At 72.2% G+C, this 57,036-nt stretch carries 51 protein-coding genes (1 of these 51 only partly in view); 31 read left to right on the plus strand and 20 right to left on the minus strand.

The window, feature by feature from the left end:
- Positions 1-1,024 precede the first annotated feature (1,024 nt).
- The gene (gene cobF, locus ACIOD2_RS31645) at positions 1,025-1,786 is read right to left on the minus strand and encodes a precorrin-6A synthase (deacetylating) (protein ID WP_400546230.1); all 762 of its coding nucleotides are present in this window, start codon (positions 1,784-1,786) and stop codon (positions 1,025-1,027) included.
- A gap of 101 nt (positions 1,787-1,887) precedes the next feature.
- Here cobF and ACIOD2_RS31650 point away from each other — a divergent pair, with 101 nt between their 5' ends.
- The 3 genes from ACIOD2_RS31650 to ACIOD2_RS31660 are packed head-to-tail and all read left to right on the plus strand — an operon-like array spanning position 1,888 to position 4,550.
- Entirely contained in the window at positions 1,888-2,094 is a 207-nt protein-coding gene (locus ACIOD2_RS31650; protein ID WP_323336642.1) for a heavy-metal-associated domain-containing protein, read from the plus strand.
- 5 nt (positions 2,095-2,099) lie between these two features.
- Entirely contained in the window at positions 2,100-4,211 is a 2,112-nt protein-coding gene (locus ACIOD2_RS31655; protein ID WP_400546234.1) for a heavy metal translocating P-type ATPase, read from the plus strand.
- A 57-nt stretch (positions 4,212-4,268) separates the two neighbouring features.
- A complete protein-coding gene (locus tag ACIOD2_RS31660) occupies positions 4,269-4,550 on the plus strand; it encodes a metal-sensitive transcriptional regulator (protein ID WP_247055614.1) in 282 nt (93 codons plus the stop codon).
- Between the two features lies 1 nt (position 4,551).
- Here the strand turns inward: ACIOD2_RS31660 and ACIOD2_RS31665 are convergent, their stop codons facing one another.
- The 4 genes from ACIOD2_RS31665 to ACIOD2_RS31680 all read right to left on the minus strand — a co-directional run bounded on the left by ACIOD2_RS31665 (position 4,552) and on the right by ACIOD2_RS31680 (position 8,249).
- Positions 4,552-5,235 carry a type II CAAX prenyl endopeptidase Rce1 family protein gene (locus ACIOD2_RS31665; protein WP_400546238.1) on the minus strand — a complete coding sequence of 228 codons (684 nt, stop codon included), beginning with the start codon at positions 5,233-5,235 and terminating at the stop codon, positions 4,552-4,554.
- A complete protein-coding gene (locus ACIOD2_RS31670; protein ID WP_400546241.1) occupies positions 5,232-6,497 on the minus strand; it encodes an ABC transporter substrate-binding protein in 1,266 nt (421 codons plus the stop codon). Before ACIOD2_RS31670 ends, ACIOD2_RS31665 begins: the two co-directional genes overlap by 4 nt.
- 66 nt (positions 6,498-6,563) lie before the next feature.
- Positions 6,564-7,409 carry a M protein gene (locus tag ACIOD2_RS31675; RefSeq protein ID WP_400546244.1) on the minus strand — a complete coding sequence of 282 codons (846 nt, stop codon included), beginning with the start codon at positions 7,407-7,409 and terminating at the stop codon, positions 6,564-6,566.
- A 120-nt stretch (positions 7,410-7,529) separates the two neighbouring features.
- A complete protein-coding gene (locus ACIOD2_RS31680; protein ID WP_400546247.1) occupies positions 7,530-8,249 on the minus strand; it encodes an MgtC/SapB family protein in 720 nt (239 codons plus the stop codon).
- A 121-nt stretch (positions 8,250-8,370) separates the two neighbouring features.
- On the opposite strand from ACIOD2_RS31680, the gene ACIOD2_RS31685 reads away from it, so the two are divergent.
- The gene (locus ACIOD2_RS31685; protein WP_400546250.1) at positions 8,371-9,045 is read left to right on the plus strand and encodes a maleylpyruvate isomerase family mycothiol-dependent enzyme; all 675 of its coding nucleotides are present in this window, start codon (positions 8,371-8,373) and stop codon (positions 9,043-9,045) included.
- A 534-nt stretch (positions 9,046-9,579) separates the two neighbouring features.
- On the opposite strand, the gene ACIOD2_RS31690 is transcribed toward ACIOD2_RS31685, so the two are convergent.
- The 3 genes from ACIOD2_RS31690 to ACIOD2_RS31700 form a co-directional block, all read right to left on the minus strand.
- Complete coding sequence (locus ACIOD2_RS31690) at positions 9,580-10,908, minus strand: copper resistance CopC/CopD family protein (protein WP_400548841.1); 1,329 nt, start codon at positions 10,906-10,908, stop codon at positions 9,580-9,582.
- An 11-nt stretch (positions 10,909-10,919) separates the two neighbouring features.
- Positions 10,920-11,498, minus strand: coding sequence for a hypothetical protein (locus ACIOD2_RS31695; RefSeq protein ID WP_400546253.1), 579 nt, complete (start codon positions 11,496-11,498; stop codon positions 10,920-10,922).
- 171 nt (positions 11,499-11,669) lie between these two features.
- Positions 11,670-12,365: a winged helix-turn-helix transcriptional regulator gene (locus ACIOD2_RS31700; RefSeq protein WP_400546256.1), complete on the minus strand. Its 696-nt coding sequence runs from the start codon at positions 12,363-12,365 to the stop codon at positions 11,670-11,672.
- 296 nt (positions 12,366-12,661) lie between these two features.
- Between ACIOD2_RS31700 and ACIOD2_RS31705 the strand changes: the two genes are divergently transcribed.
- The 3 genes from ACIOD2_RS31705 to ACIOD2_RS31715 all read left to right on the plus strand — a co-directional run bounded on the left by ACIOD2_RS31705 (position 12,662) and on the right by ACIOD2_RS31715 (position 17,724).
- Entirely contained in the window at positions 12,662-14,953 is a 2,292-nt protein-coding gene (locus ACIOD2_RS31705; RefSeq protein ID WP_400546259.1) for a TOMM precursor leader peptide-binding protein, read from the plus strand.
- A gap of 37 nt (positions 14,954-14,990) precedes the next feature.
- Complete coding sequence (locus tag ACIOD2_RS31710; RefSeq protein WP_400546261.1) at positions 14,991-16,430, plus strand: SagB family peptide dehydrogenase; 1,440 nt, start codon at positions 14,991-14,993, stop codon at positions 16,428-16,430.
- Positions 16,431-16,509: 79 nt separating this feature from the next.
- Complete coding sequence (locus ACIOD2_RS31715) at positions 16,510-17,724, plus strand: sensor histidine kinase (protein ID WP_400546264.1); 1,215 nt, start codon at positions 16,510-16,512, stop codon at positions 17,722-17,724.
- Positions 17,725-17,938: 214 nt separating this feature from the next.
- Here ACIOD2_RS31715 and ACIOD2_RS31720 read toward each other — a convergent pair whose 3' ends face one another.
- Both ACIOD2_RS31720 and ACIOD2_RS31725 read right to left on the minus strand, forming a co-directional pair.
- Positions 17,939-18,544, minus strand: coding sequence for a response regulator transcription factor (locus tag ACIOD2_RS31720; RefSeq protein ID WP_323336624.1), 606 nt, complete (start codon positions 18,542-18,544; stop codon positions 17,939-17,941).
- Between the two features lie 182 nt (positions 18,545-18,726).
- On the minus strand, positions 18,727-19,476 hold the full coding sequence (locus tag ACIOD2_RS31725) for a helix-turn-helix domain-containing protein (protein ID WP_400546268.1): 750 nt from the start codon (positions 19,474-19,476) through the stop codon (positions 18,727-18,729).
- Positions 19,477-19,930: 454 nt separating this feature from the next.
- Between ACIOD2_RS31725 and ACIOD2_RS31730 the strand changes: the two genes are divergently transcribed.
- Both ACIOD2_RS31730 and ACIOD2_RS31735 read left to right on the plus strand, forming a co-directional pair.
- Positions 19,931-20,113, plus strand: a complete 183-nt coding sequence (locus tag ACIOD2_RS31730; RefSeq protein ID WP_400546271.1) for a hypothetical protein — start codon at positions 19,931-19,933, stop codon at positions 20,111-20,113.
- A 322-nt stretch (positions 20,114-20,435) separates the two neighbouring features.
- Positions 20,436-21,041: a DNA-binding response regulator gene (locus ACIOD2_RS31735; RefSeq protein ID WP_400546274.1), complete on the plus strand. Its 606-nt coding sequence runs from the start codon at positions 20,436-20,438 to the stop codon at positions 21,039-21,041.
- Positions 21,042-21,566: 525 nt separating this feature from the next.
- Here the strand turns inward: ACIOD2_RS31735 and ACIOD2_RS31740 are convergent.
- Positions 21,567-23,912, minus strand: a complete 2,346-nt coding sequence (locus ACIOD2_RS31740) for a sensor histidine kinase (protein ID WP_400546277.1) — start codon at positions 23,910-23,912, stop codon at positions 21,567-21,569.
- A gap of 161 nt (positions 23,913-24,073) precedes the next feature.
- Complete coding sequence (locus ACIOD2_RS31745; protein WP_400546280.1) at positions 24,074-24,592, minus strand: DUF899 family protein; 519 nt, start codon at positions 24,590-24,592, stop codon at positions 24,074-24,076.
- Positions 24,593-24,747: 155 nt separating this feature from the next.
- On the opposite strand from ACIOD2_RS31745, the gene ACIOD2_RS31750 reads away from it, so the two are divergent.
- The gene (locus tag ACIOD2_RS31750) at positions 24,748-25,368 is read left to right on the plus strand and encodes an L-threonylcarbamoyladenylate synthase (RefSeq protein WP_400546283.1); all 621 of its coding nucleotides are present in this window, start codon (positions 24,748-24,750) and stop codon (positions 25,366-25,368) included.
- Between the two features lie 6 nt (positions 25,369-25,374).
- Here the strand turns inward: ACIOD2_RS31750 and ACIOD2_RS31755 are convergent, their stop codons facing one another.
- A complete protein-coding gene (locus tag ACIOD2_RS31755) occupies positions 25,375-26,037 on the minus strand; it encodes a maleylpyruvate isomerase family mycothiol-dependent enzyme (RefSeq protein WP_400546286.1) in 663 nt (220 codons plus the stop codon).
- A gap of 141 nt (positions 26,038-26,178) precedes the next feature.
- On the opposite strand from ACIOD2_RS31755, the gene ACIOD2_RS31760 reads away from it, so the two are divergent.
- On the plus strand, positions 26,179-26,562 hold the full coding sequence (locus ACIOD2_RS31760) for a YciI family protein (RefSeq protein ID WP_400546289.1): 384 nt from the start codon (positions 26,179-26,181) through the stop codon (positions 26,560-26,562).
- A 1-nt stretch (position 26,563) separates the two neighbouring features.
- Positions 26,564-27,832, plus strand: coding sequence for an RNA polymerase sigma factor (locus tag ACIOD2_RS31765; RefSeq protein WP_400546292.1), 1,269 nt, complete (start codon positions 26,564-26,566; stop codon positions 27,830-27,832).
- Between the two features lie 452 nt (positions 27,833-28,284).
- Here ACIOD2_RS31765 and ACIOD2_RS31770 read toward each other — a convergent pair whose 3' ends face one another.
- Both ACIOD2_RS31770 and ACIOD2_RS31775 read right to left on the minus strand, forming a co-directional pair.
- Entirely contained in the window at positions 28,285-28,983 is a 699-nt protein-coding gene (locus ACIOD2_RS31770) for a winged helix-turn-helix transcriptional regulator (RefSeq protein ID WP_400546295.1), read from the minus strand.
- 70 nt (positions 28,984-29,053) lie between these two features.
- Positions 29,054-29,860: a BTAD domain-containing putative transcriptional regulator gene (locus ACIOD2_RS31775; RefSeq protein WP_400546298.1), complete on the minus strand. Its 807-nt coding sequence runs from the start codon at positions 29,858-29,860 to the stop codon at positions 29,054-29,056.
- A gap of 567 nt (positions 29,861-30,427) precedes the next feature.
- On the opposite strand from ACIOD2_RS31775, the gene ACIOD2_RS31780 reads away from it, so the two are divergent.
- The 14 genes from ACIOD2_RS31780 (at position 30,428) to ACIOD2_RS31845 (ending at position 48,608) form a co-directional block, all read left to right on the plus strand.
- On the plus strand, positions 30,428-31,255 hold the full coding sequence (locus tag ACIOD2_RS31780) for a helix-turn-helix transcriptional regulator (protein WP_400546301.1): 828 nt from the start codon (positions 30,428-30,430) through the stop codon (positions 31,253-31,255).
- A gap of 30 nt (positions 31,256-31,285) precedes the next feature.
- Entirely contained in the window at positions 31,286-32,284 is a 999-nt protein-coding gene (locus ACIOD2_RS31785; RefSeq protein ID WP_400546304.1) for a DUF1702 family protein, read from the plus strand.
- Between the two features lie 135 nt (positions 32,285-32,419).
- Complete coding sequence (locus ACIOD2_RS31790) at positions 32,420-33,382, plus strand: DUF1702 family protein (protein WP_400548844.1); 963 nt, start codon at positions 32,420-32,422, stop codon at positions 33,380-33,382.
- The gene (locus ACIOD2_RS31795; RefSeq protein ID WP_400546307.1) at positions 33,379-35,352 is read left to right on the plus strand and encodes a CRTAC1 family protein; all 1,974 of its coding nucleotides are present in this window, start codon (positions 33,379-33,381) and stop codon (positions 35,350-35,352) included. Before ACIOD2_RS31790 ends, ACIOD2_RS31795 begins: the two co-directional genes overlap by 4 nt.
- A gap of 4 nt (positions 35,353-35,356) precedes the next feature.
- Positions 35,357-36,364, plus strand: a complete 1,008-nt coding sequence (locus ACIOD2_RS31800) for an enediyne biosynthesis protein (protein ID WP_400546310.1) — start codon at positions 35,357-35,359, stop codon at positions 36,362-36,364.
- Between the two features lie 53 nt (positions 36,365-36,417).
- Positions 36,418-36,975 carry a DUF5987 family protein gene (locus ACIOD2_RS31805; protein ID WP_392772044.1) on the plus strand — a complete coding sequence of 186 codons (558 nt, stop codon included), beginning with the start codon at positions 36,418-36,420 and terminating at the stop codon, positions 36,973-36,975.
- Complete coding sequence (locus ACIOD2_RS31810) at positions 36,972-38,624, plus strand: GMC family oxidoreductase N-terminal domain-containing protein (RefSeq protein ID WP_400546313.1); 1,653 nt, start codon at positions 36,972-36,974, stop codon at positions 38,622-38,624. The genes ACIOD2_RS31805 and ACIOD2_RS31810 overlap by 4 nt, the downstream gene beginning before the upstream one ends.
- A gap of 28 nt (positions 38,625-38,652) precedes the next feature.
- The gene (locus ACIOD2_RS31815; protein WP_400546316.1) at positions 38,653-39,447 is read left to right on the plus strand and encodes a TIGR03084 family metal-binding protein; all 795 of its coding nucleotides are present in this window, start codon (positions 38,653-38,655) and stop codon (positions 39,445-39,447) included.
- Positions 39,448-39,601: 154 nt separating this feature from the next.
- Positions 39,602-45,427: an SDR family NAD(P)-dependent oxidoreductase gene (locus tag ACIOD2_RS31820; RefSeq protein ID WP_400546319.1), complete on the plus strand. Its 5,826-nt coding sequence runs from the start codon at positions 39,602-39,604 to the stop codon at positions 45,425-45,427.
- Positions 45,424-45,876 (plus strand): acyl-CoA thioesterase, encoded by a 453-nt coding sequence (locus tag ACIOD2_RS31825; RefSeq protein WP_323336586.1) that lies wholly within the window; start codon positions 45,424-45,426, stop codon positions 45,874-45,876. The genes ACIOD2_RS31820 and ACIOD2_RS31825 overlap by 4 nt, the downstream gene beginning before the upstream one ends.
- Before the next feature lie 3 nt (positions 45,877-45,879).
- The gene (locus ACIOD2_RS31830) at positions 45,880-46,455 is read left to right on the plus strand and encodes a flavin reductase family protein (RefSeq protein WP_400546322.1); all 576 of its coding nucleotides are present in this window, start codon (positions 45,880-45,882) and stop codon (positions 46,453-46,455) included.
- Between the two features lie 53 nt (positions 46,456-46,508).
- The gene (locus tag ACIOD2_RS31835) at positions 46,509-46,688 is read left to right on the plus strand and encodes a DUF6222 family protein (RefSeq protein ID WP_400546325.1); all 180 of its coding nucleotides are present in this window, start codon (positions 46,509-46,511) and stop codon (positions 46,686-46,688) included.
- Positions 46,685-48,400 carry an acyl-CoA carboxylase subunit beta gene (locus ACIOD2_RS31840; RefSeq protein WP_400546328.1) on the plus strand — a complete coding sequence of 572 codons (1,716 nt, stop codon included), beginning with the start codon at positions 46,685-46,687 and terminating at the stop codon, positions 48,398-48,400. The genes ACIOD2_RS31835 and ACIOD2_RS31840 overlap by 4 nt, the downstream gene beginning before the upstream one ends.
- Before the next feature lie 10 nt (positions 48,401-48,410).
- Complete coding sequence (locus tag ACIOD2_RS31845) at positions 48,411-48,608, plus strand: acyl-CoA carboxylase epsilon subunit (protein ID WP_400546331.1); 198 nt, start codon at positions 48,411-48,413, stop codon at positions 48,606-48,608.
- 413 nt (positions 48,609-49,021) lie between these two features.
- Here ACIOD2_RS31845 and ACIOD2_RS31850 read toward each other — a convergent pair whose 3' ends face one another.
- The 5 genes from ACIOD2_RS31850 to ACIOD2_RS31870 form a co-directional block, all read right to left on the minus strand.
- Positions 49,022-50,032, minus strand: a complete 1,011-nt coding sequence (locus ACIOD2_RS31850; RefSeq protein WP_400546334.1) for a carboxymuconolactone decarboxylase family protein — start codon at positions 50,030-50,032, stop codon at positions 49,022-49,024.
- Between the two features lie 11 nt (positions 50,033-50,043).
- The gene (locus ACIOD2_RS31855) at positions 50,044-51,252 is read right to left on the minus strand and encodes a methyltransferase (protein WP_400546337.1); all 1,209 of its coding nucleotides are present in this window, start codon (positions 51,250-51,252) and stop codon (positions 50,044-50,046) included.
- A 30-nt stretch (positions 51,253-51,282) separates the two neighbouring features.
- The gene (locus ACIOD2_RS31860) at positions 51,283-52,662 is read right to left on the minus strand and encodes a cytochrome P450 (RefSeq protein WP_400546340.1); all 1,380 of its coding nucleotides are present in this window, start codon (positions 52,660-52,662) and stop codon (positions 51,283-51,285) included.
- Positions 52,659-53,087, minus strand: coding sequence for an SgcJ/EcaC family oxidoreductase (locus ACIOD2_RS31865; RefSeq protein ID WP_392772013.1), 429 nt, complete (start codon positions 53,085-53,087; stop codon positions 52,659-52,661). Before ACIOD2_RS31865 ends, ACIOD2_RS31860 begins: the two co-directional genes overlap by 4 nt.
- 148 nt (positions 53,088-53,235) lie before the next feature.
- Positions 53,236-53,532 carry a hypothetical protein gene (locus tag ACIOD2_RS31870; RefSeq protein WP_400546343.1) on the minus strand — a complete coding sequence of 99 codons (297 nt, stop codon included), beginning with the start codon at positions 53,530-53,532 and terminating at the stop codon, positions 53,236-53,238.
- A gap of 290 nt (positions 53,533-53,822) precedes the next feature.
- Between ACIOD2_RS31870 and ACIOD2_RS31875 the strand changes: the two genes are divergently transcribed.
- The 5 genes from ACIOD2_RS31875 to ACIOD2_RS31895 form a co-directional block, all read left to right on the plus strand.
- Positions 53,823-54,143: a DUF6235 family protein gene (locus ACIOD2_RS31875; protein ID WP_400546346.1), complete on the plus strand. Its 321-nt coding sequence runs from the start codon at positions 53,823-53,825 to the stop codon at positions 54,141-54,143.
- A gap of 220 nt (positions 54,144-54,363) precedes the next feature.
- A complete protein-coding gene (locus ACIOD2_RS31880; protein WP_323336650.1) occupies positions 54,364-54,849 on the plus strand; it encodes a DUF6423 family protein in 486 nt (161 codons plus the stop codon).
- A gap of 34 nt (positions 54,850-54,883) precedes the next feature.
- On the plus strand, positions 54,884-56,200 hold the full coding sequence (locus ACIOD2_RS31885) for an NAD(P)-binding protein (protein ID WP_400546349.1): 1,317 nt from the start codon (positions 54,884-54,886) through the stop codon (positions 56,198-56,200).
- Positions 56,193-56,633 (plus strand): DUF6187 family protein, encoded by a 441-nt coding sequence (locus tag ACIOD2_RS31890; RefSeq protein WP_400546352.1) that lies wholly within the window; start codon positions 56,193-56,195, stop codon positions 56,631-56,633. Before ACIOD2_RS31885 ends, ACIOD2_RS31890 begins: the two co-directional genes overlap by 8 nt.
- On the plus strand, positions 56,605-57,036 hold the 5' portion of the coding sequence (locus tag ACIOD2_RS31895) for a carboxymuconolactone decarboxylase family protein (protein WP_400546355.1). Its footprint extends 120 nt past the window's final position; only the first 432 of its 552 coding nucleotides appear in the window; the start codon lies at positions 56,605-56,607; the stop codon falls past the right edge of the window. Before ACIOD2_RS31890 ends, ACIOD2_RS31895 begins: the two co-directional genes overlap by 29 nt.

A 57,036-nucleotide genomic window follows, 5' to 3' on the forward strand; every position in this document is an offset into this window, starting at 1 on the left:
CTTGACAGCGCCGATGGTACTGCAACCGAAGGGTTGTGGGAGAGTAGGACACCGCCGAACTTACGTTAGTGAAGGGCCCGGCCCGGTCGAGAACCCAGGTTCTCCCGGCCGGGCCCTTTTCTTTATGTCTAGACACGGGTGTGTCGTCCCCGCAATCACCCGAGTCGACCCCCAGTCACGCGTGTCGGCTCCCGGATCACGTGTCGACTCCCCAATCACGCGTGTCGACTCTTCGATCACGTGTCGGCTCCCGGATCACGCGTGTCGACCTCCTGATCACAGGTTCCGGCTCGCTGGTCACCAGTGCCGGCACTCGAATCACACGAGCCGGAACCCGCGATCACGGGTACTGGCTCGCTGGGGTCACGTGTCGACCCTCCAGTTACACGAGCCGACTGCCTGGGTACGCGAGCCGACCCTCGATGTGCGGGAGCTGGCCGGCCGGGTACATGAACCGACTTTCCAGGTACGTGAACCGACTGTCCGGGTACGCGAGCCGAACCTCCAGGAGTGGGAGTCGGCTGGCCGGGTATCTGAACCGGTCGGCCAAGGTTCGCGCGTTTCGGCTTCGAGCACGCGAGACCCGGCCGGGATCACGCAAGTCGCGGCTTGATCACGCGAGACTCGCGCCCGGCGCCGAGTGATGCCCGCCTGATCACGCGTGATGCCCCGCGGATCACGAGAGAAGCCCATGGGATCACGTCAGCCGGCCTTGCAGTGTCCAAGGTGGACTCTCCGAGGCTTGAATCCTTTGCCAGTGGGCGTGATCGGACGCGGGATTGGCGTGATTGCCGGCGGAACTCGCGTGATCCGAGGCGGGACTCGTGTGACCGAGGGGGCTTCACTCGTGATCGCAGGGGCATCTCGCGTGATCCGCGGGGCATCACGTGTGATGGGGAAGCCGACACGTGTGATTGGAGGGTCGACTCGCGTACCCAAAGGGTCGGCTCGCGTGCCCGGACAGTCGGGTCGCGTACCTGGGGGGTCGGGTCGCGTACTGGGGGGGCGTGTCTGGGGGGGCGGATTAGGGGGTGGGGCGGCGGAGTAGGTAGGTGTCCATGATCCAGCCGTGGCGTTCTCGGGCCGCGGCGCGGGTTTCGCGGATTTGGGTTGCCAGCGCGGGAGTGAGGGGGCCCGAGATGAGGATTTCGTCTGGTGTTCCTACGTACGCGCCCCAGTAGATCGTCAGGTCTTGGGACGTGAAGTGGTCGAAGGTGGTGTGGGCGTCCAGGAGGACGAAGACGTCGTCGACGTCCGGGGGCCAGCCTGCGGCCAGGCGGCGGCCTGTGGTCAGCTGGACCGCGCGGCCGATCTGGTTCATCGTCGTTCGGTGGCGGGCCGTCAGGGCCGAGATGCTGCTGATGCCCGGGATCACCTCGTACTCGAACTCGACGTTCCCGCGCGCCAGGACCGCCTCGATCAGCGCGATCGTGCTGTCGTACAGCGACGGGTCGCCCCACACCAGGAACGCGCCTGTCTGGGACGCGTCCAGCGAAGAGAGGATCGTGCGCTCGTAGAGCGCTGCGCGGGCTGCGTGCCAGTCGGCCACCGCTGCTCGGTAGTCGTCCGGGGTGCGGTCGCGTGGTGGGTCCGGGACGAGCACCGTGCGGTACGGGCGGGTGACGAACCGGTCGAGGATCTGCTGGCGCAGGTGGACCAGGTCGGCCTTCTCCTCGCCCTTGTCCAGCACGAAGAACACGTCGACGCGGTTGAGGCGGTCCACCGCCTGCACGGTGAGGTGCTCGGGGTCGCCGGCGCCGATCCCGATCGCGTAGAGCTTCCGCATTCCGCGAGTGTGCCCGCCGGAGCGAGCACCGCCACACTGGGGGCTGGTGGAGAACCCCTACCCCCGATGGGTATAAAGAGAGGGGAACGAGAGGAGCCCCGATGACCGAAACGACCTACACCGTCGAGGGCATGACCTGCGGGCACTGCGCCACCTCGGTACGCGAAGAGGTCTCCGAGCTCAGCGGCGTCCGCGAGGTGGACGTCGACTTCGAGAGCGGGCGCGTCACCGTGACCAGCGACACCCCGCTGACCGCCGACGCCGTGGCCGCGGCCGTCACCGAGGCCGGCTACCGCCTGGTGGCCTGACCGGCATGGCCACCGCGCAGTCCGAACGCGTCGAACTCGCCATCGGCGGGATGACGTGCGCTTCCTGCGCGGCCCGCGTCGAGCGCAAGCTCAACAAGGTCGGCGGCGTGACCGCGACGGTCAACTACGCCACCGAGAAAGCCCAGGTCAGCTACCCCGGCGGGCTCTCGGTCGAGGACCTGGTCGGCGTCGTCGAGGCCGCCGGGTACTCCGCGCGGCTCCCGGAGCCCGCGGCCCCGGCCGAGGACGGCACGCTGCGCAAGCGTTTGCTGCTCTCCGCCGTGCTCACCGTCCCCGTTCTCGCGCTCGCGATGGTCCCCGCCTGGCAGTTCGACTACTGGCAGTGGGTCTCCCTCGCGCTCGCCGCTCCGGTCGTGACGTGGGGCGCCTGGCCGTTCCACCGCGCCGCCGCGGTCAACCTGCGCCACCTCACCGCCACGATGGACACGCTGATCTCGCTCGGCGTCGTCGCTGCCACGGCCTGGTCGTTGTACGCGCTCCTGTTCGGCATGGCCGGCGAGATCGGCATGCGCCACGGCTTCGAGCTGGTCAGCACCGGCATGGCGGGCGACAACCTGTACTTCGAGGTGGCCGCCGCGGTCACCACGTTCATCCTGGCCGGCCGCTACTTCGAAGCCCGGTCCAAGCGCCGCGCCGGCGCCGCACTGCGCGCGCTGCTGGATCTCGGGGCGAAGGACGTCACGGTGCTCCGCGACGGCGACGAGCGCCAGGTGCCGATCGAGAGCCTGCACCCCGGTGACGTCTTCGTCGCCCGGCCCGGCGAGAAGATCGCCACCGACGGCGTGGTCACCGAAGGCAGCTCCGCGGTCGACACGAGCATGCTCACCGGGGAGGCGACGCCGGTCGAGGCCGGCCCGGGTGACGTGGTCACCGGCGCCACCGTCAACGTCGGCGGGCGGCTGCTCGTCCGCGCGACGCGCGTCGGCGCGGACACGCGCCTGGCGCAGCTCGCACGGCTGGTCGAGGCCGCGCAGAACGGCAAGGCGGAGGCCCAGCGCCTCGCCGACCGGGTGTCGGCGGTCTTCGTCCCGGCGGTCGTCTTCGCGGCGCTCGCCACCCTGGTCGTCTGGCTGGCGACGGGCGGCACGGAAGACCAGGCTTTCACCGCGGCCGTCGCGGTGCTGATCATCGCCTGCCCCTGCGCGCTCGGCCTCGCGACGCCGACGGCGCTGCTCGTCGGCACCGGTCGCGGCGCGCAGCTGGGCATCGTCATCAAGGGCCCCGAGGTGCTCGAGTCCACTCGCCGCGTCGACACCGTCGTGCTCGACAAGACCGGCACCGTCACCACCGGCCGGATGACGCTGGTCGAGGGGGACGGCGAGGTCCTCCGGCTGGCCGGCGCGGTCGAAGCGGCTTCCGAGCACCCGATCGCGCGGGCGATCGTCGCCACGGCCCGGGAGCGGTTCGGCACGCTCCCCGCCGTCACGGACTTCCGCAGCACCGCCGGGCTCGGCGTCACCGGTGTCGTCGAGGGCAAGCGGGTGAGCGTCGGCCGGGAAGCGGCCGGGACGTCCGGCGTGCACGTGGCCTGGGACGGCGAGGTCCGCGGACAGCTCGTCGTCGCCGACACGATCAAGCCGACGTCGGCGCGGGCCGTCGCCGAGCTGCGTGCACTGGGCCTGACGCCGGTGCTGCTGACCGGGGACAACGCGGACACGGCCCGGGCGATCGCGGCCGAGGCGGGGATCGACGAGGTCATCGCCGAGGTGCTGCCCGAAGGCAAGGTCGACGTCGTGAAGCGGCTGCAGGCCGAGGGCCGGGTGGTCGCGATGGTCGGTGACGGCGTCAACGACGCCGCCGCGCTCGCGCAGGCCGACCTGGGCTTGGCCATGGGCACCGGCACCGACGCGGCCATCGAGGCCGGCGACCTGACGCTGGTGCGCGGCGACCTGCGTGCCGCGGGCGACGCGATCCGGCTGGCCCGCCGGACGCTGGCCACCATCAAGGGGAACCTGTTCTGGGCGTTCGCCTACAACGTCGCGGCGCTGCCGCTGGCCGCGTCCGGCCTGCTCAACCCGATGATCGCGGGCGCGGCGATGGCGTGCTCGTCGGCGTTCGTGGTGAGCAACAGCCTCCGCCTGCGCCGCTTCCGCTGATACGTGGGGTGGGTATAGTCGAGGCGGAGGGATGCCAACGACGGGGACGGGTGCGCGATGACGGGTTACGGCAACGAGCGAGAGGCCTACCTCAAGCGCCTGCGCCGGATCGAAGGGCAGATCCGCGGGCTGCAGCGCATGGTCGAGCAGGACAAGTACTGCATCGACATCCTGACCCAGGTCTCGGCGGCGACGAAGGCGCTCCAGTCGTTCTCGCTGGAACTGCTCGACGAGCACCTCGCGACCTGCGTGGTCCAGGCGGCCGCGGCCGGTGGTGAGGAAGCCGACCTGAAGGTCCGGGAAGCCTCGGACGCGATCGCGCGGCTGGTGCGCTCGTAGCTCAGCGGACCAGCACCGCCAGGGTCAGGCCGCCCGCGTTGGTCGTGAAGTGCACGATGATCGACGCCAGCACGCCGTGACCTTTGTGGCGCCACCAGTGCAGGAAGACCCCGGCGACGCCGGCCGCCGCCATCGCCAGAATCTGGAGCACCACCACCGGCGTGCCGCCGAACACCGCGTGGACCGCCGCGTTGCGGCCGATCGCCAGGGCCGGCAGGTAGTGCCAGAGCCCGAACAGCGCCGCCGCGCCCAGGATCGGGGGCCAGCGCCAGCGGTCGTCCCGGGCGCCGAGCAACGCCGGCAGTACGCCGCGGAACGCGATCTCCTCGATCAGCACCGTGCCGAACAGGATGCGGCCGCACGTCAGCCAGATCAGCTGGCCGAAGTCGGGTGTGCCGACCCGGCCGTCCTGGTAGACCGTCCGCAGCGCCGGTACGGCCAGCGCGATGCCGAACACCACCGCCACCGCGGCCGCTCCGCACAGGCCCACCAACGCCGGGCGCCGCAGTTCGCGGAGACCCAGCTCGGACCACGACGACCCGGCCGCACGAGCCAGGCCGACCAGCACCAGCGCGGCCACCAGCCCGCACACCGGGTATGCCCAGCCGGGCAGCACACGGTTGGCCAGCGTGGTCGACGCGGCCAGCGTCACGACGGCCGCGACCAGGGCGAATCCTCGGATCAAGGGATGATGTCCCGCGAGTTGAGCGCGTCCGTCAGCCGTTCGCGCAGCTCGGCTGCGGTGGCGGCCGGGTCGATCTCCGACGGCGGGGACAGCACCTTCGAGATCACCGTCGACAGGTTCTGGTACGCCGGGGTCAGCGGCCGGACGGCGGCGTCGGACAGCGCGGCCAGGATGTCCGGCTTCATCGGGAACTGCGCGGCCATCGTCGAGCCGGGGTCGGCCGGGTCCAGCGGTGCCGGGTCGTCGTAGACCGACCGGGTCGTCGGGGCCAGGCCGTCCTCGATCGCCTGGTACTTCTGGCTCGCCGGGCTGCGCAGGCACAACGCCGCTTCGAAGGCCTCCGCCTTGTGCGGCGAGTACGTGCTGATCGCCAGGTTGAAACCGCCGATCGTGACGCGGCTCGCGCGCCCCGGCACCACCGACGGGTAGCGGGCCCAGCGGACGTGCGGCAGGTCCTGCGGCTTTTCCTTCGCGTAGGAGGCGTAGACGTACGGCCAGTTCAGCTCCAGCGCGCCCTGCCCGCGCTGGAACGCCTGCCGGACCTCGTCCTCCTTGGAGTTGCCCAGCGACGGGTCGGTGATCCCGGCCGTGGTGAGCGTCTTCAGCAGCTCCAGCGCGCGGACGGCGCCGTCGTCCATCAGCACGGATTTGCCGTCGTCGGACAGGATGTGCCCGCCCGCCGACGCGACCAGGGTGTTGTAGAACACGACCAGGCCCTCGTACTGGGCGCCGGTGAACAGGACGTTCGCCGGCTTCCCGGCTGCTTTCAGGGTCTTGGCCTGCGTCATCATCTCGTCGAACGTCTTCGGCGGTGACGGCGTGAGCCGGTCGTCGTACCAGAGCAGCTGGACGTTCGTGTGCTTCGTCGCCGCGTACAGCTTCCCGTTCCAGCGCGCGGTCGAGAGCGGCCCGGGCAGCACGTCCCGTGTCGCCTCGGCTTCGGCGGCGCCGGTCCACGGCACCACCCAGCCCGCCTCGGCGAACTCCGGCACCCACGTGACGTCCAGGCCGAGCACGTCCAGCGACGGGTCTTCCGCGGCGAGCCGGCGCACCATCTGCTCACGCTGGCCGTCCGCGCTGCGCGGGAGCTTGTGGTACTCGATCCGGTACCGGCCGCCCGCGGCCGCGTTGCAGGTGTCGACGACGTGCTGGAGGTTGTTCTCCGGCGAGACGTACAGGTTGATCGTCAGGCCGGAGCCGCCGCCGCACGCGCTGAGCGTGCCCGCGAGCAGCACGGTGACCAGCGGGATCGTGACGCGCATGGGTCCCCCTCACCTCGGCCGGGCGATCACCTGATCATCGGGGCAACCCGGCCGGGGGACAAGGGGTCAGCCGACGGCGTCCGAAAGATCGTCCGCCGGGGAGCGTCTCTGGACGGGCACCCGTTTCGCCATCGGCAAGGTGGCTTCGGGGTCGGACGCCGGCCGCTCGTCGAGCGCGACGGCCGCTTCGGCCAGCAAGGACCGGCAGCCGGTGAGGCTCGCGTGGAGGTTGTCGCGGACCTCGGTGAGGGCCGCGACCTCGCGTTCCGCGGCCGTGACCAGGGTTTCGGCGCGCTGGGTCGCTTCCGCCACCAGCCTGTCGGCCTTGGTGCGGGCGGCCGTGTCCTGCTCGGCCAGCTCGCGCATCGCCTCGGCCCGGCGGAGCGTCATCGCCCGCGTGTGATCGTCTTCCTGCTGCGCCCGGCGGTGCGCCGCGGCCTCGTCGAGCTCGCGACGGCGCTGCTCGGCCGCCCGCAGGAGTTCCTCGTGCTCGGTGCGCTGCCGTTCGCGATCGGCTTCGGCCGTCGCGAGGGCGTCCCGTTCCTTCTCGGTGAGCCGGACGGCCTCGAGCTCCGCCTCACGCTTGATCCGTTCGGCGGATTCCGTTGCCCGCGCGGTGATTTCGGTCGCTTCCTCGCGGGTGAGCTCGATCATCCGGCGCGAGCGCTCCTGCAGCGCGTCCGCGGCGATCGGGGTCCGGCTGATCCGGTCGATCTTCAGCCGGAGCTCACGGTTCTCCTCGGCGAGCGCGGCCGCGCGACGCGCCGCGGCGTCGCGTTCGGCGGTGAGTCTGGGGATCTCGGCTTCGGCCCACTCGACGTATTCGACGACCTGCGCGCGTTGAAAACCGCGCCACGCCAGGTCGAATCCGGGCCGCGTGCGCGCCACGTCCTCGCCACCGCCGGGGGCCATGTCTCACCTCCGAATTGGATGGTTTCTCCTCGGCCGCACGTTTTCCTTGCGGTACCGGGGATTCCCGTGTGCTCTCCAGTGTGCCGCAAACCCGCCCCCGCGCGCTGCCCGGGCGGGTGATCATTCGTCGAGCGGTTCTCCGGCGCCGGTGGACGTGCTCCGGACGCCGGGCAGTTCGGCGAGTTCGGCGGCGAGGTCGTAAAGATCACCTCGCCCGTCGAGCCGCAGCGTGACGACCGCGATCCGTTGCCCCTCCTCGGAAACCGACTCGTGGTCGACCTCCACATGGTGCACGGACCAGCCGCGCCCGGTGCACACGGCGAGCGCCGCGCGCAGCACGCCTTGGCCGTCGGCGTAGGTCAGCCGCACCACCGGTGGCTCGCGGCGGTGGCGTGCGACGAACCGCTGCAGCGGCGGAAACCCCCGTGTCACCACGAAGTGCCCGATGGTCGTGCCGACCGCGAGCACCGGCAGGCCGGCGCCGCACGCCGTGCCGACCGCGGCGGTGAGCCAGATCGTCGCGGCCGTGGTCAGCCCGCGGACCGCGTCGCGGCGGACGAAGATCAGCCCGCCGCCGATGAAGCCGATGCCGGAGACGATCTGCGCGGCGATCCGCGACGGGTCGAGCGCGACGTGATCGGTGCCGAGCAGGTCGGCGAAGCCGTACTTCGACACCAGCATGAACACGGCCGAGCCGACGCCGACCAGGCTGTGCGTCCGCAGGCCGGCGGCCTTCATCCCGGCTTCGCGCTCCAGGCCGATGGCGACGCTGAGCAGCAGCGCGAGCAGTACCGGCGGCAGCAGCTCCCACTGCGCCGACGTGGACCACAGTGTGGGCAAGGTCACGACCTCCCGGGGTCTCGGTGCGCCCGGCGACCCCGCAAGCGAGGAGAACCTCCGGGGCCGTCACCAGGGCATACTGGGCGGATATCACCGATCGTGCCAGGGTGAGGTGGAGTGCGTGACAGTGCGTCGGCCGGTCCAGGCTCCGGACTTCGTGGGATACCCCGAGGTGCGGCGCGGCATCCGCGCGCTGCTCGGCGGGCGGGACGGCCTGGACGTGCGGCCGGTCCCGGCGTGTCCCGAGTGGACCGTCACGGACCTGCTCACGCACCTGACGGGCATCGCCGAGCGCGTGCTCGTGCGCCACGGCGGGACACCGCCGGCGGCTCCCGCGCCCCGCGACGTCCCCGGCCTGCTCGACCGCTGGGACACCGTGGGCGAGGAGGTCGACCGGCTGCTCGCCGAGGCGGGCGGGCGCAGCGGCGAGATCCTGGTGATGGACGCCTACACCCACGAACTCGACCTGCGCGCCGCGCTCGGCGTGGCGCCGCCGGACGAGCACCTCGCCTGGGCCCCGAGCTTCGAGGTGCTGGTCCGCGGGTTCTCCGGCTCGGTCGCCGGCCGCGGCCTGCCGCCGCTGCGCGTCCGCACGACCGGCGGTGGCGAGTGGAAGGTGGGGCACGGCCGGGCGACGGCATCGCTGACCGCGCCCGCCCACGACCTCTACCGCGCCCTCGCCGGCCGGCGTTCGGCGGCGCAGCTGGCGGTGCTGGAGTGGAGCGAGGCGCCGGAGCCGTGGTTGCCCGCGTTCACCTGGGGGCCGTTCGTGCCGCCGGTGGTGCCGGGCGTGTGAGGTCGGGATCTGCTTGGTGAGGTCGCCGTGGCTCTGGTCCGGCTGGTGTTCGGTGGCGGGGCTGGTGGTGTTGGGGCGAGGCGCCGGAGCCGTGGCTGTCGGCGTTGACCTTGGGGCCGTTCGTGCCGCCGGTGGCGCCGGGTGTCTGAGTTCGGGACCTGCCTGGTGAGGTCACTGTGGCTCTGGTCCGGCTGGCGTTCGGTGGCGGGGCTGGTGGTGTTGGGGTGAGGCGCCGGAGCCGTGGCTATCGGCGTTGACCTGGGGGCCGTTGGCGCGGGGTGTCTGAGGTCGGGATCTGCTTGGTGAGGGCGCCGTGGCTCTGGTCCGGCTGGTGTTCGGTGGCGGGGGCTGGCGGTGCTGGAGTGAGGCGCTGGAGCCGTGGTTGCCGGCGTTCACTGGGGGCCATTGGTGCCGGGCGTGTGCGTTCGGGACTTGCCTGGTGAGGTCGCCGTGGCTCTGGCCCAGGCGGCGCAGCTGGCTACCGGCGTCACCTGGGACCTGCCGGGCGAGGTCACCGTGGCCGGGAGGTTGAGCTCAGCCTCCCGGCGAGGTCACCGTGAGGACCGCGGCCAGGCCCAGCACCAGCACGGACAGCACGACCTCGGTGCCGACGGCCAGGCGCAGCCGACGCAAATCGGCCGTTACCGTGGCCGTGCCGCCCGACGATCTGACCGTGATGCCGCGCTGCACCGCGCGGCGTGACACACGCGCCACGGCCAGCAGTGCGGCGAACCCGGCGATCTTCAGCAGCAGGATCAGGCCGAAGCCGGTGGTCCAGAGCGTCGAGAGGGACGGCATGATCCGCAGCGCGAGCACGGCGCCGCTGACCGCGACCGCGAAGACCGCGCTGCCGGCCAGCCGGGAGAACCGGGTGACGACCGGGCCGAGGTCCTCGCCGGCGGCGGGGCGGCGCAGGGCGAGAGCGAGCTGGACCAGGCCGCCGGCCCAGACCGCGATGGCGCCGTAGTGCACCAGGTCCGCGCCGACCGAGACGAACATGATCGGGTCGGTCACCGGGTGGCCGGTCGCCGAGAAGCTCAGCAGCACGAGGAAGCCGGTCACCATCGCGCCGTTTTCGTACCGCGCGCGCAGCCGCTCGGGCAGCGCGGGTGCCAGCAGCCGCGGCAGGAGGACCGCCAGTACGGCGACGGCGGCCAGCCGCAGCAGCAGGAGCTTGCCGTAGGCCACTCGCAGGGTGTCCGAGAGCAGTCCGGTGTCGAGGACGGCACCCAGGCCGCGCCCGGCGGCGTACGGGCCCTGGAGCACGAGCGCGGCGACCGCCGTCACGGCGGTGAGCCCGGCCCCCCACGACAGCAGGCGCCGGGTCCGCGGGTCGGTGCCGCTGTCCGGGCGGCACGTCCGCACGAACACGAGCCCGCCGAGCAGCACCACCCCGACGTAGGAGAGCCAGCGGAACGCCGTGGAGAGGACGTCGACGACGGGGTCGGTGCCGGTCGCGGCCGCGACCGCGCCCGCCGAGGTGATCAGCGGGCCGGTGCCGACGACGAAGGCGAACGTGCCGCGCACCGGGTGGGAGTCGGCGGAGACGAAGGCGTATTCGACGAGGTAGCTGCCGTCGGGCAGGTCCGGCCGCAGCCGGACGGCGACCTGCTCGGCGACGTCGCCCGGCTGGAACACCGGGCCGGTGTCGGCCTCGGTGCCCTGGGTGTCGACGACCTTCAGCGAGCCCGGCTGGATGCCGACGTTCTCCGACAGCGTCACCGACACCTCGGCGGGCGCCGCGGTCAGCCGGGTGCCGTCACCCGGCGTCGAGGAGATGATCTCGACGTGCGCCGACGCCGGAGCGGCGGTGAGCACCAGCCAGCCGGCCAGGAAGGCCAGCAGGGCCAGTGCCCGCCGCAGCGCCCGGCGGCTCACGAGCCGGACAGCGCCGGTGCCTGCGGCTTCAGCCCGCAGGTGCAGCCGGTGAGCTCGTGCTCGGCCTTCGACGCGCGCCGGTGCAGCACGACGGCCACGATCATCGGGATGGTGACGATCGTGTTGTAGAACAGGTGCAGCTCCACCCGCGGGATCAGCAGCTGGATGATGCTGGTGGGCACCTTCTGCCCGGCCAGCCGCCAGCCGGACTGGGCCTGGATGAACAGCAGCAGGTGCTCGATGTGGTGCCAGAACTGGATGCCCAGCGCCAGGTTCCACCACTGCCGCGAACGGCCCGCGAACCCGTGCCGCAGCACCCACAGGAACACCAGCATGACGAGCGCGTAGCCGTAGTGCAGCCACTCCTGGGAGATCAGCCACGGGAACGGCATGCCGAGCACGCCCCTGGCCCGTGACGTCGGCCAGCCGAGCCCGTAGATCTGGACGGCCTGGACGATGTGCTCGGCCCAGTGCGCGATGACGATGATCATGAACACCGCGAGGGCGCGGTGGTGGTAGCGGCTGTTGAGCCCGCCGAGGAAGCCCGTGGGCCGGGCGAGTTCGGACGTCGACATGCTGACCCCAGTTTTCGCGTGTACGCCAATGTCTTGGTGCGTAGACGATAGCCGTTCGAGCGGTCTGTCTCGTTACTCCAGATTGCCGACATCGCAACGGAAAATGCGGCAGACAGCGGATTGCGCACCGGCGGGCGGGCGGAACGGCGCCACCCGTCGGCGCGGGAAGGGTCAGTGGAGGGCGAGCCCGGTCGGGCGCTCCGGCGCCGGCGGGATGTGGAACAGGCGGGTGAACAGCTCGAGGTGGGCCGGGTCGCCGTCGATGCGTACCTTGCCGCTGGTGATGGCGTCCTGGGCGCCGAGCTTGCCGTTGAACAGGTCGATCATCGCCGGTCCCTGCGGCTCGATCACCAGGTCCGCCGCGGGCAGCGCGCCCGCCGCGCACTTCAGCGCGCCGTCGTCGACCATCGCGTGCACGATCATCTCGCCGCCCAGGTGGTGCAGCTCGTAGTTGACGTGCACGCCGGACGCGGCCTCCTCCTGGAAGGTCGTGTACAGCGAGATGATCGCCGTGTCCAGGGTGAACACCTCGTCGGCGCGGGGGTAGGTGAGCGAGCGGGCGCCCCACAGCCCCAGCTCGAGGACGATGTGGTCGAGCTCGTTGCCGTATTCGGTGAGCTCGTAGACGACGCCGGCGTCCAGCTGGGACAGCACGCGGCGGCGGACCACCCCGGCCTCCTCCAGCTCGTTCAGCCGCGAGGTGAGGATGCTGACCGGGATCCGCGGCAGGGTCTGCTGCAGGTCGGTGAACCGCTTCGGGCCGAGCACCAGGTCACGGACGACGAGCAGCGACCAGCGTTCGCCGACGATCTCGAGCGCCCGTGCCAGGCCGCAGAACTGTCCGTAGGTGCGAGCAGAGGTAGGCATACTCGGGTCCTCACTTGTCTCGGGTTCAGACCGGGCACCGCCGGCTCGCGCGTGGCCGCGGGGTCCGCTACGGTGCCTCAGTCGCCGTGTCGAACTCCCGGCGTCTCCGTCTACGGTGACGGCTCGGCACGTGACCCGGCCAGTGGGATCCACACCGCTACCACATGCGTTGCCCAGGTGGGGACGTGCAATTCGCACGACTTCGCGGTGCCTCGCGCACTGGCTGCGAGTCCCCCCGGAGGAGCAGGATTCGGACACTCGTCCCGCACTACCCTCGCAGACCGGCAGGAGTGCTCATGCGCAATCCAGCGGTGGACAGGACTGGTGCGCTCAAGGCGGGCGGGCAGGTGACCGCCGGGCCGACGCTGGCGTTCAAGCGCCACCTGCGCGCGGAGGTGCGGGCCGGGAAGGGCGCGTACCTGTTCTCGGAACAGGGTGTCATAGCCATGCGCGGCGCGCAGATCGAATCACTGGCGACCCTGCTCGACGGGACCCACGACCTCGAAAGCCTGCTCCGCTACCGTCCCGGCGGGATGCCGCCGGACCAGGTCCGCGCGCTGCTGGCCCAGCTCGTGCAGGCCGGGCTGGTGACGGTGCGGGAGCAGGGCGGGCAGGACGACGAGCGGGCGCTGGCCTACTGGGACGCCTGCGGGGTGGACGCCGAACGGCTCGCGACCCGCGAACGGCCGAGCCGGGTCCGGCTGATCACCGTCGGGGACGACATCGGGACCGAGCGGGTGCGCGCGGCGCTGACCGACGCCGACGTCGAGGTGGTCACCGGCGGGACCGACGTCGCCGACCTGTCCGTGGTGCTCTGCTCCGACTACCTCGACCCGCGCCTGGCCGCCGTGGACGCCGCGCACCGCGCCGGCGGCCGTCCGTGGCTGATCGCGCGGCCGTTCGGCGCCCAGGTCTGGATCGGGCCGGTGCTGCGGCCCGACGGCGGCTGCTGGCACTGCCTGACCCACCGGCTGTGGGGCCACCGGCACGCCGAGGCGTGCGTCCAGGAGGTGCTCGGCCACGACGGGCCCGCGCGGCGCCCGGTCTCCGCCGTGCCGCCGCTGACCGCGGCCGCGGCCCACTTCGTCGCGCTCGAGGCGTGCAAGTGGCTCGCCGGCTACCGCTACGAAGGCCAGCAGTGCGTGTGGACGCTCGACACGCTCGACCTGCAGGGCCGGCTGCACGAGCTGCGCCGCCGCCCGCAGTGCGCCGGCTGCGGCGACACCGGGCTGGTCGCCCGGCGCTCGGGCGCCCCGGTCGTGCTGCAGCCGGCGAAGAAGGTGACCTCGGGCGGCGGCGGGCACCGCACCGCGACGCCGGCGCAGATGCTCGAGCGGCACCGGCACCTGATCAGCCCGATCACCGGCATCGTCAAGGCGGTGCGGCCCGATCCGGCGGCCCCCGCGTTCGCCAACGCCTACCACTCCGGCCCGAACGTGACCCGGGGGATCACCGGGATGGCCGCGCTGCGGGCCGGGCTGCGCTGCCAGAACGGCGGCAAGGGCGTCACCCCGCTCGACGCCGAGGTCGGCGCGCTGTGCGAGGCCGCGGAGCGGTTCTCCGGCAGCTACCAGGGTGACGAGCTGCGCGTCCGCGCCACCTTCGCCGAGCTCGGCGAAGAAGCCTTGCACCCCAACGACTGCATGCTGTTCGCCGAGCGGCAGTACGACGACCGGGAGACCTGGAACGCCGAGCACGCCGACTTCCAGCGGGTGCCCGAGCGGTTCGACACCGAAGCGGCGATCGACTGGACGCCGGTGTGGTCGCTGACCGGGCGGCGCCGGCTGCTGCCGACGGCGCACCTGTACTACGGCACGCCCGGCGCGCGCGGGGTGCACGCCGACTCGAACGGCGCGGCGGCGGGCAGCAGCCTGGAGGACGCGATCCTGCAGGGCGCGCTCGAGCTCGTCGAACGCGACGCCGTGGCGCTGTGGTGGTACAACCGCGTCCCGGTGCCGGGGGTGGACCTGAACTCCTTCGGCGACCGGTGGCTGGAGGAGATGACCCGCAACTACGGGGGCATCGGCCGCCAGCTGTGGGTGCTCGACCTGACCTCGGACCTCGGGGTGCCGGTGATGGCCGCGCTGTCGCGGCGCACCGACGGCCCGCGCGAGGACGTCATCCTCGGCTTTGGCGCCCACCTCGACCCGCGCATCGCGGTGCGCCGCGCGGTCACCGAGCTCAACCAGATGCTGCCGATCGTGCTGGCCGCCGGCCACGAGCTGGACGACCCGGACGCGCGCCGCTGGCTGGAGTTCGCCACCGTCGCGAACCAGCCCTACCTCCGGCCGGCGGCCGGGGAGCGGATGCGGGCGGCGGGCGACTTCCCGTTCGTCGAGCGCGACGACGTCGGCGACGACGTCGAAGCGCTGGCCACGACGCTCGGCGGGGCCGGCCTCGAGCTGCTGGTGCTCGACCAGACCCGCCCCGACGTCGGGATCCCGGTCGTCAAGGTGCTCGCACCCGGCCTGCGGCCGCTGTGGGCCCGCTTCGCCCCGGGCCGCCTGTTCGACGTGCCCGTGCGGCTCGGCAGGCTCGACGCCCCGACGCCGTACGACCGGCTCAACCCGCTGCCCATGTTCCTGTAGCTCCACCCACTCGCGGTACCCGCTCTAGGAGTTCGCTGTGCCTGCTGACCGCCCGGAAGCGGGCTCGGAGACCGTCCGGCTCTGGTCGTTCACCGAAGACACCCTGCTGGAGAACGGGGAGGACGACACCCTGGTCGCGGTCACGTGGTGGGGTGAGTACGAGCTGCCGCACATCGCCCCGCAGGTGCGCGACTCGCTGGGCCGGATGCTGCTGGGGCCGGTTTCGATGGACAACCTCGCCTCGTCGATGCCGGACGCCGCCGGCGCCTGGCTGGGGATGCTGCGCAAGGTCCTCGAACGGCTGGCGGGCTCGGTGGTCCACTCGGTCGGCCTCAGCGACGGCCGCGGGCCGGTGCTCTCGGCCATCCCGGTGACCCAGGCGCCGGTGTTCTCCGCCGAGCCCGTCCCGCCCGGCCGGCTGGTCAAGCTCTCGCGGTTCGCCACGATGCGGCCGGACGGCGGCGCGCTCGTCGTCGAGTCGCCGCGCGCCCGCTACCGGCTCGCGCTGCTGCGGCGGCCCGCGGTCACCGTCGCCTCGTCGCTGGCCGGGCCCGTCACCGTCGAGCAGGTCGCGGCGGACAGCGGGCTGCCGGAGCCGGTCGTCGCCGACATCGTCGCCTTCCTGGTGGCCGCGGGGGTGGCGCTGGCCGCCGGGCCGGAGGCGGAGTTCGCCGAGGACACCGACACCGACCTGGCGGTGTGGCCGCCGGAAGACCTGATGTTCCACTCCCGCAGCCGGACCTGGCAGAAGGTCGGCCCGCTGGAGCCGGGTGGCGACCGGTCGGGGCCGGAGCCGCCGGTGCTCAAGCCGCTCCCCGCCGGCCCGGCGATCCCGCTGCACCGCCCGGACCCGGTGACCGTCGGGTCCGACGGCGCGAGCCTGACCTCGCTGCTCGAACACGACCACAGCTGCCCGGAGTCGAACGGCCGGAGCCTCACCGCCGAGCAGGTGGGCGAGTTCCTCTTCCGGGCCGCCCGGGTCCGCTCGATCGGCCCGGCCCACCTCCCCGGCTGGCCCACCCACGAGGCGTCCCAGCGGCCGTACTTCAGCATCGGCTGCCTCTACGAGCTGGAGATCTACCTCAGCGTCAACCGCTGCGCCGGCCTGGCGCCCGGGATCTACCACTACGACCCGCTCGGGCACGCGCTCACGCCGGTCAACGACGACCCCGCGGCGCTGGCCGCCCTGCTCGACCTCGCGATGATCGGCGCCGGCGGCCACCGGCGCCCGCCGGTCCTGCTCACGATCACCGCGCGGCTGGCGCGGACCGCGTGGGTCCTCGGCAAGGCCGCGTACGCGACGACCCTGGTGCACGTCGGCTGCCTGCAGCAGATCCTCTACCTGACCGGGCTGGCGATGGGGCTGACCGCACACGCCGTGCCGGTCGACGCGGGCGACCGGGTGGACCGCACGCTGGGGCTGGCGTGGCCGGCCGAGGTCAGTGTCGGAGAGTGCGTGCTGGACCTGCCGGGGTGACGCCGTTCCGGTGACTGGCCGTCGCCGGAGCCGACCTCCTGTTACCGTGGTCTCTCGGGGTGGCGACACGGGAGGGGCCGTGGTTGTTCCGGTGCGGATTTCGGGGATCGGCCTGGCCGCCCGGACGGTCGCGGCCGCCGACGAGCCAGATGAGCCGGCCGAGCCGGACGAGGTGCGGGCCGCCGTGGCGGCACGCGGGCAGCGGGACTTCCGCCGCCTGGTCACCGGCGCCCGGTTCGCGGCCGCCGTCGCGGTCGGCCTGCTGGTACCGGCCTTCACACTCACCGGGCGGGAGCCCTGGCCGGTGCAGGTCTCGGCGGCCGGGTACACCGCCGCCCTCGTCGTCGTCTACCTCGCCGGGCTCGGCCGGGTGCGCGCCCGCCGGCCCGTTCCCGCGCTGATCCTGCTCGCCGCGCTGAGCTGGCTGCCGATGCTGCAGCTCGGGCCGCGCTGGGCGGTGGCGAGCGGCTTCCTCGCCGGCGGCGTCCTCCTGGTGGCGCGACCGGCCCGGTCGGTCCCGGCGGTGGTGTTCGTCAGCCTGGCGGCCGGCGTGCTCGTCGCGCTGTCCGAACGGCCCGCGGTCGAGGCGCTCGACGGCCTCACCGCCGCCGCGGTGACCGCGGTGGCCGGGGCGGCCCTGTTCGGGTCGGCCACCGCCGCGCGGCTGGCCGCCGAACGGGAGTCCGAGGTCCGCGAGCTGAAACGGCGGACGGTCACCGAGGAGCGCAGGCGGTTCTCCCGGGACATGCACGACCTGCTGGGGCTCAGCCTGTCGGCGATCACCCTCAAGGGTGAACTGGTCGACCGGCTGGTCCTCACCCGGCCGGCGGCGGCCAAGGAGGAACTGGCGGAGCTGCTGGTGATGTCGCGGCGTGCGCTGGCCGACGTCCGGGCCGTCGCGGCCGGGTACCGGGAGCTGTCGCTCGACGACGAGTGCCGCGCGGTCGTGGACGTGCTCAGGGCGGCCGGGGTCCGGGTGACCTCGGCGCGGGCCGGCACCGGCGACCTCCCGCCCCAGGTGGCGAGCACGCTGGCCGCCGTGCTGCGGGAGGGTGTCACGAACGTGGTCCGGCACAGCTCGGCGACCTGGTGCGCGTTCAGCGTGTCCACGTCGGACGGCACCGCGTGGCTGGAGATCGTCAACGACGGCGTCGGCGCGTTCGCCGGCCGCCCGGCGGGCTCCGGCAGTGGTCTGGTCAACCTGAGCCGCCGGGTCGAGGCCCTCGGCGGCCGGTTCACCGCGGAGGCCGAGCCGGACGGCACCCACCGGCTGGTGGCCGAGATCCCGGTGTGAGGGCCCGGCCGGAAGCGCTTTCTCCGGTGCTGTCCATTCGAGACAGCGAGCTTGTCCTGCGGGACGGCTGTGGTGGCGCGGTGCGGGAATCCGGCGCGGGTGGCGGCGGTTCGGCGGGACGGGTTCGGCGGACCCACCGGCGCCGGCCCGGTGGATCAGCGGCCGTCGGCGGTGCCGGTCAGCCAGGCGCCGACGGCGTCCGCGGGCGCCGCGCCTAGAGCCACTCCGCCTCGGTGGCGATGCGGATGGCGTGCACCCGGTTGCGGGCGTTCAGCTTCGTCACGACCGCGGCCAGGTAGTTGCGGACCGTGCCGGCCGAGAGGAACAGGTCGGCGGCGATGTCCGAGACCGTGCGCCCGCGGGCGGCGAGCGAAAGGATCTCGATCTCCCGCGGCGTGAGCGGGCAGTCGTTGGTCTCCCAGGCGGCGAGCGCGAGCTCGCTGTCGATGACGCGCCGTCCGATCGCGACGGACCGCACGGCGTTCGCGAGCTTGTCCGACGGCGCGTCCTTCAGCAGGAAACCGTTCACCTTGGCGTCCAGCGCGCGCCGGACCGTACCTGGCCGGCCCAGGCTGGTGAGGATCAGCGTGTGGCAGTCGGGCAGGGTCTCGTGGATTTCGATGGCCGCGGACAGGCCGTCCTTGCCCGGCAGGTCGATGTCGATCACCGCGACGTCCGGCTGGGTCGCCTTGGCGGCCGGGAGGATCTCGTCGCCCGCGGAAACCTCGGCGACGACTTCGATGTCGGACTCGAGGTTGAGCAGCGCGACCAAAGCGCCGCGGACCATGTGCATGTCCTCGGCCAGCAATACCCTGATCACCGCGATACCTCGCACCCCAGTAGGCGATACCCCGTGTGCAATGGTACGCCATTGCCCGTCACCGCCGTCGTTTTCGCGAAAGGCGCGCCCCATTCCGCGCCCCGTCGCACCGGCGCGGAAATGCCCGCCGGCCCGGGGAATCGCGGCGGTGCGAAGTGGCGCACCGCGCGCGGTTCCCTTCCTCAGACGGCCACCGCGTGGGCCGCCACGGCCTTGCGCAGGTCGGGCAGCGCCAGCAGCACCGGCGGGTCGAACCCGCGCCGGGGCCGCAGCCGGACGTCGGCCAGGCGCGCGGTCACGCCCACCGGGATGGTCACCGGCCCGGTCAGCCCGGTGAACGGGCGCTGGCCGTACTGGTCGAGCGGGTTGGCGCCGTACGCGTGGGTGATCAGGTACCACGAGCCCGGCGGCACGTCCGCCAGCGTGTACGGCCCCGGGCCGGGCACCAGGGTGTGGCGCGCCGGCAGGCCTTCGGCGATCCGGGCCGGGAACAGCCCGACGAACACCGGCCCGACCTCGGCCGGCGGCATGGCGTGCAGCTGGCCGCGCACCGTCGCACCGGGCAGCCGGTGGTCCGGCCGCTCGGCGATCCGCGGTGACGCGCCGCGCAGCTGGCGGTAACTCGACGGGGAAACGCCCACGCTGCCGCTGAAGCGGGCGCTGAAGGTCCCGACGCTGTTGTACCCGACCTGGTGGCTGATGTCGGCGACCGAGATCGTGGTGGTCGTCAGCAGCCGCTTGGCCTCGGCGAGCCGCATGGCCGAGAGGAACCGGCCGGGCGAGAGCCCCGTGGTCCGCAGGAACACCCTGGTGAAGTGGAACTTACTGAACATCGCGGCGCGGGCGAGGTCGTCGATCGTCAGTCGTTCGCCCAGTCTGTCCCGCATGGTCACGATGGCCCGTGCCACCGCCTGCCGGACGATCTCATCCATGGTGGGCCGTCCCCTCAGTCGACGTGGCCGCCCCGCGCCTTCCCGGCGAAGGCATCCGGTGCGGAGAAATGGGTTGCGTCTAAAACCCTAGAACGGTCGCCGTCTACTTCTTAAGTGCTCAGCGCACCGGTGCGGATGGATTTCGCCGGGTGCGGACATGCGTTTTGCACATGCCCGCGAACGTCCCGATCCGGTGGTTCTCGTCGGCCCCTCGACACATCCGCGACCCCTGTGATCCGCGACACATCGCAGTCAATCGGTGACGCAGAGTCGCAATTCGGGTTTCCGGGCGCTTCTTCCGGATATTCACTGGTCTGTTCGGAGCAACGCCGGGCACTAGGCAGAGCATGTGTAAGGCACAAGTGGCCGGTGATGCGGGCACTGGCCGTCATCGGCGTGCTGGGTGACTATTTATGTCACGTGAAGCATTCATCTTCGCCACTGGGAGAGAACAATGTCCGCACCTTTTTCTGCTGACGTTCACACACTTTTCGCCGACCTGGGTATCGAGACCGAAAGCAGCGAGCGCGCCACCGGGCTGGTCATCGACCGGTTCGAGCTGTGGGGAGACAGCGCGCCGGCCGCCGGGGCCGTCCGGGCCAGCATCTGCCGCGTCGACGTGCTCGAGGCGGCCTGACCGAGCGCCGATGCCGGGCGTTCTCACCACGGGCCGGTCGTGACCGGGCACTCTGTGCCCGCCACGGCCGGCCCGCCGCGTTGGTGGGACAACGCCGTCCCCTCACCCCTTGCCGGAAAGTTTCCGACACGAACTGACTCTGTCACTTCGGGTAGCCGCCCGAGTGCGTGGCGGTATTTTTAACCGTGCTCTTGCCCTAATGCCCCTGTATTTGCGTCAGTAGTGCCCAAGGGCGCCTGAACGGGGTAACGACTTTGGCGTACACGGTGTTTAACTGGGTTTCTGGGGAGAGTTCCGGGGAGAGCCGTCTGGGGAGGCATCCGTGATCCGAGTGCTCGTTGCCGAAGACATGCACATAGTCCGGGGTGCCCTGGTGGCGCTGCTCGGCCTCGAGCACGACATCGAGGTGGTCGCGGAGGTCGCGAACGGGACCGAGATCCTGCCCGCGGCCCGCGAGCACCGCGCCCAGGTGGCCGTGATCGACATCGACCTGCCGGGCATGGACGGCCTGACCGCCGCCGGTGAGCTGCACGAACGGCTGCCGGAGTGCCGCACGCTCATCCTCACCAGCCTGGGCCGCCCGGGCACGCTCCGGCGGGCGCTGGACGCCAAGGTGGGCGGGTTCCTGCTGAAGGACGCGCCCCCGGACAAGCTGGCCAACGCGGTGCGCGGGGTACTGGCCGGCCGCCGCATGGTCGACGGCGACCTGGCACTGGCCGCGTGGGACACCGTCGACTGCCCGCTCACCGGCCGCGAGCGCGACGTGCTGCGGATGACCGCCCAGGGCTACGGCACCGTGGAGGTCGCCGCGCGGCTCTACCTGTCGGCGGGCACGGTCCGCAACTACCTGACGACGGTGGTGGCGAAGCTGAACGCCCGCAACCGGGTCGACGCCATCCGCATCGCCGAGGAGTCCGACTGGATCTGACGCCGGTTCCGGCTCAGACCGGCGGGGCTGCGTGGAGTCGGGCTGGTGGTCGGTTCGGCTTGGCGGCGTGGGGGTGGGGCCGGTGGTTCGGGTCGGCGCGGCTGCGCGGTGCTGGGGCTGGTGGTTCGGCTCAGACCGGTGTGGCCGCGTGGAGCCGGGGCTGGTGGTCTGGTTCCGTTTCCGTGGTCGGCTGCCGGCCGGGGTTTGCGGTGTGCGGTGGTCGGCTGGGTGTGGTGGTCGGTTCGGCTTGGTTACGTAGGGGTGGGGCCGGTGGTTCGGGTCGGCGCGGCTGCGCGGTGCTGGGGCCGGTGGTCGGCCGCCGCCGAGGTTTATGGCGTGTGGAGCAGCTTGGCCGGGGCGATGTGGCCCGCGCGGAGTCGGGCAGGTGGGTCCGCGCCGGTGACCGGCTGGATCCGGCTCCGGTTCGGTGAGCCGAGCTGAGCCGGGCCGGGCCGGGCGCGGCTGCGTGTGCCGGGGCCATGGCTCCACTGCAGACGGCAAGACCCGCGACGCCAGTGCTCCGGCTCAGACCGGTACCACCGCGCGGAGCCGGAAGCGGCCGTCCGCCTCCACGCCCGCCGTCAGCTTTCCGCCCAGGTCCGCGACGCGGTGGGAGAGGTTGCCGATTCCGGTTCCGGGGGAGACTTCGCGGCTCGCGCCGTTGGCGGACGCCGGGGCCGGGGACGGGTCGGTGCCCGTCACGCCGTCGTTGACGATCTCCAGCGTCACGCCCGAGTCCGAGCGCCGCATGGCGATCTCGCAGCTCTCCACCGAGCTGTGCCGCAGCACGTTCGTGACGCCTTCGCGCAGCACGACCGCCAGCACCGTGCGCACCGGGGTCGGCAGCTCGTCCTGCAGCATCTCCATGCGCACCCGGACGTCGGCGGCCACCAGCACGGACCGGGCGGCGCGCGACTCGTTGTCCAGCGACAGCTCGCGGTAGCCGCTGGCGACCGAACGGACGTCGGACAGCGCCTGCCGGGTCAGCTGGAGGACCTCGACCAGCTCCTCGGTGGCCCGGCCGCGGTCCAGCGGGAGCACCCGGGCGGTCAGCTCGCTCTTCAGCGCGATCGCGGACAGGCTCATGCCGAGCAGGTCGTGCAGGTCCCTGGCGAACCGCAGCCGCTCCTCGGCCAGCGCCATCTCGGCCAGGCGGCGGCGGGTCTCGTCCAGCTCGGTGACCAGCCGGGCCAGCCAGAGGAGGCCGAACACGGCCAGCCCGATCATCACCGCCGCGACGGTGTAGAAGACGGTCGCGGCGGTGCTCGCCCCGGTGAGGCGCTGGATCTCGGCGTAGGCGGCGATGTTGACCAGGAAGAACACCCAGCCGATCGCGGGTGGCATGACCAGCAGCGCGCTCCCGAGCAGCAGGCCGAGGACGCTGGCCCAGTCGTTCCCGAGGGCCACCAGCGGCAGGTAGATCAGGCACGCCTGGACGAAGAGCATCGCGTAGCTCTGGGCCGTGCGCAGCACCGTCGACGGGCGGTTGAAGTAGGAGAACTGCAGGGCCAGCAGGGCCGTCACCGAGCCGGCGACCAGCGCGATCCGCCACGGCACGGTGGTCAGCTGGATCACGTGCACCACCGCCCCGGCGCCGAGCAGCGACATCACCACCGGCAGCAGCAGCCGGATCCGCCGGGACTCGGCCGCGGGCTCGGGCCCGGCCGGGTCCTCCTCCGGCCGGTCGAACACGGCGGGCAGGGGCAGTTCGACGCGCAGGGTGAACCGGCCGTCCGGGCCGGCCTCGGCGGTGGCGGTGCCGCCGAGCGCCGCCACCTCTTCGGGCAGCTTCGTGAGCTTGCTGCCCGGCTCCAGGGCCGCCTGGTCGGCGGTCACCCCGTCGTTGACGATCTCCAGGGTGACCTTGCCGTCGTGCTGGCGCACGTTGATCTGGCAGTGCTCGACGTCGCTGTAGCGCAGGACGTTCGTGACGCCCTCCCGCAGCACCCTGGCGAGCAGGGTCCGCGCCTGCACCGGCAGGTCCTCCTGCTCGAGGTGCACCTGCACGGCGATCTCGGACGCGCCGAGCAGGGACTCGGCCGTCCGGGACTCCTTTTCCAGCGACAGCTCGCGGTAGCCGTGCGAAACCGCGCGGACGTCGGAGAGCGTGCGCTGGGCGGTCGCGGTGATCTCTGCGAGCTCCTCCTTGGCGCGCTCGGCGGACTTGCGCATCAGGCGGTGCACCAGCTCGCCGCGCAGCGCGATCGCCGACAGGCTCAGCCCGAGCAGGTCGTGCAGGTCCCTGGCGAAGGCGAGGCGCTGCTCGGCGACGGCCCGCTGGGCCAGTTCGGTGCGGGCCAGGTGCAGCTCGTAGACCATCCGGGCGAGCCGGGCCAGCAGGTAGAAGACCAGGCTGTAGACCAGCATCGCCAGGCCGCCGTAGAAGGTCGACAGCAGGTCCTGGCCGTGGTCCAGGTAGATCCAGATGACACTGCCGTAGGTGGCGGCCAGCGCGGGCCACGCCCAGCGGGACGGCAGGACCAGCAGCGCCGCTCCGCCGACGAAGTCCGGCATGTCGGCCCACAGCATGCCGAACGCCAGGATCGGGACGTAGGCGAGCACGATCATCACCGCGAACAGGACGTGGCTGGTCCTCGAGCGGAGCCGGGCGGTGGGCCGGCTGAACCACAGCAGCTGGATCGCGAGCAGCGCGGTGATGCCGAGCAGGCCGTACACGCCGTGCAGGACGTCGACCGAGGCCGGCAGCAGGTTGGCGATCCCGATGACGCTGAACCCGGCGATGACGGCCACGATGATGCCGGCCGCCAGGTAGGTCGCCAGCCGGGGCCGGGGGTCCACGCCCGTGGTGCCGCGGGCTTCGGCCGTGGCGGACTGCCCGGGGGTGGGCTCGAGAGCTGCGACCGGGGACATCGGCAACCCTCCGGCTGTGGGGTGCGGCCAGCTACTCCGGGACCGGCCAGGGCGCAGTGCCGTCCGTCCGCGAACCATCCTAGCCCACTCGCGGCCGGGACCCCGGTAACCGGAATCGGTCTGGACCATTCCTCGCAACCCGTCGCCGTCGCGGTCCGGTGCTACTGCCCGGCACGCCGGGCGAACGGGACCGGCCCCGGGACGGCGAGCAGCCCGAGGAAGTCCAGTTGCGGCACGGCGATCGATCCGATGTGGCGCACGGAGTCCCGCTCCCGGCGGAAGAAGCTCAGCCCGGCGCAGTCGTCGTCCCACGGGCCGGTGCGCTCGGCCGACGGGATCCGGTGGGTCGCCGCGAAGTCCTCGGCGAAGCCGGCGCTCACCACGGAGTACGCCGGCAGGTTCCGGCCGAAGTGGTGCCGGTACTGCTCCAGCTTGGGGTACGGGGCGTGGGAGACCAGCACGAGCCGCAGGTCCTCGTCGGCGAGCGCGGCCGTGACCTCGGCCGTCGGCACCAGGTCCTCCGGGCCGCTGAAGTCCGGCATCGGGTGGTACACGGCCAGCCGTGCGCGCTCGCCGAACAGGTCCGCGAGCAGGACCCGGCCGTCCGGCCCTTCGAACTGGTACTTCCACAACGTGACGGCGGGAGCCCGCTGGGACTCCGGCAGGGTCAGTTCTGTCACGGCGGGTCCTCCCGGCTGTGGCCCTACGACAGGCTCGACGCCGATTGTGCGCCGGCCGGGCCGGCGCTGTCTCCCGGCTCGCGGGGACACCGCACGCAGGGAGACGCCCGGGCCCGCCGTGCCGTGCACGGGCGGTGACCCTAGGCTCACGGGCCATGGCACGTTATTTCGACCTGCACCCGGACAACCCGCAGAAACGGGCGCTCGGCCAGGTCGTCGACATCCTCCGCGCCGACGGGCTGATCGCCTACCCGACCGACTCGTGCTTCGCGCTCGGGTGCCGGCCGGGCAACCGCGAGGGTCTCGACCGGATCCGCTCCATCCGCAAGCTGGACCACCGCCACCAGTTCACCCTGGTGTGCCAGAACTTCGCCCAGCTCGGCCAGTTCGTCATCATCGACAACTCGGTGTTCCGCGCGATCAAGGCCGCGACACCCGGCAGCTACACGTTCATCCTGCCGGCCACCAAGGAGGTGCCGCGGCGGATGATGCACGAGAAGAAGAAAACGGTGGGCGTGCGCATCCCCGACCACCACGTCACCCAGGAGCTGCTCGCCGCGCTCGGGGAGCCGCTGCTGTCGAGCACGCTGCTGCTGCCCGGCTCGGAAGAGCCGATGACGCAGGGCTGGGAGATCAAGGAAGAGCTCGACCACCAGCTCGAGGCGGTGCTCGACTCGGGTGACTGCGGCGTCGAGCCGACCACGGTCGTCGACTTCTCCTCCGGTGAACCGGAGATCGTGCGCTACGGCGCCGGGGACCCCGCGCCCTTCGAGTGACGCGCCTCAGCTCTCGAGCAGTTCCAGCCATTGCGCGGGGTGCTCGCCGATGAACGTCAGCGCGAGGTCTTCGGCGCGGCGGCGGCCGGTCACGAGCAGGCAGAAGTCCTCGGCGGAGCCGGCGACGCGGCCGTCGGCGTCCTCCGCCCCGAACGTCCACTGGATCCCGGACGGCGCCCGCAGCTCGAACCGGAAGGGCCCCGGCGGCGTCAGCCGGTGCCGCCGGTAGGCGCGGTCCCTGGTCCGGACGCCGTAGTAGGCGACGTGCCCGACGGCGTCGTCGCGCCGCGGGCGGACGCCGAGCGCGTCCGCGATGTCCTGGCCGCCGGCGAACAGCTCGGTCAGCGCGGCCGCGGCGAGCACCGACGGGCGCAGCGGCCCGTCGCTCCACGGCAGCGCCGGCTCCGGCGGGGACGCGGCGAGCAGGGCGTTGGCCTTCCGCTGCTCGATCAGCCAGGACACGATCGCCTCGTCGAGCGAGTCGTAGGAGACCTGCGGGATGACGCCGAACGAGCCGGGGTTCTCGACGCTGAGCCGGACCAGGCGCGCGGTCGAGGTCAGCCGGGCGAAGTGGCCGGTGAGGTCGGGGCCGGGGCCGTACCCGTGCCGCTCGGCCAGCTTGACCAGCCCTTCGGTCTCGACCTGCAGGTCCGTGAACACGTCGGCCATCGGTGCCACCCTCCTGGTGCCGAGGTAACCGGGCTGCGCAGGCCCAGCCTGGCACGCGGACCCGCGGCCGCTCGACTCCGCGCGTGCGGCGCTATGTTCGTGGCGACGACCAGGTGGCGGTGGCGCGAAGGGAGCCCGGAGTTGAAGTACCTGCTGGCGATGTACCTGAACCCCGACGTGATGGCCGGACTGTCCGAGCAGGACATGGACGGCATCATGAGCGGGCACCAGGAGTTCATCCGCACCATCCGGGAGTCCGGCGAGATGATCGGCACCCAGGCCCTCGCCCCGGTCGCCGACAGCAGCGTCGTGCGGGTGCGCGGGGGCCTGCCGGCGATCACCGACGGCCCGTTCCTGGAGTCGAAGGAGTTCCTCGCCGGCTACTACCTCGTGGACGTCGGGAACCGGGAGCGCGCCCTCGAGCTGGCGGCGATGATCCCGGACGCCGCGATCGACGGGCTCGCCGTCGAGGTGCGCGAAATCGTCTTCTTCGCCGACGCCGAGTCCGCGATCCCCGGTTCGTGAGGTGACCGCGCCCGCCCCGGTCGCCGAGGTCCTGCGCCCGCTGGTGCCGCAGGTGCTGGGCGTGCTGGTCCGCCGGTTCGGCCAGTTCGACGCGTGCGAGGACGCCGTCCAGGAGGCCCTGCTCGCGGCGAGCCAGCAGTGGCCGGCCGAGGGCGTGCCGGACAACCCGCGCGCCTGGCTGGTCACGGTCGCGACCCGGCGGCTGACCGACCTGTGGCGCAGCGAGAGCGCCCGGCGGCGGCGCGAGGAGTCGGCCGCCGTGCGCGAGCCGGTGACCGCGGCGGTCGTCCCCGGCCCCGGCGAGGAGCGGTCCGCGGACGCCGACGACACGCTGTCGCTGCTGTTCCTGTGCTGCCACCCCGCGGTGTCGCCGCCTTCGCAGGTCGCGCTGACGCTGCGCGCGGTCGGCGGCCTGACCACGGCGCAGATCGCGAGCGCGTTCCTGGTGCCCGAGACGACGATGACCCGGCGCATCACCCGGGCGAAGGAGAGCATCGCCGCCGCGGGGTCGACGTTCAGCGAGCCCTCGCCGTCGGACTTCCCGGAGCGGCTGCGCGTGGTCCTGCAGGTGCTCTACCTGATCTTCAACGAGGGGTACACGGCGACGTCGGGGGAGAACCTCGTGCGCGCCGAGCTGGCCACCGAGGCGATCCGGCTGACCCGCGCCGTGCACGCGCTGCTCCCGGCCGAGGGCGAGGTGGCGGGCCTGCTCGCGCTGCTGCTCCTGACCGACGCGCGGCGGGCGGCACGCACCGGCCCCGGCGGTGAGCTCGTCGCGCTGCCGGAGCAGGACCGCGGCCGCTGGGACGCGGCGATGATCGCCGAGGGCGCCGCGCTCGTCCGGGCGACGCTGGGGCGCGGCCCGGTCGGGCCCTACCAGGTGCAGGCCGCGATCGCGGCGCTGCACGACGAAGCGCCCGGCACGGACGAGACGGACTGGCCGCAGATCGTCGAGCTCTACGGCGTGCTGGGCGAGCTCATGCCGAGCCCGGTGGTGACGATGAACCTCGCCGTCGCCGTCGCGCAGGTGGCGGGCCCCGCCGCCGGCCTGGACGTGCTGGACCGGGTCGAGGGCAAGCTCGACCTGGCCCGGCGGGTCGACGCCGTGCGGGCCCACCTGCTCGAACGCGCCGGCCGCCCGGCCGACGCGCGCGAGCACTACCTGCGGGCGGCCGAACGGACCGAGAGCGGGCCGGAACGCCGTTACCTGCGGGACCGGGCGGACCGGCTCGACCCCGGCCGGCTCGACCCGGACCGGCCGACGGCCTGACCGGACCGGCCGGCGCGCTTCGCCGGGTTCGGCGGATGACGATGCCGGTGGTCTGACCGGACCCGCCGCTCTCGCCGGGTTGATCGGCTTCGCCGGGTTCAGCGCGTGCCGGTGCCGGCGGCCCGGCCGTGCAGACCGGGCCTGGCCGGTTTCAGTGGGCCGCCAACGGTTTGACCGGCTCGGCCGGACCGGACCGGACCGGCCCGATCTGCTCGCTTCGCCGAGTTCGGCGGACGACGATGCCGGTGGCCTGACCGGACCCGCCGTGCTGATCGGCTTCGCCGGGTTCGGCGAGCGCCGATGCCGACGGTCCGACCGTGCCGAGCGGGTTCAGCGGACCACGATGGCGGCGGTCCGGCCGGTCCGGCCGTGTTCGGTGGGCCGGCCGACGGATCGACCGGCTCCCTTCGCCGGGTGCCGATGCCGCCGGCCCGATGTGCTCGCCGGCCGGGTCAGCGGACCACGATGCCGGTGGCCGGCTCCGGGGCCGCGGGCACGTGGAACAGCTGCGCGAACAGCTCCAGGTCCGTGACGTCGCCGTCGATGGCGAGCTTGCCCGAGCGGGCCGCCTCGGCCGCGGAGAGGCGGCCGCTCATCACGTCCAGCAGCGCCGACCCGTGCGTCGCCTTGATCACCAGCTCGGCGCCGGGGAAGCGGCCTTCGCCGACCTTGACCACGCCGTCCTCGACGAGGGCGTGCACGATCATCCGGTCGTCGTAGCGGATCTCGAAGGTGACCTGCACGCCTTCGGCGCGCTCGGCGCGGAAGGTGGAGTAGAGCGACAGGATGGCCGAGTCGAGGATGACCACGTCGTCGGCGGCCGGGGTCTGCAGCGAGCGGGCGCCCCAGAGGCCGAGGTCCAGCAGGATCTGGTCGAGCTCGCTGCCGTACTGGGTCAGCTCGTAGACGAGGCCCGCGTCGAGCTCGGCGCGGACGCGGCGGCGGATCACCCCGGTGGCCTCCAGCTCGTTGAGCCGGGCGGACAGGATGGACGGCGGGATCTTCGGCAAGCCGGTCTGCAGCTCGTCGTAGCGCTTCGCACCGAGGACCAGGTCCCGGATGATCAGCAGCGACCAGCGTTCGCCGACGATCTCGAGGGCGCGGGCGACGCCGCAGTACTGGCCGTAGGCGCGGGTGTGCGGAGTGGGCATCGAACTTTCCTCACTTCTTTTCGGGGCGGTACGACGGACTCCGGCGGCTGCCGGGGAAGCGGCGGGCGGCTCAGCGGTGGTCGCCCTCGGAGATCAGCTCTCGGTGCAGCACCTGCAGGTCGTCACACGGTTCGACGCCCAGCTCGCCGGCCAGCCGCGAGCGGAGCCTGCGGTAGACGGCCATCGCGTCGGACCGGCGGCCGCTGCGGCCGAGCGCGCGCATCAGCTGCCCGTGCAGGGCTTCGTCGAGCGGGCTGCCGGTGGTCAGCGAGCGCAGCTCGCCGATCAGCTCGCGGTGCCGCCCGCTGACGATCTCCGCCTCGATGCGCATGTGCAGGACACTGCGCCGCTGTTCGAGCAGCTCGGTCCGGTACGCGGACAGCACCGGTCCACATTGGACGTTCGCGAACGGCGGGCCGGTCCAGACGTCGAGCGCGTCCCGGTAGGCGTCGGCCGCCCCGGAGTGGTCACCGGCCTCCTGGCGCTCCTGCCCGGCCTGCTGCAGCCGGATGAAGCGGTAGGTGTCCACTTGGGACGGGTCGATGTTGAAGGTGTAACCGGTGTGCTTGGTGGCCAGCATCGCCTCGCCGTCGGCCGCGAGCCCGTTCTGGTCGATGCACCGGCGCAGGTGGTAGACGTAGGTGTGCAACGTCGTGCGCACCGTGCGCGGCGGGTGATCCGACCAGAGCTCCCGGATCAGCGTGTCGATGTGTACCATCTTTCCCGGCCGCATCACGAGCACGGCCAGCAGGGACAGGATCTTCGGTGCGCTCGGCGCGTAGTCGACGCCTTGGCGCAACACCTCCAGCGGCCCCAGCACGGTGAAGTGGACGGTGCCGCGGTCCGGCTCGTCGGTTCGCTGCAGTTCGGAGTACATGACAGGCCTCCACCATCGTCTGTTCGTCCTCGCGCTCCCCAGGTCGTGCCGCGCGGGTCGGTGGACGGCCGAACTCCGGGCTTCTGTCCGAATGTGACAGAGCGCCGCCCCGGCGGCCAGTGAACCGCCCACCAGAGTCGACATGCGTTCACCCCGCCACCACATGCGTTTCGCAGGTCCCGGGTGTGTGCGGCGCACCCGCGGCCATCTGGTCGAACCGCCGATCCGCGAGCTCGCGGGGTCCCTGGATCGGACCAGACGCTCGTCACGCGGGAGCGCCGTCGATCAGCTCCGCGGGCGTCCGGCACACCGCACCCGGGCGTTCCGCACGGGCGGCCCGGGTGGATCACCCGCACTCGGCCGGGTGTCCCGCGAACGGTGGCGAACGATCACCGGAACCCTCGATCACTCGTCAATCGATCTGCGACCCGCGGCGTCTTCCCTGGCAGCAGAGGAGAACAGCCACCAGGGGAATTCGAGGTTGGACTGATGATGTTGCACTCTGTTGCGTCTGTCGGACACGACAGCGAGTTCGACGATCCGCCCCGGCGCCCGGCTCTCGAGCGCGTGGAGAAGGCGGTCCGGCCCGCGGTGCTGCAGGCGATCTCGTCGATCCGGGAACGGTACTTCGAGCCGATCACGCTGGCCGACCTCGCGTCCGAGGTGTTCGTCAGCCGCTTCCACTTCTCGCGGATGTTCGCCGACGCCACCGGCGTCACGCCCGGCCGCTTCCTCGCCGCGGTGCGCCTGTTCGAGGCGAAGCGGCTGCTGCTGACCACCTCGCTGAACGTCTCCGACATCGTGTGCAGCGTCGGTTACAGCAGTGTCGGCACGTTCACCAGCCGGTTCTCGAACGCGGTCGGGCTGACGCCGACGCAGTACCGGGAGCCGCAGGTCGCCGAGCTGCTCGTGGCGATTTCGCCGACCCTGCAACGGCTCCCGCCGCTGCGGGCGCTGCGCGCGGCCGGCCACAGCTGCGCCTCCCTGCAGCCGGGCACCGGCACGCTGGCCATCGACGTCGGCCTGCCGCGCGGTTCCGCGCCGGCGGACACCCTGGTCGGGCTCTTCGCCGACCCGGTGCCCCAGTGCGGCCCGGTCGCGTTCAGCGGCATGGCCGACATGAACTCCGGCGAGCTGATCATCCCCGGCGCGCCCGCCGGGCGGTGGACCGCGATCGCGGTCGCGCAGCACCGCCCGGGTGCCCAGGAGCCGCGGTTCTCGATCGGCTACTCGACCGTGCAGGTGGCGCCGTCCGGCCGGTCCGCGGCCCGGATGGAACTGCGCGCGCCGGCCCCGACCGACGCGCCCATCGCGATCACGCTGGCGTCGAAGCAGTCGCCCTACACCCAGCGCATGCTCGCCTCCCAGCGCCCGCACCTGCGCTCCGCCGCCTGATCCCCGACGAGCAGAAGGACCACCACGACGATGTCCACCTTGATCGGTGTCCTCCGTAAGCGTTTTCTCGCTCCTTCGATCGCCTCCGTCGGCTTCGCCGAACGCGGCTTCCCCGTGACGCACACCGACGCGACGGCCCGGCTGGAGGCGGTGCCGCAGGCGGTGGTGTGCGGGTTCGAATGGGCCATCGAGGGCGCGTCCCTCTGGGAGATCGAGCGGCGGCTCGCGCTCGTCGAGCCCGAGCAGCGCGGGTTCGCCTACGAAGGCGCGACGATGGGCTACACCATCCTCGACGCCATGCCGGGCGGCGGCCGCGACCGCACCCGCGCGCTGCTGGAGGGGCCGGCGCGGCCGCACATCTTCCTGACCTACATCGGGATCGGCTTCGCGATGGCGCGGCTGCCGCGTCCACTGTGGAAGAACATCCTGCCCGAGCTGACCGAAGAGCCCTACCACCCGGTGATGAGCTGGCTCGCCGTCGACGGCTACGGCTTCGACCGCGCCTACTTCGACACGGAGAAGTGGGTGGGGGAGCAGGCCGAGCCGGTGCCCTACCCGTGGGCCGGCCGCCCGGAGTACTTCCCCCGGGCGTTCGACCAGGGCGTCGGGCGGGCGCTGTGGTTCATGCACGGCGGGAAACCGGACGCCGTGGCCGCGGCGGTCGGCCGGTTCGCCGAGCACCGGCGGGCGGACCTGTGGAGCGGTGTCGGGCTCGCCTCGACGTTCGCCGGCGGCGCCGACCAGCGCGAGCTGGTGAAGCTGCGCCGGGCGTCGGGGGAGCACTACGACCAGCTCGCGCTGGGTGTCGTGTTCGCCGTGAAGGGCCGGACGTATTCGGGCTACGTGCCCGCGCACACCCACCTCGCGGCCGGGGTCCTCACCGATCTTTCGGTGCAGGGGCTGCAGGCCGTCTCCGACCGGACCGAGGCCGCGGAAACCGACGACAACGGTCCTCTGCCGCAGTACGAGCTCTGGCGCGAGCGCATCCGCACGGAGTTCCGGCCGGACGTGCGCCGGGCAGCGAGCTGACGTGCGGATACGGCAGGCGGGCGGCGGCAAACGTGGAGTAGACCGCCCGGTACGAAATCTGTGACCGTGGAACGAGCACCGTACGAAACCACCACCCTCGAAGGGGGAAGTGCGTTGGGCGACAGTTGGCGCGCGTTGAGGCGCCGGATCCTCACACCGGACGTCTCCGAGACGTCGCTGGACAAACGTGGTTTCCACAAGAAGAGCCCGCAGGCTCAGGAATTGCTGGAGACGGTCGGGCAGAAGTTCCTGCTCGGCTACGCACACGCCGTGGAAGCCCGGAACCCCGCCCAGTGCGAGGAATGGCTGAGCCGCATCCCGGTCCAGTTCCGCGGATTCGCCTACGAGGGCGCGGGAATGGGCTACGCGATGCTCGACGGCCTGCCCTTCGGCGGCCGCAAGCACGTCGACGACTTCCTCGCGAACCCGGGCGGGGCGCTGCAGAACTACATCGTCCTGGTCGGCGTCGGCTGGGCGATGGCGCGGCTGCCGCGGTTCGCCTGGCCGAAGGCGGAGCGGTTCGACCCGCTGCTGCGCTGGCTGGTGCTCGACGGCTACGGCTTCCACCAGGCGTACTTCAAGACCGAGAAGTACGTCCGGCAGCAGTACCAGGAGCGCGACTTCCCCTGGCCCGCCAAGGAACACAGCGGTTACGCGCTGCGGGCCATGGACCAGGGCATCGGCCGCGCGCTGTGGTTCATCTGCGGCACCGACGTCGACCTGGTGACGAAGACCGTCGCCGGGTTCGACCCGGCGCGCCACGGTGACCTGTACGCCGGGATCGGCCTCGCCTCGACCTACGCGTGCGGTGTCGACGAGGCCGAGCTGACCGAGCTCGCCCGGCGCGCGGGTGAGCACCGCGGGCAGCTCGCCCAGGGCAGTGCCTTCGCGGCCGACGCCCGGGTGCGCGCGGGCCTGCTGATCCCCGAGACGGAGGTCGCCACGCGGGCGATCTGCGGGCTGCCGGCCGAACGTGCGGCGGCGATCACCCAGGAGGTGCGCCCGGCGGAGGTCGTCGACGGCGAGCTCCCGGCGTTCGAAACCTGGCGGCAGCGGATCGCCGGCGAAGTGCTGACCCGTGGAGGAGTGAACCAATGACCGCGACCTTGCGCTGGCTGCGCCGGCAGCTGGCGGGCATCGTGGCGATCGCGCTGGTGCTGACGATGTTCTTCGTCGCTCGCCTGCCGAACGTCTCGGCCGCCGAGCAGGACCAGCTGGCGGGCAAGTTCCAATTCACCCCGATGACGATCGCGCTGCCGGCGGCGGCGAAGTCGCAGAACGTCCGTACGCTGAACAAGCAGTACGAGCACATCTCGGCCTGGATGTCCTCGACCGGTGCCGCCATCGCGATGAACGACCTCGACGGTGACGGCCTGGCCAACGACATCTGCCTGGTCGACCCGCGCAGCGACCAGGTCGTCGTGACCCCGACGCCGGGCAAGGGCCAGGACCGCTACGCCCCCTTCGCCCTCGACCCGGCCCCGCTGCCGACCTGGGACTACATGGCCCCGATGGGCTGTGTCCCCGGCGACTTCAACGAAGACGGCCGGATGGACGTCCTGGTCTACTACTGGGGCCGCACCCCGGTCGTGTTCCTGCAGAAGGCCGGCGCCACCAAGCTGGCCCCCGCGGCCTTCCAGCCGACCGAGATGGTGCCGGGCAACCTGCGCGGTCCCGACGGCAAGTACAACGGCCCGCTGTGGAACACCAACGCGGCCACCATCGGCGACTTCGACGGCGACGGGCACGTGGACGTCTTCATCGGGAACTACTTCCCGGACAGCAAGGTCCTCGACCCGAACGCCGACGGCGGCATCACGATGAACCAGTCGATGTCGCACGCGAAGAACGGCGGCGGCAAGTTCATCTACCGCTGGACCGGTGCCACCGCGGGCGCGAAACCGTCGGTGTCCTTCGTGGACGCCTCCACGGGGATCCCGGAGGCCGCCCGCAGCGGCTGGTCGCTGGGCGCGAGCGCCACGGACATCGACTCCGACGGCCTGCCCGAGCTCTACATCGCCAACGACTTCGGGCACGACCACCTGCTCTACAACAAGTCCAAGCCGGGCGCCATCGAGTTCGGCGAGGTCACCGGGATCCGCGGGGTCACCGACCCGAAGTCGAAGGTGCTCGGCAACGACTCCTTCAAGGGCATGGGCGTCGACTTCGGCGACTTCAACCACGACGGGCTCTACGACATCTTCGTCAGCAACATCACGACGTCGTGGGGTGTCGAGGAGTCGAACCTCCAGTTCGTCAACACCGCCAAGGACCTCACCGACCTGAAGCAGCAGCTGCAGCAGGGTGTGGCCCCGTTCCACGACGAAAGCGGCGACACCCGCACGGCGTGGTCCGGCTGGGGCTGGGACCCGAAGATCGAGGACTTCAACAACAGCGGTGACGTCCAGATCGCCCAGGCGACCGGCTTCATCAAGGGCCAGGTCAACCGCTGGCCGCAGCTGCAGGAGCTGGCCGTGGCCAACGACGGCATGACGTCCAACCCGTTCTGGTGGCCCAACGCCCGGCCCGGGGACGACCTCGCCGGTGACCAGACGCTGCACTTCTTCGTGAAGCGCTCGGACGGCACCTACGTCGACCTCGCGCCGAAGCTCGGCCTGGCGGTCCCGGTGCCCACCCGCGGCATCGGCGTCGGTGACGCCGACGGTGACGGCCTGCCCGAGTTCGCGGTCGCGCGGCAGTGGGAGCAGCCGGTCTTCTACCACAACGACAGCCCGAAGACCGGGAAGTTCCTGCAGCTCAAGCTGAGCACGGACGCCCCCGTGGCGCCGGGCCCGCTGCCCTCGGCCGGTTCGCCGGCCATCGGCGCCGAGGCCACCGTCACCACGGCGGACGGCAAGAAGTACGTGGGCCGCGTCGACGGCAGCAGCGGCCACGCCGGCCGCCGCAGCTTCGACGTGCAGATCGGGCTGGGCGAGAACGTCACCGGCCCGCTCGACGTGCACCTGCAGTGGCGGGACCGCACCGGGCAGCTGCGCACGCAGGACCTGAAGCTAGCGCCGGGCTGCCACATGTACCAGCTCGGGACCCAGGCGAAGGAAGAGATGTGACGTCATGGTGACGCCCATAACGACCAATGTGGACACTGCACCGCCGAAGCGGACCAACAAGGTCATCACGGCCCTGCGCCGCTTCGCCATCTCGATCTCGATCTTCAACATCCTCGGCTACACCGTGCTCGGGTTCGAGCAGCCGTGGCTGTACCCGTTCGTCGCGCTGGCGACCGCGTACACCACGGAGATCGGCCTGGAGATCCTGAACGCCCGCGTCACCGGCCGGGACGTCCGGTTCCGCGGCAACGGGTTCCGGGGCCTGGTGGAGTTCCTGTTCCCGGCGCACATCACCGCGCTGGCGCTGAACATGCTGACCTACGTCAACGACCACATCTGGGCGATGATCTTCGGTGTCGTCGTCGCGGTCGGGGCCAAGTGGGTGCTGCAGGCGCCGGTGTTCGGCCGGATGCGCCACTACATGAACCCGTCGAACTTCGGGATCACCGTGATGCTGCTGGTGTTCCCGTGGGTCAACATGACTCCGCCGTACCACTTCTCGGAGAAGGTCGACACCTGGATCGGCTGGCTGATCGTCGCGGTCATCCTGATCTCGGGCACGGTGCTCAACTCGCTGCTGACCGGCCGGATGTGGCTGATCGGGGGCTGGCTGTCGTTCTTCGTCGTCCAAGCGGTGCTCCGCGGGGTGCTGTTCGGCACGGCCATCCCCGGCGCGCTGGCCATGGGTACCGGGATCGCGTTCGTGCTCTACACGAACTACATGGTGACCGACCCGGGCACCTCACCGTCGAAGCCGTTCTCACAGTTCGCCTTCGGCGCGGGGATCGCCCTGATGTACGGGTTCTTCACGGCCTCGCACATCGCCTACGGCCTGTTCTTCGCCACCGCTTCGGTGTGCCTGATCCGCGGGATGTTCCTGTGGGGCCTGCACTTCTCGAACAAGGCGCGGATCAAGTTCGAGGCCGAACAGGCCGCGAAGGCCGAGGCGCCGGAGAAGCCGGCCGCGCCGGTGATCGCCGCGGCGGGCGAGGACAAGCCGCTCGCGGCGTGACCCGCACGGGCAGTAACGCTCTACTTGGGACAGTTTGCTGAGGAGGCAGGCCGGTGGCAGGCGAAGAAGAGGACAGGGTCCTGACCCTGGAGGCGTACGCCGACACGATCGTGCCGGGTGAGAAGCGGTTCCCGGAGGATCGCGCGGTGGCCGGCGCTTCGCCGGGGCCGGGCGCGGTCGCGGCGGGTGCGCTGGACCTGATCAGCTGGGAAGCCACCGGCATCACCGCCGGCCTGCCTTACCTCGCGCAGTCGCTCAACGACCACGCGAAGTCCTACGCCGGTGAGGTCGAGCTGGAGATCGACACCGACGTCCCGCCGTTCGTGGCGCTCCCGTACGAGCACCGGCGGGCGCTGGTGACCCGGCTGACCAAGCCCGGCCACCCGGAGAAGGACGGGTGGGTGAGCCTGGCGATGTTCTGCAACATGGCCTTCGACAGCGCCGCCCACCTGCCCACCGCCCAGGCGATCCGGGACGGGCACCCCGGGCTGCTGGCCCTGGGCTACAAGCCGCCGGACGCGGACGGGTTCTGGCGGTTCCCGAAGTTCTCCTACGGCCGCAAGCTGGCCGAACCCCACCCCGACACGACGCCCTCCGGGAGTCCCGCATGAGCGCGATAGAGAAGACCGACGTCGTCATCGTCGGCAGTGGCTTCGGCGGCTCGATCCCGGCGTACCACCTCGCCGCGGGCGGGGCGAAGGTCGTCGTGCTCGAACGCGGGCCGTGGCTGGCCGCGGACGAGGTCGAGCACGACTACGCCCTCGGCTCGTCCTACACCCGGGCGTTCGACTTCGTCGCGGGTGACGGGATGAGCATCCTCGGCGGCAACTGCGTCGGCGGCGGCAGCGTCGTCTACTTCGCGGCGATGCCGCGGGCGCCGAAGTTCGTCTTCGACCGCCACGGCAGCATCGGGCGCCGCATGTGGCCGTCGGTGATCAGCCGGGACACGCTGGAACCCTGGTACGACCGGGTTTCCGAGTCGATCCCGGTGTCCCAGCAGGACTGGGACGACGTCTCCTACGCGGGTGGCCTGTGGGCCGCGGCCTGCGACCACTCGGGCCGGACGGCGAACCCGGCACCGGTGGCGGTGGACAACGACAAGTGCGTCAACTGCAACTTCATGATGGCGGGCTGCCGGTTCGACGCGAAGCGGTCGATGCTGACGAACTACCTGCCCGCCGCGCTGGCGCACGGCGCGAAGATCCGGCCGCTGCACGAGGTCGAGCGGCTGGAGCGGACCGAGACCGGTGACTACCGCGTCCACTACGACCTGATCGACGAAGAGGACTACCGGGTGCACACCGGCACCGGGGTGATAGAGGCGAAGATCGTCATCATCGCCGCGGGCGCCGGTGCGACGCCGGTGATCCTGCAGCGGTCCGAAGCGGCGCTGGGCACGATGCCGCACGCCGTCGGCCGGTACTTCTCCGGCAACGGCGAGCGGCTCAACACCGCGATCATCAACGAGGACCGCGTGCGCGAGGTGCTCGGACTGTCCCGTGAGGACGGTGCGGTCTACGCGGCCAACCACATCGGCAAGGGCCCGACGGTGGCGAACTGGGACAAGCTCGACGGCTCGCTGCCCGAGTACGAGCGGTACTCCCTGGAGCAGCTGTACTTCCCGCCCGGGCTCGGCACGATCCTCGCGCAGGCGCCCGGCGGCGAGGAGCCGCGGTGGTTCGGCGCGGAGAAGAAGGAAATCCTCAAGCAGTGGTCCAACTGGCTGACGATCTTCCTGATGACCGAGGACGACAACGAGGGTGTCTTCGGCACCCCGCCGCCCACCGGCAACGCCTACCGCATCTCGCAGCAGATGCTGGGCCGCGGGTCGCTGCGCTACGACCCGACGCCGAACACCCGGCGCGGCTGGGCACTGGCGGACGCGGACTGCAAGGCGATCATCGAGAAGGACGGCATGGCGAAGGTCGCGCCGTGGACCAACGACGTCGTCGGCGCCTACACCGTGCACCCGCTGGCCTCCTGCCGCATCGGGGACGACCCGGCGACCTCCGCGCTGCACCCGAACCACGAACTGCGTGACCACGCGGGCATCTTCGTCACCGACAGCGCGTCGGTGCCGGGTGCGCTGACGGTGAACCCCGCCATGACGATCGCCGCGCTGGCCGAGCGGGCCGTGCCCGGCATCGTCCGCGCGCTGGCCGCCCGCGGCGTCGACGTCACCTACGGCGCCCCGGCGCCCGACGGCTCGATCACCGGCCGCCGCGCGGTTTCCAAGCTGGACCTGGTGGCGGGCAGTTGAGCCGGCCCAACGAGAGGACAGGGACAAAGTGACTGACACGACGGGTGTGCTCGCCGACCTGACCGCCGAGGCCGCCGAGGTCGACGCGCTCGTGGCCGGCCTCAGCGAAGCCGAGTGGGAGACCCCGACGCCCGCACCGGGCTGGCGGGTGCGGCAGCAGATCGCCCACCTCACCTTCATCCTCCGCATCGCCGGCCTGGCCGCCGCGCAGCCGGAAGCCTTCGTCGCGATGACGAAGTCGCTCACCGGCGGGCTCGACGTGGCCGTCAACGCCGCGCTCAAGGAGTTCGAGCACGACCCGGCGGAGGTGCTGCTGACGAAGTGGCGCGCCGACCGGGACAACTCGATCAAGGCGCTGTCCGCGGTGCCGGGCGACCAGCTCGTGCCGTGGCTGGTGAACCCGCTGCCACCCTACATCCTGGCGTGCGCCGGGATGATGGAGCTGTTCGGGCACGGCCAGGACATCGCCGACGCGCTCGGCGTGCGCCCGGTGCGCACCGACCGGCTGCGCCACCTCGTCGGGTTCGCCGTCCGCGTCCGCGACTTCGGCTACGAGGCGAACGGCCTCACGCCGCCGGAGACCGAGTTCCGGTTCGAGATCACCGGTCCCTCGGGCGAGCTGTGGACGTTCGGGCCCGAGGACTCGCCGGAGCGCATCACCGGCGGTGCGGAGGACTTCTGCCTGCTCGTGACGCGGCGCCGGCACCGCGACGACCTCGGCCTGCGGGCCGAGGGCGCGCTGGCCGACCGGTGGCTCGACATCGCGCAGGCGTACCGCGGCCCGGCCGGCGAAGGCCGGACGCCGGGCCAGTTCGACGGCTGAGCGTGCTTCTGTCCACTGTGGACTTGAGTGCGGATTGTCGCTGCGTGCGGCCTGGGTGGCCGCAGGCATGCAGAAAGAAGACACAACCGGCAGGCCGGGCCATGCTGGACCGGACCGGTTATCGGGGCACGAGATCCAGTGGGAGTGCGGTGGCATGAGCGGTGAGCGGATTTCGATCGTGGGTATCGGTCTCCGGTACCCGGACGCAGGTTCACCGGAGGAGCTCTGGGAGAACGTGCTGGCCGGCCGCCGGGCGTTCCGGACGCTGCCCGACGAGCGGATGAACCGGGCGGACTACTACTCGCCCGATCCCAAGGCGCCGGACCGTTTCTACGCGCAGAAGGCCGCGGTGCTGCGCGACTACGAGTTCGACCGGGTCGCCCACAAGGTGGCCGGCAGCACGTTCCGGTCCACCGACACGACGCACTGGCTCGCCCTCGACGTCGCCGCGGCGGCGCTGGCCGACGCCGGTTTCCCCGAGGGGGAAGGCGCGCCGAGGACGGCCACCGGCGTCGTCGTCGGCAACAGCCTGACCGGTGAGTTCTCCCGCGCCAACGTCCTGCGGCTGCGCTGGCCCTACGTCCGGCGCACCGTCGCCGCGGCGCTGAGCGAGCGCGGCTGGGGCGACCAGGAGACCGGGGACTTCCTGCGGGAGCTGGAAGTCCAGTACAAGGCGCCGTTCCCGGAGATCAACGAGGACACCCTCGCCGGCGGCCTGGCGAACACCATCGCCGGGCGCGTCTGCAACCACTTCGACTTCGCCGGCGGCGGCTACACCGTGGACGGCGCCTGCTCGTCGTCCCTGCTGTCGGTGGTCAGCGCGGCCAACGCGCTGGTGCAGGGCGACCTCGACGTCGCCGTCGCCGGCGGCGTGGACCTGTCGATCGACCCGTTCGAGGTGATCGGCTTCGCGAAGACCGGCGCGCTCGCCAAGCGGGACATGAAGGTCTACGACGCCGACTCCAACGGCTTCTGGCCCGGCGAGGGCTCGGGCATGCTCGTCCTGATGCGCGAGAGCGACGCGATCGAGCAGGGCAAGCGGATCTACGCCTCGGTAGCCGGCTGGGGCGTGTCCTCCGACGGCAAGGGCGGCATCACGCGGCCCGAGGCGGCGGGGCACCGGCTCGCGCTGAAGCGCGCTTACACCCGGGCCGGCTACGGCGTCGAAACCGTTTCCTACTTCGAAGGCCACGGCACCGGCACCGCGCTCGGCGACGCCACCGAGATCGAAGCCCTCTCCACCGCCCGCCGCGACGCGGACCCGCTGGCCAAGCCGGCGGCGCTGTCGACGATCAAGGGCAACATCGGGCACACCAAGGCCGCCGCCGGCGTCGCCGGGCTGATCAAGGCGACCCTGGCCGTCTACCACCAGGTGATCCCGCCGGCCACCGGCCACTTCGACCCGCACGAGTCGCTGGTCGGCGACTCCGCGCGGATGTACGTGCCGAGCGACGCCGGGCTGTGGCCGTCGGATCAGCCGGTGCGGGCCGGCGTGTCCGCCATGGGCTTCGGCGGCATCAACTCGCACATCACGGTGTCCGAGGCCCCCAACGCGGCCCGGCGGGCGGAGCTCGACGAGCGCTCCCGCAGCCTGGTCGCCGGCCGTCAGGACGCCGAGATCCTGCTGTTCGACGCCGACGACGTCGCCACCCTGCGCGGCCGCCTCGCGGCGCTGCTCGAAACGGTGCCGAAGCTGTCCTTCGCCGAGCTGACCGACCTGGCCGGCGCACTCGCCGGTGAGCTGTCGGGCAAGCCGGTGCGGGCCGCGGTCGTCGCGGCGAACCCGGAGCAGGCCGAGCGCAAGCTGACCAGGCTGCTCGAGCTGCTCGAAGAAGACGACTCGGTGTTCGAGGGCGTCGACGGGATCTTCTGCAGCTCGCGTCCCACCGAGCCGAAGATCGGGTTCCTGTTCCCCGGCCAGGGTTCGGGCCGTGGTGGCGACAGCGCGCTGCGCCGCCGGTTCACCGTGGCCTCCGAGATCCACGACGCGGCGGGGCTGCCGGCGGTCGGCGACCAGGTCGCCACCGACGTCGCCCAGCCGCGGATCGTCACCGGGTCGCTCGCCGGGCTGCGCGTGCTGCGCTCCTTCGGCGTCGAAGCGAGCACGGCGACCGGGCACAGCCTCGGCGAGCTGACCGCCCTGCACTGGGCCGGCGCGGTCGGCGAGCGCGAGGTGCTGAAGCTCGCCAAGATCCGCGGCCGCGTGATGGCCACCGAGGTCGGCCCCGGCACGGGCGCGATGGCGAGCATCGTCGCCTCGCCCGGCCGGACCGAGGAGCTCGGCCTGGGCACCGACGTCGTCATCGCGGGGTACAACGCACCCCAGCAGACCGTGATCTCCGGGCCGGTCGCCGCGGTCGACCGCGTGGTCGCCCAGGCGAAGGCCCAGGGGGTCGGCGCGGCGCGGATCAAGGTGTCGCACGCGTTCCACTCGCCGGAGGTCGAGCCGGCCGCGACCGCGATGATCGAGCGGCTCGGCGAGTTCGACTTCGCGCGGCTCGAGCGCCCGGTGGTCTCCACGGTGACCGGCGACGTCCTGCACGCCGCGGAGAACCTGCCGGAGCTGCTGCGCGAGCAGATCGTGCTGCCCGTCCGCTTCCGCGAGGCGGCGGCGAAGGTCGCCGAGCGCAGTGACCTCGTGATCGAGGTCGGCCCCGGCCGGGTGCTCACCGGCCTGTTCGAGGAGATCGCCCCGGCCACGCCGGTGCTCGCGCTCGACACGGACAACGGCTCCCTCGCCGGCGTCCTGCGGGTGCTCGGCGCGGCGTTCGCGCTGGGCGCACCGGTCGGCCTGGAGCAGCTGTTCGCCGGCCGCGTCGTCCGGGACCTGCCGGCCGACGGGAACTTCCGGTTCCTGGCCAGCCCGTGTGAAGCGGCACCGGCGATCGACGCCGAGCTCGCCGCGGAGGTGGCGGCCGAGCGGGCCGAGGCCGACGCGTCCGAGACGGCCGACACCGGCAGCAGCACGCTCGACCTGCTGCGCAAGCTCGCGGCCGAACGGGTCGAGCTGCCGCTGGAGGCGGTCACCGCCGACACGCACCCGCTCGACGACCTGCACCTGTCCTCCATCACGGTCGGGCAGCTGGTCAACGACGTCACCCGGGCACTGGGGCGTCCCGCGCTGGAGGGGATGCCGAACTTCGCGACGGTCTGCCTCGGCGAGCTCGCCGAGATGATCGACGAGCTGGCGCAGACGGCCAAGCCGGCGGACGCCGCCGGCAAGGGCGAGGCGCCCGGCATCGGGCCGTGGGTCCGGCCGTTCGCGGTCGAGTACCTGCCGGCGGCCCGGCCGGTGGCGGACATCGCCACGGGTGAGGCGGCCACGCAGTGGCAGGTCTTCGCCACGCCGGGGCACCCGCTGGCCGAGCCGCTGCGGAGCGCGCTCGCCCGCAGTGGCGCCGGTGACGGCGTGCTGCTGTGCCTGCCCGCCGACTGCGACGAGAGCCACGTCGGGTTGTTCCTCGACGCGGGCCGGGCGCTCATGTCCGCGCCCAACGGCACGCGGTTCGTCGTGGTGCACCACGGTTACGGCGCGTCCGGCCTGGCGAAGACGCTGAGGCTGGAGGACCCGTCGGCGAAGACCACGATCGTCGACCTGGCCGACCCGTCCCCGGCCGAGCCGGAGGCGATCGCGGCCGCGGTGACGACGGTCGTCGCCGAGGTCGCCGCGACGACGGACTTCATCGAAGCCCGTTACGACGCCGAAGGTGCCCGCACGGTGCCGCGGCTGGTCGGGATCCCGGCGGCGCCGGCCGAGCCGAGGGCCAACACCCTCGACAACACCGACGTCCTGCTGGTCACCGGTGGCGGCAAGGGCATCACGGCGGAAAGCGCGCTGGCGATGGCGAAGGACTCCGGTGCGAAGCTGGCGCTCCTCGGGCGCAGTGACCCGGAAGAGGACGCCGAGCTGGCGGAGAACCTCGACCGCATGGAGGCGGCGGGCATCCGCCACCGCTACGAGCGGGCCGACGTCACCGACGCCACGGCGATCGCCGAAGCCGTCGCCCGGATCCAGGCCGACCTCGGCCCGGTCACCGCGGTGCTGCACGGCGCCGGCCGCAACGAGCCGGCCGCGGTGTTCAGCCTGACCGAGGACGCCTTCCGCAAGACGCTGGCGCCGAAGATCGACGGCCTGAACACCGTGCTCGACGCGATCGACAAGGACCGCGTCAAGCTGCTGATCACCTTCGGCAGCATCATCGGCCGCGCCGGCCTGCGCGGTGAGGCGCACTACTCCACGGCGAACGACTGGATGACCGAGGCGACCCTGCGCTTCGGCCAGGAGCACCCGCAGGCGCGGGTGTTCGCCCTGGAGTGGTCGGTCTGGTCGGGCACGGGCATGGGCGAGAAGCTCGGTGTGGTCAGCGCGCTGATGCGCGACGGCATCACGCCGATCCCGCTCGACGACGGCATCGCCATCCTGCGCCGCCTGCTCGCCGACCCGGCCGCGCCGCCGGTGCTCGTCGTCTGCGGCCGGATGAACGGCCTGCCCACGCTGCCGATCCAGCGGCGCGAGCTGCCGCTGACCCGGTTCATCGACCGGACGGTCGTGCACTACCCCGGGGTCGAGCTGATCACCGAGGCGGAGCTGTCCGCGGGCAGCGACCCGTACCTGACCGACCACCTGCTCGACGGCCAGCTGCTCTTCCCGGCCGTGCTGGGCATGGAGGCGATGACCCAGGTCGCGACGGCGACCCTCGGGCGCGGCGGCACGCCGGTGCTCGAGGACGTCGAGTTCCTCCGGCCGATCATCGTCTCGCCGGGCAAGTCGACCACGATCCGGCTGGCCGCGCTCGCCCGCGACGGCGAGACGGTGGACGTCGTGGTCCGCAGTGAGGAAACCGGCTTCAGCGCGGACCACTTCCGGGCCCGGCTGAACTTCGCCCGCCCGGAGGTGCTCGGGGAACCGGCGCCGCGGACCGTCGCCCTGCCGGCCGTGCCGGTGGACCCGATCCACGAGCTCTACGGCTCGGTCCTGTTCCAGGGCAAGCGGTTCCAGCGGGTCGTCGGCTACCGCCGGGCCAGTGCCCGGCACGCCGTCGCCGAGATCGCGACCACCGCGAACGTCTCGTGGTTCGCGCCCTTCCTGCCGCAGGACCGGCTCCTGGCCGACCCGGGCACCCGGGACGCGATGATGCACGCGATCCAGTGCTGCGTGCCGGACGCGACCCTGCTGCCGCAGAGCATCGAGAAGCTCTACCTGGCCGCGCCGGGCGAGCAGCACGACGAGTACGTCCTGCTCGACGCCCGTGAGCGGTCCCAGGACGGCGACAGCTACCTCTACGACCTCGACGTCCGCAACCCGGACGGCACCCTGGTCGAGCGGTGGGAGGGCCTGCAGCTGCGGGCGGTGCGCAAGCGCGACGGCGCGGGCCCGTGGGTCCCGTCGATGCTCGGGTCCTACCTGGAGCGTGCGTGCGAGCGGCTGCTCGGCGGCACCCGGGCCGTGGTCGTCGAGCCGGATCCGGCGGACCGCGCGGTGGAGGGCATCGCCGAGCGGCGGGCCCAGACCGCGCTGGCCGCGGGCCGCAGCCTCGACCGCCCGGTCGAGATCCGCTACCGCCCGGACGGCAAGCCGGAGCTCGACGGCTTCGAGGTGACCGCATCGCACACCTCGCAGCTGACGCTGGCCATCACCGGCAGCGAGCAGCTCACGTGCGACGTCGAGACCGCCGTCGAACGGACCGAAGAGGACTGGGCCGGGCTGCTGGGCGAAGAGCTCGTCGCCGTCGGCAAGCTCCTCGCCGCGGACACCGGCGAAGCGGTCACGGTGGCCAACACCCGGGTCTGGAGCGCGCTGGAGTGCGTGCGCAAGACCGGCGAGATGACCCAGGCACTCACCGTGCGCCGGGTCGAGGCCGACGGGTGGGCCCTGCTCGCCTGCGGCGACGCCATGATCGCCACCTGGTCGACCACCATCGACGACCGACCGGACCCGGTGGTCTTCGCCGTCCTCCACGCAGAGGGGAACCGAGCATGACCGGCTACTACGAGATCCGCCACACGGTCGGCTTCGAAGAGACCAACATGGTGGGCAACGTCTACTACGTCAACTACGTGCGGTGGCAGGGGCGCTGCCGGGAGATGTTCCTCGTGGAGCGGGCTCCGGCGGTCCTGGAGGACATCCGCGGCGACCTGAAGCTCTACACGCTCCGGGTCGAGTGCGAATTCTTCGCGGAGATCACCGGGTTCGACGAGCTGTCCATCCGGATGCGCCTGGAGGAGCTGACCCAGACGCAGCTGCAGTTCACGTTCGACTACGTGCACCTGCACCCGGACGGCGAGCGGCTGGTGGCGCGCGGGCGGCAGCGGATCGCGTGCATGCGCGGGCCCAACTCCGCGACCGTGCCGGTGCGGGTGCCCGAGGCGCTGCTGGAGGCGCTGGCGCCCTACACGACGGCTTCGGCACGCAACGGCAAGGGAGCGTGACCAGTGGGCTCTCCAGGAGCGAACCCCGTCGAGCACCGTCCGCTGCAACGGCTCGCGAAGTCGAAGACACACCGCGCGCTTTCGCCGCAGCCGGCCCTGCGCCAGGTGATGGGGCAGTTCGCGACGGGCGTCACGGTCCTCACCGCCGGCGGTGACGACGCGCACGGGATGACCGCGAACGCGTTCTCGTCGGTGTCACTGGACCCGCCGCTCGTGCTGTGCTGCGTGTCCAAGGCGGCCCGGATGCACGCCTCGATCGTCACCGCCGGCTCGTTCGCGGTGAACTTCCTGGCGGCGGACCAGCAGCGGCTGTCCGAGTACTTCGCCGACTGGCGGCGGCCGGACGGCATGGCCCAGTTCGAGTCCGTGGGCTACACCCCGGGCGCGAAGACCGGCGCGCCACTGCTCACCGGCGTGCTGGCGTGGGTCGAATGCGAGCTCAACCAGGTGATCGAAGGCGGTGACCACTCGATCTTCCTGGGCCGCGTGGTCACCACCGGACGCGGTACGGCCGAGCACGCCCTCGTGTTCTACGGCGGCGGCTACCACCACGTGGACGGCCAGGCCCGAGCGGCGTGAACGGACCAGGTCCCGGCGGAACCGGGGCCGCATCGACAAGAGGAGGCTGAGCCATGACCGCCAGCGACGCAGGTCGTCCGGACGCCCGTTCACCCATGGAGACCCCGGTGCCGCCCGCGCCGGTCGACGCGACCGTGCGCCCGCTGCCCCGGCTCGGCCGGGGCGTGGTCTGGTCGGACATCGTCGCCGAGATCGAGCACGACCTGCAGGAGCGGATGAGGGATGCCGCGTGAGCGGTTCCCTCGACGGCGGCGCACGCCGCGCCGACGAGGCGGACGTCGTGCCCGTGCCGTCCGAGAGCCGCACCGGGCGTCGCCGTCTTCCCCGGACCGGGGAGGGCGGCGACGCCCAGGTGATCGCCCTCACCCCGGCCCCCGCCCCGGCGGCCGACCGGGGGCCCGGCATGCAGTCGCTGCGGCAACGGCGTCGCGAGCTGCAGGAGCACATCGCCGAGGGCAAGCTCGACGCGGTGCGGCGCCAGCATTCGCTGGGCAAGCTCACCGCCCGTGAACGACTCGCGCTCCTGCTCGACGAAGACTCCTTCGTCGAGCTCGAGCCGTACCGGCGGCACCGCTCCTCGGGGCCGGGGCTGGCCGGGAACCGGCCGTACACCGACGGCGTCGTCACCGGCTCCGGCACGGTCGACGGCCGCCGGGTCTTCGTCTACGCCCAGGACTTCACGCTCTTCGGCGGCTCGCTGGGGGAGGCGCACGCGGCGAAGATCCACAAGATCCTCGACCTCGCGATCGCGAACGGCGCCCCGGTGATCGGCCTGAACGACAGCGGCGGCGCGCGCATCCAGGAGGGTGTGCTCGCGCTGAACGGCTACGGCGGGATCTTCCGCCGCCAGGTCGATGCCTCCGGCGTCATCCCGCAGATCAGCGTGATCCTCGGGCCGTGCGCCGGCGGCGCCGCCTATTCGCCCGCGCTGGCCGACTTCACCTTCATGGTGCGCGACACCGCGCGGATGTACCTGACCGGTCCCGACGTCGTCGAGGCCGTCACCGGACGGCGCGTCAGCCACGAGGAGCTCGGCGGGGCCGACGTGCACGGCACGCATTCGGGCGTCGCCACCGTGGTGCACGACGACGAGGAGGACTGCCTCGCCGACGTCCGCTACCTGATTTCCCTGCTGCCGTCGAACTACCTCGAGCCGGCGCCCGCGACCGCCCGGACCGGCGCGGCGGACGACTACCGGCCCCGGCTGGCGGAGATCGTCCCGCCGGCGCCGAACCAGCCCTACGACATGCGCGAGGTGTTCGCCGAGGTCGCCGACGACGGCGAGTTCTTCGAGGTGCACGCCGGCTGGGCGCGCAACGTCCTGTGCGCCCTCGCGCGCATCGACGGCCGCGTGGTCGGGCTCGTCGGCAACCAGCCGGTGGTGCTCGCCGGCGTGCTCGACGGGCCGGCCGCGCAGAAGGCCGCGCGGTTCGTGCGGTTCTGCGACGCCTTCGGCATCCCCCTGGTCAGCCTGGTCGACGTCCCGGGTTTCCTGCCCGGCGTGGAGCAGGAGCGGAGCGGGATCATCCGCCAGGGCGCGCAGCTGCTGCACGCCTACTGCGAGGCGACCGTGCCGCGGATCCAGGTGATCCTGCGCAAGGCCTACGGGGGCGCGTACATCGTGATGGACTCGCGGTCCATCGGGTGCGACCTGTCCCTGGCGTGGCCGACGAACGAGATCGCGGTGATGGGCGCCGAGGGCGCGGTCAACGTGCTGTACCGCCGGGACCTCGCGGCCGCGGCGGACCCGGCCGCGCTGCGCGCCCGGCTCGTCGCGGAGTACACCGAGGAGTACCTCAACCCGCAGTACTCGGCCGAGCGCGGCCTGGTCGACGACATCATCGACCCGGCCGACACCCGCGCCGCGATCGCCCGCGGGCTGGCGATGCTCCAGGACAAGCGCAAGCCCGGACCCTCCCGCAAGCACGGCAACCTGCCGATCTGACGGAGTTGTGATGTCCACTGTGGACGAACTGGTGCTGGTCGTACGCGGCGCACCGGACGACGCGAGCCTGGCGGCCCTGGTGGCCGTCCTCGTCCGGTGCGCCGGGGCGGCGGCGGCCGGACCGCCGCCGCCCCGGCGTTCGCCGTGGGCCGGCGAGACCTGGCGCCCCGGCCCCGGCGCCTGGCGCCGCTCCGCCCTCCCGCACTGACCCCTTCCCCCGGGCCCGGCTTTCGCCGCCCGGCCCCGGCCGCGTGTCGACCCTCCCATCACGCGTGTCGGCTCCGCAATCACACGTGTCGGCTCCGCAATCACGAGTCGGCTCTCCCCTCACGTGGTCGACTCGCGTGTTCGGAGGGTCGACACGTGTGATTCCGGGGTCGACACGTGTGCTTGGGAGGTCGACACGCGTGATGGGAGGGTCGACTCGCGTGATTGGGAGGTCGACACGTGTGCTTGGGAGGTCGACACGTGATGGGAGGGTCGACACGCGTGATTGCGGGGTCGACACGGGGATTCCGGGAGTCGGCTCGCGGGTTCGGGGTGGGACCCGTGTGATGCGGCGGGACGTGGGAAGCCGGCCCGGCGCGTCAGCGCCGGGCCGGCTTCGGGGGAGGGCGGGGGTCAGGCCGGGGTCGCCACCCAGGTGCTGATCCGGCGGGCCGCGGCCATGCTCGCCCACGCCGCCAGCTCGATCAGCGTGTCGTCGCCGGGGGCGGTGGTGCGGAAGGCGGCCACCAGGGCGTCGTCGACCTGGTAGGACGCCAGCGCGATGGCCAGCGCCAGCCGGCCCGCGGGGCGGTCGGCCTCGTCGAGACCGGTGACGGCCTCCTCGAGCCAGGAGCGGCTGAGCCCCGGCGGCTGACCGTCCCAAGTGGACAGCCGCTCGCGCAGCAGCGTGCGCACCGCGGGCGGCACCGAGCGGTCTCCCGCCGCCTCCGCCGCCGCGTAGGCGCGGGCGAACGCGTCGGCCACGAGCGCGTTCGGGCGCGCCCAGTCCAGGTCCTCCGGCACCGGCGCGGCCGGCAGCAGGTCCAGCGACTCGCCCGGCCGGGGGGCCTTGTCCGACGGCCGCAGCACGCCGCCCAGGACCTTCCGCGCCTGCGGCTTGGCCGACTCCGGGACGTGCGACGGGAACGGCGAGTCACGCAGGAACACGTTGACCACGCGGTTGTAGTACTGGAACGCCACCGCGACGCCGATCAGCTCGGGCGCCTGCTCCGCCGGGAACGGCGGGACGCCCGCCGGCCCGGTCGCCGACACCCGGGCCCACTTCTCGAGGGCCTCCCGGTCGGACTCGCCTGCCGGGATCGCGGCGAGCGTCATGCCGTGGACGTCGACGCAGTACGGGCAGCTGTTGGCTTCGGACACGCCGGTGGCCACGGCTTCCTTGCCCGCCCGGTCGGCCCGGCCCGGCGCCAGCAGGGTCTCCCGCAGGATCGCCCACGCCGCCGCCATCGCCTCCGGGGCCGCCGAGTGCAGCGCCACCGGCGGCGCGAGCATGCTGAAGTCCCGTTCCACCTGCCGGTACACCGCGGCGACCAGGCCGCGGGCCCGGCTCCGCCGCACGACCTCGACGTACCGGGTGTCGCGGAGCGACCTGCGCACCGCGAACCGGACCAATCCTGCGACCATCAAAGGGCTCCTTATCGGGCGGTGTTCGCGCGGGCGATGACGGCACCCACCACGAAGTCCGGGTACTCCTCGGCGATCGCGTCGACGTCGGGCAGGATCGTGACGTCGGCCAGCCCGGCCGCCTCGAACGTGGCGCGCCAGGCCGCCGGGGTGAGGAAGCCGTGCGTCGGCCGCTTCACCGGGTCGGTGATGACGTCGGTGAAGCTGTCGAGGAAGTCGAAGATGATCTCGGCGTGGATCGGCCGCGCGAGCTTCGTCGGGCGCACGCACTCGGACACGACGACCGCCCCGCCCGGCTTCAGCGCCTTCGCCGCCTCGGCGACGACGAAGTCGAGGTCGGGCGCCACGTGGAAGCAGTTCACCGCGTATACCGCGTCGAACGTGCCCGGCTCGACCCCCTGCGACTCCCACGGCAGCGTCATGTCGATGCGGGCCGACTCGACCGTCGTCGACGGCGACGCGGCCGCGTTGGCCGCCCGCTCGCCGTGGCGGGCGAAGGTTTCCGCGACCTCGGTGAAGCGGTAGCGCGTGACGTCGGAGCCGAGCGTGCGGAGCACCTCCTCGGCGCCGCTGCCGCAGCCGCCGCCGATCTCGAGGATCTCGAACGTGCCGCCGTCCGCCTCGGCCGCGAGGCGGGAAAGCGCTTCCGCGCCGACCTTGTTGTTGATGGAGTACAGCAGGTTGTCGTTGGAGAAGTACTTCAGCCACAGCGGGAGCTGCGCGGGCGCGAAGAGGATCTCGTCGCCGGTGGCTTCGCCGGCGAAGAACGTCTTCGCCTCGTCGATGAGCGTCCGCAGGATTTCGACGGCGACGGCGGCACCCGGTTCCCGCGCGGCGAGCTCGGCGGCGACGTCGTCGAACGACGGGACGGGCACCGTGCCGGGCACGTACCGGCCGCCTTCCCGGGCGAAGATCCCCGAGTCCGACAGCTTTTCGTACAGGAAGTGCAGGGGGATCGTCCGGCGCCACGGGATCGACAGCTCCTGCTTGGCCTGCGGGACCGAGGTGCCGGCGGCCGTCGGCAGGGCGCCGATCGCGGAGAGGATCCGGTGGGCGGTCGCGTCGACGAGACGGGCGAACGTCTCGTTGGCGGCCAGGAAGCGGAACGGGAAGTGCTCCCGGACGCCCTCGTCGGCGATGGCGGCTCGCAGCTTCGCGAACTCCGCCGCTTTCGGGTGGTCTTCGGGCCGGCCGTAGCCGTTCTCCGCCTGCTCAGTCATGTTCACTCACTTTCGCGATGTCCGACGGGGTCAGGCCGCGGCACGGCCGGCGTCCGGGAACGAGCGGACGGTCAGGGAGAGCCCGCCGCCGAGGCGCAGCGACATCATCGGTTCCGGCTTGACCGAGAAACCGGGCACCGGATCGAACCGCAGGTCGCGCATCAGGGAGGAGATGATGAAGGTGGCCTCCATCATGCCCAGGTGGTTCCCGACGCAGAACCGCGGACCGGCGCCGAACGGGATGTGCGCGTACCGCGGCCGGTCCGACGGCACGTCCGGGTCGAAGCGCTCCGGGTCGAACCGCTCCGGCTCCGGCCAGTACCGCGGGTGCCGGTGCAGGATGTACGGGCAGATGAGGACTTCCGAGCCGGCCGGCACGTGGTAGCCGCCGACCTCGTCGTCGGCGAGCGCGCGGCGCGGCAGGATCCACACCGGCGGGTTCAGCCGCATGGCCTCCTGCAGCACCATGTGCGTGTACCGCAGCTTGGTCAGGTCCTCGTAGGCCGGGCGCCGGTCGCCGTAGACGGCCACCGCCTCCTCGTGCAGCCGGTCCCGGACCTCCGGGTGCCTGCTCACGTGGTCCAGCGTCCAGCCGACCGTGCTGGCCGTCGTCTCGTGCCCGGCCAGCAGCAGCGTCACCAGCTCGTCGCGCATGCGGCGGTCGGCGACCCGCTTGTCGGTCTCCTTGGCGGTGGAGGCGATGAGCCGGGTCAGCACGTCGTCACCGGTCGCGGACGGCTCGGCCTTCCGCTTGGCCACGAGGAGCCCGACGACGTGCTGCAGGTGCTCACGGGCCGACCGGAAGGCGCGCTGCCCCTTCAGCGGCAGCCACCGCGGCACCATGCCCAGCGTCTCCATCTCGAACATGGCCTGGTCCTGCACGGCCTCGAAGGAGTGCTCGACCGCGTCGAACGCGCTGAGGTCGGTGTCCAGCAGGGTGCTGCCGAGCACGCCGAGGGTGAGCGCGGTGACCTCGGACAGCACGTCCGTGGGCCGGCCGCTGTCGCGGTGGACGGCGAGCCGCTCGACCAGGCCGAGGGCCTCGTCGATGATCACGTCGGCCTGCGCGGCGATCCGCTTGTGCTGGAACACCGGCTGGATGGTGCGCCGCTGTTCTTTCCACAGCGCGCCTTCCGACGTCAGCAGCCCGTCGCCCAGCGCCCGCTTGGCCTCGGTGTAGCCGATGCCCTTGTGGTAGTTCGCCGCGTTGTCGGCGAGCACGTGCTTGGCGTGGTCGGGGTGGTTGAAGATGTAGAGCGTCTTCGGGCCGATCGCCACCCGCACCGCGTCGCCGTACTCGCGGACCGCCTCGCTCATCAGGCCCAGCCGGTCCGCGCGGAGCTTGCGGAGGATCCCCGGAGCCGCCCGGCGCGGCGGTCCCGGCGGAACCCGGCGGGTGGCGCCGGTCATGCGCCGGGGTGGGGCAGGCCGGTCTTCGCGGTGCTGTTCTGGTAGGCGGCGAGCCGCCACTGGCCGTCGGTGCGCACGGCGAACCAGCCGGCCCGGATGGCCTGCTCGTCGGAGACCTCGGTCTCTCCCTCGGCCAGGACGCCGCCGGAAGAGAGCAGCAGCGCGGTGTCGGGACCGAAGAAGCGCAGGCTGATCGGCTTGCCGACGACCTGGGTACCGGCGTAGGTGGTTGCGAACGCCTCGGTGAAGTAGGCCTTGATGTCCTGGCGGCCCTGCCGGAAGATGCCCGGCAGGATCAGTGTGCCGTCGTCGGTGAACAGATCGGCGATCGCCGACGCGTCACCGTGGGCCCAGGCGGCGAGCATCTTCTGGGTCATCACTGCGACGGCTGCCTGGTCGGCGGCCGACGCCTCGTTCGTGGTCATAGTGCTTCCTTTCGGCGCGAGCGACGAGAACCGCGGGCGGGCACGGGGAAACGGGCCGAAAACGGGGACACCCGCGGTCGGCCGGTACGTCCAGGTTCGCACCGGCGGGCCCCGGAACACGTCTCCCGCTGTGCGGGAACCGGTGCCCTCACGCCGCCGCGTCGCGCTCCTGCGGCCGGATCGCGCGCAGCCGGGACTCGGCCTGCCGCTCCCGCGCGGCGGCGTGCGTGCTGTGGCCGCGATGTACGGCCACGTAACGGACTTCGCCGTCGACCAGCACCTCGAGCCCGGTCGGCTGCCCCGGCCGGAACCGCGCCCCGCACGCGGCGCAGGTGCGCTGGCGCTCGGCCGCGCTCTCCGGCGCGCGCCGGAGAGCCGGTGCGGACGGCGGCGGGCCGGTCCCGGTGGCGGCGAAGCCCTCGCGCGGGCTGAGCTGTTCGGTCATGGGGCACCTCGGATGCGGACGCCGGTGTCGTCACCGGGGGACGGGGGTATGCGGAACTCCTGACCTCCCAGTGCACACCCCACGGCTTCGGCGCGACCACTTGCGCACTGCGCACCTTGTCCGCTAGTGCACGGGCTTCCGGGTGCCGGAGCGCACGATCGGAGATGATCTCGGGCCCCTTCCCGGGTGACACTGGAGGCTGTTTGGGCCGGAGTGTCACCGGGCCCGGCGCGGGCCTGGCCCGCGTCCCCGTCCCGGGTACCTCGCGACGTTGGTTGGGAGGCCGGCGGATGGCAATGCGCCTCCAGCTCGTCGATGGACTCGAGTTGCTCGAGGAGTGGGCTGAATCGGCGTCACAAGCCGAGCGAAATGTTGTTTACGAGGCATTGTTCGCTATTGGCGACGGTTCCGCTTTCCTGATTTACGACATTTTCGGCGACCCGGACGACCGGAGCAATTTAATCGTCTCGGTGCGGCCGCAGCTGGTGCTCAAGGTGCTGGTGCGGCGTGCGGACTCGTCGTTCGAGATCCGCCACGTCGGCGCCCCCGACCACACGGACGGTGACGTCGCCCCAGCTCGCGAGGAGCCGAGCAGCCCGGAGGGTGCCTAGGCCGAACGGGTTACGGCGGCGCCCGCCCGGTGCGTGCGATTACGCGCGGTCGATCATGTATCCCTCACCTTGACAGCCTCTCGCGGCGTGTGAAAGCCTTTTCGTGTTCGCTGGTCAGCCCTTATTCCTGGGGTCCTTGTCATAAGGAGGCTGCACCATGTCGTCACCGGAATTGCCCGGACTCGACGTCCACGGCCGGGTCCGAGCTCGTGACATCCAGATGACCGGGGTGGCCGACCTCGGCCGCCGGGTCCTGATGATCACCGGCGCGATCGACACCACCGACCACGACGTCTCGATCAGCGTGTCCCTGCCCGAGGCGGGCCGCTGGCAGGTCATCAAGGCCGAGACGAACCTGACCGACCGGACCTGGGTGGCCATGCAGGCGGTGCTGGACGAGGACTCGACGTTCGTCGACGACCCCGGCGCCGCGGTGATGTCCCCGCAGTTCGCGAAGTCCTTCATGACGCCCGACCAGCGGCGCCTCACCTTCTACGACGGTGAGGTGCGCCCGGGCGAAGCGGTGCTGAAGATGTATTCGATGGAGACGAGCGGCCGCAAGCCGGGGTACTTCTACTCCCGCTACAGCCCGATCGCCACCGACAGCGCCGAACAGTCCCTGGAGACGCTCGAGCAGCTGGTCGCCAACGGGATGCAGCAGCGCCCGGTGGTCGAGCTGGCGGTGCCGATCACCGTCCTCGATTGAGCCCCGGTGCGGGCGCGGCGACCCTGGGGGACCCGTGATCAAGTTCGTGCCGGAGCCGCACCTGCTGGACTCGCCCCGCGGGCGTGACTGGCCGCGCCTGAGCGTGGCCGGGGCACCAGGCCGCCCCGGCGCGCCGGGGAACAGCGCCGACGTCGTCATCGTCGGCGCCGGCCCGGCCGGGCTCGCGGTCGCGTCCGCGCTGTGGCACCACGGCGTGCGCGACGTCGTGCTCCTCGACCGCGAAGGCCGGCCGTGCGGCCGGTTCTTCGACCGGATAGACCGGCTGGGCCAGCGGGTGCTGCGTTCGCCCTACGAGCACCACCCCGGCGTCGAGGGCTACCGCGACTGCGAGCTGCTGGACTTCGCGCGGCTGCACTGGTCGCGGCTCACCGAGGTCGAGCGGCGCGAGATCCGGATGGCGCAGGCCGGCCACCGCTCGGTCGTGCCGGTCGACGTCTTCGAGGCCTACTGCGACCACCTGGTGACGAGCCACCACGTCGGCGAACGGACGTGGCAGGCGTCGGTGCGCGAGGTGCTGCCCACCGCCGAAGCGGTGACCGTGCGCGCGAACCGGTTCACCGTCACCGCCCCCCACGTCGTGCTCTGCCTCGGCGAGGAACGGCGTTCGGCGCCCGAAGCCTGGTGGGGCGGCGGCACCCCGCCGCGCGGAGTGTCCTATTGGGATGAACCGGTGCCCGCCGGCGGGCACCGCCGGATCGTGGTCGGCGCCGGGCTCACCGCGGCGCACCTGCTCACCGCCTCGCTCGAGGCGGGCCACGAGGTCCACTGGGTCGTGCGGGAGACCGAAGAGCGCTACCAGTGCGCCGACGTCAACTCGTCCTTCTTCCGCCCCGAAGGCCGCGCGCGCTTCGACGGGGTGGACCGGGCCGGGCGGCTGGAGCTGATGGGCCGCCACCGGCGCGCGTCCATCATGTTCGAGTTCCGCCCCCGGCTGCAGCAGGCCGAGGCCGAGGGGCGGCTGGTCGTGCACCGCGGCGAGTCGGTCAAGGAGGTCGGCGACGGCAGCGGCGGGGTGGTGTGCCGGCTGGAGAGCGGCCGCCTGATCGAGGCGGACCGGGCCGTGCTGGCCCTCGGGACGACGCCGTCGATCGGCGGCGGCCTGCTTCCCCCGGACGTCGTCGCCGAGCGCGACGGCTGGCCCGCCCTCGACGAGCGGACGCTCGGCTACACCCGCGCGCCCCGGGTTTCGGTGGTCGGCGCGGCGGCCGGGCTGGTGCTCGGCCCGGCCGCGCGCAACATCGACGGCCACCGGGTGGCGACCGCGCGGGTGGCCGCGTCGATCGCGCACGGCCTGCGCCACGGGCGGGTGCCGGCGGTGGCCCATGCCTGACACCCGGTTCACGCTGCCCCCGATCGACGACCCGCCCGCGACCGAGGTCGGCATCATCCTGCTCGGCCTCGACGCGCGGCGCCTGCTCGCCGGGCTCGGCTTCGCCCGGATCGCCGACGACCCGGCGCTGGTGACCCAGGCGGTCGACCTGGCCCGGCACGAGGTGGCCGGGCTCGGGTTCGCCGACCTGGTCGCGGCCGGGCGGGCCCGCTGGCGCGCCGTCCGGGACCTCGTCGAAAGCCGGGCCGAGACGTCGGCTTCGCCGCGCCGGGCGTGGGCCGAGGCCGCCGGGCGCGTCACCACCGCTGTCCCCGAGGCCGGTCCGGCCTCGGTCGCCTACTTGACGGCCTGTTCGCTGCGTCGCGGGGAAGTCGACCGGGTCGCCGACGGAGACGGAGAATCCGATGTCGTACCTGAAGTTCCTGCCGGCTGAGACGCGGCTGCTGGACGTCTTCAAGGCCCACCCGGGCCCCGCCCGCCCGCTGCTGGAGCTGCACGAGCAGGTGATGCGGGCCGACTCGCCCTTCACCGCGGGCGAACGCGAGCTGATCGCGGCGTACGTCTCGGGTGTGAACAGCTGCGACTACTGCCACGGCATCCACACGATCACCGCGGAGGCCTTCGGCGTCCCGGAGGGCACGCTCGCCGCGGCGGTGCGGGACCTCGAATCCGCGCCGGTGGACGAGAAGCTCAAGCCCGTGCTCGCCTACGTCGGCAAGCTGACCCGCACGCCGTCGCGGATCACCGAGGCCGACGCCGAAGCCGTGTACGCCGCCGGCTGGAGCGAGGACGCCCTGCACGACGCCGTCCTGGTCTGCGCGCTGTTCAACTTCATG

The organism is Amycolatopsis sp. NPDC088138 (genome assembly GCF_044741685.1).
Taxonomy (GTDB): Bacteria; Actinomycetota; Actinomycetes; order Mycobacteriales; family Pseudonocardiaceae; genus Amycolatopsis.

Excerpts from the sequence above, each read along its gene's own strand:
- cobF (WP_400546230.1), bottom strand. The coding sequence starts at position 1,786 with ATGCGGAAGCTCTACGCGATCGGGATCGGCGCCGGCGACCCCGAGCAC.
- ACIOD2_RS31650 (WP_323336642.1), top strand. The coding sequence starts at position 1,888 with ATGACCGAAACGACCTACACCGTCGAGGGCATGACCTGCGGGCACTGC.
- ACIOD2_RS31655 (WP_400546234.1), top strand. The coding sequence starts at position 2,100 with ATGGCCACCGCGCAGTCCGAACGCGTCGAACTCGCCATCGGCGGGATG.
- ACIOD2_RS31660 (WP_247055614.1), top strand. The coding sequence starts at position 4,269 with ATGACGGGTTACGGCAACGAGCGAGAGGCCTACCTCAAGCGCCTGCGC.
- ACIOD2_RS31670 (WP_400546241.1), bottom strand. The coding sequence starts at position 6,497 with ATGCGCGTCACGATCCCGCTGGTCACCGTGCTGCTCGCGGGCACGCTC.
- ACIOD2_RS31675 (WP_400546244.1), bottom strand. The coding sequence starts at position 7,409 with ATGGCCCCCGGCGGTGGCGAGGACGTGGCGCGCACGCGGCCCGGATTC.
- ACIOD2_RS31695 (WP_400546253.1), bottom strand. The coding sequence starts at position 11,498 with ATGTCGACGTCCGAACTCGCCCGGCCCACGGGCTTCCTCGGCGGGCTC.
- ACIOD2_RS31700 (WP_400546256.1), bottom strand. The coding sequence starts at position 12,365 with ATGCCTACCTCTGCTCGCACCTACGGACAGTTCTGCGGCCTGGCACGG.
- ACIOD2_RS31705 (WP_400546259.1), top strand. The coding sequence starts at position 12,662 with ATGCGCAATCCAGCGGTGGACAGGACTGGTGCGCTCAAGGCGGGCGGG.
- ACIOD2_RS31725 (WP_400546268.1), bottom strand. The coding sequence starts at position 19,476 with ATGGATGAGATCGTCCGGCAGGCGGTGGCACGGGCCATCGTGACCATG.
- ACIOD2_RS31730 (WP_400546271.1), top strand. The coding sequence starts at position 19,931 with ATGTCCGCACCTTTTTCTGCTGACGTTCACACACTTTTCGCCGACCTG.
- ACIOD2_RS31740 (WP_400546277.1), bottom strand. The coding sequence starts at position 23,912 with ATGTCCCCGGTCGCAGCTCTCGAGCCCACCCCCGGGCAGTCCGCCACG.
- ACIOD2_RS31750 (WP_400546283.1), top strand. The coding sequence starts at position 24,748 with ATGGCACGTTATTTCGACCTGCACCCGGACAACCCGCAGAAACGGGCG.
- ACIOD2_RS31755 (WP_400546286.1), bottom strand. The coding sequence starts at position 26,037 with ATGGCCGACGTGTTCACGGACCTGCAGGTCGAGACCGAAGGGCTGGTC.
- ACIOD2_RS31770 (WP_400546295.1), bottom strand. The coding sequence starts at position 28,983 with ATGCCCACTCCGCACACCCGCGCCTACGGCCAGTACTGCGGCGTCGCC.
- ACIOD2_RS31775 (WP_400546298.1), bottom strand. The coding sequence starts at position 29,860 with ATGTACTCCGAACTGCAGCGAACCGACGAGCCGGACCGCGGCACCGTC.
- ACIOD2_RS31785 (WP_400546304.1), top strand. The coding sequence starts at position 31,286 with ATGTCCACCTTGATCGGTGTCCTCCGTAAGCGTTTTCTCGCTCCTTCG.
- ACIOD2_RS31795 (WP_400546307.1), top strand. The coding sequence starts at position 33,379 with ATGACCGCGACCTTGCGCTGGCTGCGCCGGCAGCTGGCGGGCATCGTG.
- ACIOD2_RS31800 (WP_400546310.1), top strand. The coding sequence starts at position 35,357 with ATGGTGACGCCCATAACGACCAATGTGGACACTGCACCGCCGAAGCGG.
- ACIOD2_RS31810 (WP_400546313.1), top strand. The coding sequence starts at position 36,972 with ATGAGCGCGATAGAGAAGACCGACGTCGTCATCGTCGGCAGTGGCTTC.
- ACIOD2_RS31820 (WP_400546319.1), top strand. The coding sequence starts at position 39,602 with ATGAGCGGTGAGCGGATTTCGATCGTGGGTATCGGTCTCCGGTACCCG.
- ACIOD2_RS31825 (WP_323336586.1), top strand. The coding sequence starts at position 45,424 with ATGACCGGCTACTACGAGATCCGCCACACGGTCGGCTTCGAAGAGACC.
- ACIOD2_RS31835 (WP_400546325.1), top strand. The coding sequence starts at position 46,509 with ATGACCGCCAGCGACGCAGGTCGTCCGGACGCCCGTTCACCCATGGAG.
- ACIOD2_RS31845 (WP_400546331.1), top strand. The coding sequence starts at position 48,411 with ATGTCCACTGTGGACGAACTGGTGCTGGTCGTACGCGGCGCACCGGAC.
- ACIOD2_RS31850 (WP_400546334.1), bottom strand. The coding sequence starts at position 50,032 with ATGGTCGCAGGATTGGTCCGGTTCGCGGTGCGCAGGTCGCTCCGCGAC.
- ACIOD2_RS31855 (WP_400546337.1), bottom strand. The coding sequence starts at position 51,252 with ATGACTGAGCAGGCGGAGAACGGCTACGGCCGGCCCGAAGACCACCCG.
- ACIOD2_RS31860 (WP_400546340.1), bottom strand. The coding sequence starts at position 52,662 with ATGACCGGCGCCACCCGCCGGGTTCCGCCGGGACCGCCGCGCCGGGCG.
- ACIOD2_RS31865 (WP_392772013.1), bottom strand. The coding sequence starts at position 53,087 with ATGACCACGAACGAGGCGTCGGCCGCCGACCAGGCAGCCGTCGCAGTG.
- ACIOD2_RS31870 (WP_400546343.1), bottom strand. The coding sequence starts at position 53,532 with ATGACCGAACAGCTCAGCCCGCGCGAGGGCTTCGCCGCCACCGGGACC.
- ACIOD2_RS31875 (WP_400546346.1), top strand. The coding sequence starts at position 53,823 with ATGGCAATGCGCCTCCAGCTCGTCGATGGACTCGAGTTGCTCGAGGAG.
- ACIOD2_RS31880 (WP_323336650.1), top strand. The coding sequence starts at position 54,364 with ATGACCGGGGTGGCCGACCTCGGCCGCCGGGTCCTGATGATCACCGGC.
- ACIOD2_RS31890 (WP_400546352.1), top strand. The coding sequence starts at position 56,193 with ATGCCTGACACCCGGTTCACGCTGCCCCCGATCGACGACCCGCCCGCG.